We start from the raw sequence: 51397 nt of genomic DNA on the forward strand, positions 1-51397 counted from the left end.
CCCCCCCCCCCCCCCCCCCCCCCCCCCCCCCCCCCCCCCCCCCCCCCCCCCCCCCCCCCCCCCCCCCCCCCCCCCCCCCCCCCCCCCCCCCCACCGCCGGTCGACGAGGTGCTGGCGGCGTGCCGCCGGCACCTCGCGACCGCTGAGCTGGAAGGCGCCGTGGCCGCGGCCGCATCGGCTGCCCGGGCGACCGGGCCCGAGCAGGCGGCGGCGACGACCGGGAACGGCATCACGGCCCACGAGGCGGTGGGGGCCGCCCTGTGCGCCGCACTCCCCCGGCTCGAGGACCCGGTGGCTGCCGTCACCTTCGCCGTGCGGATGGGTGGGGACACCGACACCATCGCGGCGATGGCCGGATCGATCGCCGGCGCCTTCGCCGGCGCCCGGGCGATGCCGGAGCTCCTGCTCGCCCGGCTGGAGGGCCGGGAACGGATCGAGTCGGTGGCCCACCGGCTCGCCACCCGGACCCGGGGGCCCGTCGATCCGGGCTGAGCGCTCCCGACGTCGGCGACGACCTCCTGCGCCGCAGGGGGCACCGGTCACCCGCCTGTCCGCGCGCACGCGCACGACGTCCGGGTCGGCGGCGTCGGCCGCCGCCACAACCGACCACGGGCCGGGTCAGGAACCGCGCCGCATGCGGTGTCGGGTCCGCGCCGGCGCGGAGGCCGGCAGCGAGGCGACGATGTCGGCGAGGCTGACCGACGCGAGGCTCTCCCGCCACGCGGAGTGGGCCTCGGCCATCTTCACCGCGAGGACGCAGGCGCGGGCGCACTCCTCGGGGGGCAGAGCTCCGGTCCCGCGCCGGCGGATCTCCCGGCAGACGTACGGGGAGACCGCTCCGTCGACGGCCTCGACGACGTCGAGCAAGGTGATCTGCTCCGCCGGCCGCGCCAGCTCGAACCCACCCCGGGGGCCGGTGCTCGCGCGCAGGACGCCCGCCTTGACCAGCGACTGGAGCTGCTTGGCCAGCGAGGCAGGCGGCAGGTCGTAGTACTCGGCCAGTTGCGCGGCCGTCGCGGAGGCGCCCCGCTCGAGCTGCGCGAGCGTCGTCGCGCAGTGCAGGAGCCATTCCGTGCTCGCCGGCAGCCTCACGGGGGGAGCGTAACAGGACATTGCGGAGATGTTTTCTCCGAGATAAGGTCCCGCCGAGCCCGGAGAACGAGGGAGGAATCATGCGGGTCGCGGTTGCCGGCGCCACGGGCAACATCGGTGCCAGGGTCGTGAGCGTGCTGGAGGACGCCGGCCACGAGGCCGTTCGCGTCAGTCGGTCGTCCGGGGTCGACCTGCTCACCGGACGGGGTCTCGACGAGGCCCTGACCGGGGTGCAGGCCGTCGTGGACGTCACCAACTCGGCAGCCAGAGAGGTGGACGAAGCGCTCACCTACTTCGGCTCGGCCACCCGCAACCTCCTGGCGGCCGAGGCGCGCGCCGGCGTGCGGCACCACGTGCTGCTCTCGATCGCCGGCCTGCACCGCGTCCAGGGGAACGCCCACTACGCAGGCAAGCGACTCCAGGAGCGCCTCGTGGAGGAAGGTCCCGTGCCGTGGACGATCGTGCCGGCGACCCAGTTCCACGACTTCCCGGCCATGGTCGCCGGCTGGACGGAGAAGGACGGGGTCGCCACCGTGGCACCGCTGCTGCTGCAGCCCGTGGCACCCGACGACGTGGCGAGCATCCTCGTGGAGCTGGCGGTCGGTGAGCCGAAGGGACGTTACGTCGACGTCGCCGGACCGGAACCACAGGACCTGGTCGACATGGCCCGCCGCACCAACGACGTGCTGGGCCGTCAGGTGAAGCTCCGTCCCAGCTGGTCGACGGTGTTCGGCCCCGAGATGGCCGGCGAGGTGCTCCTCCCCGCGGACGGCGCTCGCATCGCACCCACGACCTTCGACGACTGGCTCGCCGCACAGCGGTGATCCAGCCGGTCCGACCGGACGACCGCGCCTGCCTGGTCGTCCGATCACGTCCACGCCGTGGTCGAGCGCCGCGGCAGGTAGCCGGAGGCCGGACATGCATCCCCGTGCTCAGCGCATCGCCCTGTGCCTGGTCGTGGCCGCGGTCGCGCCGTACACGGCGCTGAAGATCCTGTGGCTCACCGGCAGCACGGTGGGGGTGGAGAGCTCCGCCGGGGCAGCAGAGCTCCACAGCACCCGCGTGGTCGTCGGCAACGTCGTCACCATCCTGCTCGAGCTGATGGCCGTCGGTCTGGCGATCGCGCTGGTCCGTCCGTGGGGGCGGCGCGTCCCCGGGTGGATCGTGGTGGCGCTCGCGGGCGGAGCGACCGGCCTGCTGGCTCCGATCCTCGTCGGCCTCCCCCTGGGCGGTGCGCTCCAGCTCGTGGGGACAGGCGAGCTGCACACCGACGGGATGGACCACCTGAGCCCGTGGGTGTTCGCGCTGACGTACGGCGGATTCGGCCTGCTCGCCATCGGCATCGCAGTCCTCGCCTGGTGTTACACCCTCGGTCGGTGGGGGCGCGTTCTCAGCTACCCCCCGCCTCGTCCGCGAGGCTGGGCCATCGCCGTCGGCGCCGTGGGCGTGGTGCCCTTCGGCCTGGCCATGACGTACTGGGGCCTGTTCGGCCCCGGGGCGAGCGGTCCCCGAGGCATGGATGCCCTGTCCCAGCGGACCGTCCTCGCCGTGACCGGACTGCTCGCGCTGGTCGGGTGGGTGGTTCCGCTCATGAGGCGAGGAGCTCTCCGACCCCGCACCGCCTGGGTGCTCACGTGGGTGGGATGCACGACCGCCGCGCTGCAGGGTCCGACCCAGGTGCTGCTCGCCCACCAGGGCGATCCGGGCCCAGCGATGATCCCGATGGCGCTCGTGACGCTCACGGGAAGCGTGGCGTACGGACTCGCCGTCCTGCACGAGCGCCTCGCGGAGATCAGCCTGGAGACGGGTCTCCGGTGGAGAGCCCCCTGACATGGCGAGGCTTCCGGCCGGCCCAGCTGCCTGGACCAGGGTGGCACCGCCTGACCGGAACTGCCGTCCCCGGGCAGCACACCTAGTCCGGCAGCGCGACGGGGCCGATCTCGGCGAACACGTCGCCGGGGCCCGGGTTCTCCTCGTGGGTGCCGCCGCCGAAGTGCCGCATGATGCCCCAGACCGCGTTGAGGGAGGTCTGCACCGCGCCCTCGACCCAGGCCGGCGTCCACGAGACGTCGTCACCCGCCAGGAAGATCCCCCGCTGCTCGGGCGGGAGGTCGTCCTGCACGAAGTGCGCGTACATCCGCTGGTTGTACCGGTAGTGCCCGGGCAGGGCGCCCTTGAAGGCGCCGAGGAAGTTCGCGTCCGCCTCCCACGAGACGGTGATGGGGTCACCGATGATGTGCTGGGCGATGTCGACGTCGGGGTAGATCTTCCTGAGCGCGCCGAGCGCGAGGCGCACCCGCTGGTCCACCGGGTAGGGCAGCATCTTCAGCGCGTCGCTCATCCACGAGTACGTCAGGCAGATGACGCCGGGCTGGTCGTCGCCGTGGTCGAACAGGTAGGTGCCGCGGGTCAGCCGGTCGGTGAGCGTCATGCTCATGACGTCGCGGCCGGTCCTCGGGTCCTTGTCCTTCCAGAACGGCCGGTCGACCATCACGAAGGTCTTCGACGACTGCATGTACCGGGTGCGGTCCAGCGCCGTCCACATCTTCTGGGAGAAGAGGCTCTCGTCGCAGTCGATCTGCGTCGTCAGCAGCCAGCTCTGGCAGGTGACGAGCACCGCGGGGTAGTGGCGGACGTGGCCCCAGGCGTCCGTGACGGCGAAGCGCCCGTCCGCGTGCCGGGCGATCGCGGCGACGCCGGCGCGCGGCCCGCCGGAGTGGAGCTTCGCCAGCGTCGTCCCGGCCGGCCAGTGGGCGAGCCGGGACGGCGCGTGGTTCCACAGCCCCCACGGCACCTGCTCCACGCCACCCACGACGAAGCGCTGGTCCTCGTCGCAGTTCGTCATCACGACGCGGAAGATCTCGAGCATCGAGTTCGGGAAATCGGAGTCCCACCCGCCGGTGCCGAACCCCACCTGCCCGAAGACCTCCCGGTGGTGGAACGACAGCCGGGAGAACGCCTCGGAGCTGGCGATGAAGTCGTAGAAGGTGCGGTCGTCCCACAGCGGCACGAGTTCGTCCCAGAGCGACTTCAGCTTCGTGACGTCGCGCGCCCGGATCGCGTCCTGGATCTCGTCGAAACCCACGGTCCCGAGAGCGTCGGCCCACGCCGCCGCGACCTCCCGGAACAGCGGCGGCAGCGCCTCGGACGACTCGGCGTAGTGCGTCTCGCCCTCGATGTCGATGACCGTGCTGCCCGACGCCGACGTCAGCGGGTTGGGGAACGGCCTGGTCTCCAGGCCGAGCAGGTCGACGTAGCGGTAGAAGGCGGTCGACGACACGGGGAACCGCATGCCGCCCAGCTCCGCGACGATCTCCGCGGGGGCGCCCTCGAACCGCGCCGATCGCAGCCGCCCGCCCATCTGCGAGGACTCGTAGAGGACCGGCTTGAGCCCGAGCTTCATGAGCTCGTAGGCGGCGACCAGACCGGAGATCCCCGCACCGACGATGGCGACCTCCTCGCCGCGCCGCTCGGGTGGGATCTCGCCGAGGCCGACCGGGTGCGTGATCCAGTCGTCGAACGCGAACGGGAAGTCCGGGCCGAAGATCGTGACCGGCGGCCGGTCCTCGTCGCGAGAGGCCTCACGGTCCGGCCCGATCGTCACGGCGTCCTCCTCCTCACCTGCACCGGCTGCTCGCGGCTGGCGTCCAGGCGCGCGGTGTCGCACCCTACGGGGACGCCCGGTGCGGCCCGCCACGCTCAGGCGAGCAGGGCGGCCATCCGCTCGCGGAGCGCGGTCGCGGCCGAGTAGGGCCGGACCATCACGGTCAGTTCGGTGAGCACGTCGTCGCGGCCGCGCAGGATGTCCACGCCCTGGAGGGCACGGTCGCCGACCCTGGTGTCGAAGGCGAGGACGTGCCCGTCGTCGCCCGCGTAGGAGGCGGTGTAGCGGAAGTCCTCGAAGACCGACATGACGCCGGTGAGGATCGCGCGCAGCGGACCGGTGCCGCGGTAGGGCTCGTGGACGATCGGCGACAGGAAGACGCAGTCGTCGGTGAACAGCCGCACCGCGGCATCGACGTCGCGGCTCTCGACGGCCGCCCGGAAGGCAGCGAAGGGATCGGTCGGCACGGTCATCCCTCTCTCCACGGTCCATCGTCGCGATGCGGGGCCCCGCACCACCGCAGGCACCTTCCCACCAGCGCCTCGCCGGGACCACACTGCGGTGTGGCCACCTGGGAGGACGTCCGGCGCCTGGTCGCGTCGCTACCGGGCACCGATGAGCACCCCTCGTACGGCGGGCACCCCTCGTGGCGGGTGCACGGCAAGGCCTTCGTGTGGGCGCGGCCGTTGCGGGAGGCCGAACGCGCGGGACTCGGCGCCGCAGCACCCGACGAGGACGAGCCGGTGCTGGGGGTGCGCGTGGCAGACGAGGGCGAGAAGGCCGCGCTGCTCGCCGGAGCGCCCGACGTCTTCCTCACCACCCCGCACTTCGACGGGTACGCCGTGGTGCTCGTACGGCTTGATCGGATCGATGTCGGGGAGCTCACCGAACTGGTGCAGGACGCGTGGCGGGCGCGTGCGCCCCGGCGCCTGCTCGCCGAGCGCGACGGCCGCCGTCGTCCGTCCTGACGGCAGGTATCGGGGCCCGGGCTACCCCGCGAGCCGCGGCACGACCCTGTCCCAGCCCGGCAGGACCGACAGCCCCAGGGCCGCCCGGCGCAGCAGCCGCCGCGTCGTCGACGACGGGAGGAACCACTTCGCGCTTCGCCGCCCGGCCTCCTGCCTGACCCGGACGACCGGTTGCCAGATCCGCTGGTACCGGGCCAGGGCGTCCTCGACCGCGCCACCGCCCGCCAGCTGCCCGGCGAGGACGTGCGCGCCGGCCATTGCCAGCGAGGCGCCCTGACCGGCGAGCAGCGAGACCGCCTGGCAGGCGTCACCGAGCAGGACGACGCGGCCCCGGTGCCACTCCGGCACCTCGACCTGGGCCACCTGGTCGTAGTAGAGCTCGGCGGACGGCGGACAGTGGTCGAGCGCCCGGGGGACGACCCACCCGAGCGAGGCGCAGCGGCTGCGCAGTTCGGCGCGGGTGTCCGACGGCAGCCGGGGCTCGGGATCCCGGTGCACGGCGAAGGCGGCGACGCGCCCGTCGCGCAGGACGTAGAACCCCATCGCGCGGTCCACCGAGTCGGTCATGGCGAACCGGTTGCCCACCTGCGCCCGGACCTCCGGGGCGTCGAAGACGTAGGCGGCGGTGTGGCAGCCCAGGTAGCGCAGGAACCGCGGCTCCGGGCCGAAGACCGTCTCCCGCACCGCGGAGTGGACGCCGTCGGCCCCGACCAGCAGGTCTGCATCGAGCTCGGTGCCGTCGGTCAGGGCGACGCGCACGCCGTCGGTCCCGGCGTCGATGCGCGCGACGGAGCAGCCGAAGCGCAGGTCGGCCCTGTCCCCGAGCCGCTCCCGCAGCGCGCGCTCCAGATCAGGGCGCATGATGCTCAGCAGGCGCCCGTCGAGGGTCCGGGCGAAGCGCTGGTAGTCGAGGCCGGCCCTGCGCCGTCCGGAGGCGTCGACGTAGGCGAGCTCGTCGACGCGGTAGCTGAGCTCCTGGAGCCGGGGCAGGACGCCCATCGCCTCGGCGGCGTCGTAGCCGGGCCCGAAGAAGTCCATCATGTAGCCCTGCTCCCGGGGGCCGGGCGCGCGCTCGGCGAGGGTGACGTCCCACCCGTGGTCGGCGAGGCGTCCGGCGAGCGCGAGACCGGCGATCCCGGCTCCGCAGACGACGGCCCTCATCGCTGGCCCGCCCTTCCCGCGCCCGGGCCGTCCAGGAGCCGGCGCAGCACCGGCGTGACGGCGGTCGAGGTCAGCCCTGGGTCCATCGCCCGGTGCAGCAGCACGCCGTCGACCGCCGCGGCGAGGACGGCGGCCGTGGCGGCGGGCGCCTCCGCGCCCTGCGCGGCGAGCCAGGAGGTCAGCACGCCGCGGAACTCGTCGAGGACGCGGCCGAGCTCCGCCCGCAGATCGGCGTCCCGGGTCGCGGCCAGGTAGGCCTCGAGGAAGAGCAGGGAGGTCGGGTCCGCGCCGTCGTGCTCGTCGAGCGCGGCGAGCAGCCCGGCCAGCCCGTCCTCCCCCGGCCCGGCCGACGACAGGGCGGGAGCGAGCGAGGACAGCACCTGCCGCATCGCCCGCAGCGACGCCTGCGTCAGGAGCGCCTGCACCGAGGCGAAGTGGTAGTGGACCAGGCCGGGCGCCACCCCGGCCCGCCGGGCCACGACGCGGGTGCTCACCGCGTTCCACCCGAGCTCGGGGATCAGCTCGGCCGCGGCCTGCAGGAGCCGCAACCGGACGTCGGCGCTCGGTGCGGTCGGGGCGGACGGGGCCATCGCGCCTCCCTGGGTTGGGCGATCGTCTTGGTCGGTCGCCCAAGACGCTAGGCCGAGCGGACGGCGGGCGGAACGGTCGCGCCATGCCGACGACACGTCACCGGGCGCGTCGCCACCCTGCGTCCCGAAAGCGGTGCCGGCGGAGCGGTCACCAGTCCAGCGCAGGGCGGGAACACCCTGGAAAGGTGGGACCCGATGCCTCGCTGCGCGCAGAGGTGGACCCCGACGAGCTCCGCGCGCTGAAGGAGCAACCGGGCGGCGACACGGCGCTCGGCGGGGTCGACCTGGTCGGGACCTTCCGACGTCTGGACCTGGTCGACGAGTACCGGCTCTACATCAACCCGCTCGTCGTCGGCCGCGGTCGACGGCTGTTCGAGGCAGCCGACCACCCGACCGACCTGGCACTGGTGCAGAACCGGCGGTTCGGCAACGGTGTCGTCCTGCTGCGCTACGCCGTACGACGGCCCTGACTGCTGCCGTCCTCGGTCACGAGGCGGAGGAGGCGGCCACTGCTCTCCCGGGAGCACGTCGGGCGCGGTGCGGGAACGACGAAGGCCCCCGACCGGCATGCGCGCTGGTCGGAGGCCTGGGTGGCTCCCCCGATTGGACTCGAACCAATAACCCTGCGATTAACAGTCGCATGCTCTGCCAATTGAGCTACGGGGGATCAGCGGTGCGATCCGCTGGCCCGACGAGAGTACCCCACGCGCGGACGCCCCCCGCACGCGGCTCACGAGGGGCGAAGCGTTGTGCACCACAGGTACGGTGGCCGTCGTTCACCGCATGTTCACTCTGGAGGTTTCCGTGGCCAAGCTGTCGTTCCTCGCCGGATTCGGGGCTGGCTACGTCCTCGGGTCGCGGGCCGGCCGCGAGCGCTACGAGCAGCTCCGGCGCGCCTGGGAGCAGGCCAAGGACGACCCGCGCCTGCAGAGCCTCGCGGGCATGGCCCAGGCGAAGGCCGACGACGCCGTCTCCACGCTGAAGGCCCAGCTGGGCAGCGAGGCCCCTCGCTGATCCGCGCGCCGGCTCAGTCCGGCAGCTCGGCGGCCAGCACCTCGGCGAGCTTCTGCCGTGCGGTCTCCCTGGCACCCGGGTCGTCGCGGTCGGCGTCGTCGTCGAACACCACGGTCCACTCCCGGACGGCCTGACCGGGCACCCGGCGGGCGACCAACAGCAGCCCTCCCCGGTCCGGCAGCGGTACGCGCCGGCTGGTGACGATGGTCTGGTCCACCCGGCGCCGCACGACCGCGGGGAGGTCGCCGGCGTCCGCGAGCACGTGCCGCACCACCGGCAGCCGCGACTGCACACCCGGCTCCACCTCGGCGAGCGGCGTGACCGTGAAGGAACCGCCGCCGTCGGCGGTCGCGGCCCAGCGGGCGTGCCCCACCTCGTGCCACGGCAGCACCGTGTCCCCGGCGGCCGGGCCGATCACCCGCAGACCGCGGGAGGTGGCCACCAGCCAGCCGGCCCCGCGGGCGAGCACGCCCCAGGCGAGCACCCGCTCGTCGGGGTCGGCCACCGCGGCCCGCACCTCCTCCGGCGGGCGGGCGAACCGGCGCCGCAGCTCGGCCAGCAGGCTCATGCCAGGCCGCCCATCGCACGCTTGCGCAGCGAGATCGCCAGCTGCTCGAGATCCATCAGCTGCTTGAAGGCCTTCATGTACTCGTCACCGGAGTCGACCGGGTTCGTCCGTTGCAGCCGGCCCTTCAGGGCGGTGATCTCGCGGACGGTCGCCATCTCCTGCACCCGCGCGAGGAGCGCGTTGACGTAGCCGGCGTCGCACTCGCCGCTCACCGAGCGCATCGGCTCCACCGCCAGCGCCGTGAGCAGGGCGCGGGCGCTCTCCCGCTCGCAGTGCGCGGCGACCTCGTCCAGCCAGGCCGGCCCGGTGGCGGTCACGGCAGCCACACCCCCGGCCGCGGCGATGGCGGCCACCACGGCGGCGTAGTCGGGGTCGGTGTAGGCGTTCGGGGAGATGGCGTCGAACTCGGGGCCGGCGAGCTCGGGCGCCTGCAACGCGGCCTTCACCGCCTCCCGCTCGACGGCGACCGCGGCGTCGTCGGGGGTGCGCTGGGGCGCGCGGGGGCGGCCCCGGGAGGGCGCTCCTCCCCCGTCACCGGTCGCCCGGCGCACGCGCTCGAGCACCTCTGCCTCGTCGGTGTTGCCGATCATCCCGGCGAGCTCCCGGGCGTAGGCGGGGCGCAGCGCGTGGTCCTTGATCTGGGCCACCAGCGGCACGGTCTTCTCCAGGGCGGCGACCCGGCCCTCCACGGTGTCCAGGTCGTAGCCGGCCAGCGTGGTCTTGAGCACGAAGGCGATCAGCGGGGTGCGGCGGGCGACCAGGTCGCGGACGGCGGCGTCGCCGTGCTCCTGCCGAAGCTCGCACGGGTCACGCCCCTCCGACTCGACCGCGACGAACGTCTGACCGACGAAGCGCTGGTCCTCGGCGAAGGTCTTCATCGCCGCCGCCTGGCCGGCCGCGTCGCCGTCGAAGGTGTAGACCACCTCGCCGCGGAACTCGTCCTGGTCCATCAGCAGCCGCCGCAGCACCCCGATGTGCTCGGCGCCGAAGGCGGTACCGCACGAGGCCACCGCCGTCGTCACCCCGGCCAGGTGGCAGGCCATGACGTCGGTGTAGCCCTCGACGACGACCGCCTGGTGCCGCTTGGCGATGTCACGCTTGGCGCGGTCGATGCCGTAGAGCACCGAACTCTTCTTGTAGAGCGGTGTCTCCGGGGTGTTGAGGTACTTGGGGCCGGGGTCGTCGTCCATCAGCTTGCGGGCACCGAAGCCGATGACGTCGCCGGTGATGTCGCGGATCGGCCACACCAGCCGGCGGTGGAACCGGTCGATCAGGGTGCCCCGGGAGGACTCCTTCGCCAGCCCGGCCGTGACCAGCTCCTGCTGGCTGAAGCCCTTGGCTCGCAGGTGGCGGGTGAGCCCGTCCCAGCCGCCGGGTGCGTAGCCGCAGCCGAAGTCCAGCGCCGCCTGCCGGTCGAAGGCGCGGTCGGCGAGGAACTGCCGGGCGGGCGCGGCCTCCGGCGTGCCGAGCTGCTCGGCGTAGAAGGCGGCCGCCGCGGTGTTGGCCGCGACCAGCCGCGCCCGCTGCCCGACCGAGGCCCGGTCGGGGCCCGCGGTGGGGCGGCCGCCGTCGTCCTCGTACTTCAGCTCGATGTTGGCGCGGTTGGCCAGCAGCTCGACGGCCTCGGTGAACGACAGGTGGTCGATCTCCTGGACGAACCGGATCACGTCGCCGCCCACTCCGCAACCGAAGCAGTGGTACAGCCCGCGGCTCGGCGTCACCTGGAACGACGGCGACTTCTCGTCGTGGAACGGGCACAGCCCCTTGAGGCTGCCGCCACCGGCGCGCTTGAGCTGCAGGTGCTCGCCGACGATCTCGTCGATCTTGCTGCGGTCGCGCACCAGCGCGATGTCCGCGGTGCGAATGCGCCCCCGACCGGCCATCAGGCGACCGCCGCCGCTGCCGTGACCCGCCGGCGGATCACGTGCTCCCACCACAGCAGGAACAGCTGCTGGTCCAGCGGCAGGGCGCCGTCGAGGGTGATCGCGGGCCGCGGGGTCCAGCCCGGCGTGGTGCCGCTCTCCGCCACCTGACGCCCGTGCAGCAGGAACCGGTGGGTCCCCTTCCAGCGGGAGGCGGGCCGCACCTCGACCGTCGCCCCCTCCAGGTCGATCGCCCAGGTACCCCTCCAGGCCGACGTCTGCCGGGCACGCAGCCGGGCGGTGCCCTCCGGGTCACCCGACCGGTGACCGGTGAGCTCGCGCGTGCGCCGGGCGTACTCCCAGGTCTCGCCGTCGACCGCCACCGTGGCGGCCTCCGTCCACGTCGCGGGGCGCAGCGTCGCCACGACCCGGCCGTCGCGCAGCACCGGCAGAACGCCCTTCGGCGCGCCCTGCGTACCGGCCCTGCCCAGTTCGAGCACCGTTCCTCCCTCAGCCGATGCCGGGCGCGCCGGCGATGCTCTCACCGGTCACGCGGTAGAGCAGGTAGGCAGCAGTCTCCCGCAGGATGTAGCGGAACTGGGTGGCGCGGGTCTGCACCGCCGGGCCCTGGCGGGTCGGCGAGCTCTCCGCCTCGATCCCCGCGTCCTCGGCCATCCGCTCGGCGCGCATCGCGTGCCAGGGGTCGGTGACCAGCACGGCGCGCTCCCAGCCGCGCTCGTCGAACGCCGCGCCGACCACGCGCATGCTCTCCAGGGTGTCCACACCCTCGGGCACCGCGAGCAGCGACTCGGCGGGCACCCCGGCCGCCGCGAGGTAGTCGCGCCCGGCCTCCGCCTCGGTGAACTGGTCGCCGGCCGCCTTCCCGCCGACGGTCACGATCACCGGTGCGACGCCCTGCTCGTACAGGGCCCGCGCGTGCTCCAGTCGGGCCGCGAAGATCGACGACGGGACGCCGTTGTACTGGGCCGAGCCCAGCACCACGATCGCGTCGGACTGCGGCCGGGCGTCCTGCCGCGCCGTCCACCAGATGGCGAGCGCCGTGGAGGCCACCAGCAGCACGGCGGCCAGGACCCCGGCCCCGACCACCCGCGACAGCAGACTCCGCACACCCACCCGTCATGGGTACCACGCGGGGACGACGGCGCGCGGCGGCCCGGGACGGGGCACCGGCGCGCCGCCTCGCGTCGCGCGCGGCGGCTCGCCGCGCTGCCGGCGCCCCGCGACCGCACCACGGGCGAGGCGCGTCCACGCACACCCCTATATGAGAATGATTCTCGTTATGGGTACGGTCACGTCGTCCGATCCCCGAACGACAGGAGCACCCGTGCCTCCCCTCCCCTCCCTCCGCGCCGCCGCCCTGGCGGCCGCCGTACCCCTCGCCCTGGCCACCGGCTGCGCGTCGACCGACGGCGGTGGGCCGGCGTCTGCCAGCAGCGCGCCGACCGCGACCGGCCCGGCGGAGCTGGGCGCCAGCTCGCCGCGCCTGGCCCTGACCTACGACGGCGGCCTCCTGGTCCTGCACGGCGAGACGCTCGAGGTGCTCGCCGACGAGCCGCTCGAAGGCTTCAACCGGCTCGACGCCGCCGGCGACGGCCGCCACTTCCTGGTGTCGACGCAGCAGGGCTTCCGCCTGCTCGACGGCGGAGCCTGGGCCGAGCCGCACGGCGACCACGAGCACTACTACGCCGCCGACCCGGAGCTGACCGACGTCGTCCTCCCCGCCGAGAAGCCCGGGCACGTCGTCGCCCACGCCGGGCGGACCGTGCTGTTCGACGACGGCACCGGGCTGGTCACCGCGTTCGACAGCGCCGACCTCGCCGACCCGGACCGCGAGGTGCGCGAATTCGCCACGCCGGCGGCCCACCACGGCGTCGCGGTGGAGCTCGAGGACGGCACGATGCTCGTCTCCGACGGCACGGAGGAGGAGCGCTCCGGCGTGCGCATCCTCGACGCGGACGGGGACGAGATCGCCGCCCGGGACGACTGCCCCGCCGTGCACGGCGAGACGGTGGCCGCCGAGGAGGCGGTCGTCATCGGCTGCCAGGACGGCGCCGTCCTGTACGCCGGCGGCGAGCTGGTGAAGATCGACAGCCCCGACGACTACGGCCGCATCGGCAACCAGTTCGGCACCGAGAGCTCACCGATCGTGCTCGGTGACTACGAGCGCAGTGCGGAGGACCGCTCCAGCACCGTGGCGCTGATCGACACCACCACCGCGCAGCTGCGCCTGGTCGACCTGCCGGCGCCCTACTGGTACCGCTCCTTCGGCCGCGGGCCGAACGGCGAGGGGCTGGTCCTGACCTACGACGGCGCGCTGCAGGTCATCGACCCGGTGTCCGGCACCGTCACGAACTCCATCCCGGTCACCGGGCCGTGGGAGGAGTCGGAGAACTGGCAGGACCCGCACCCGCAGGTCTTCGTCGACGGCATGGCCTACGTGACCGAGCCCGCCACCCGGGAGATCCACGCCGTCGACGTCGAGGGCGGCGAGGTGTGGAAGTCGGCGCAGCTGGAGGTCACGCCCAACGAGCTCGCCGGCGTCTCCGGGGACGTCGAGGCGCACGGTGCGCACGAGGAGGACCACGAGCACGACGAGCAGGGCGAGTGATCCGGCCGGCGGCCCTGCCGGCCGGCCTCGTCGCGGCCGGCCTGCTCGCCGCCCTGGCCGGCTGCGGGGACGCGGCGAACGGCGCCGACGACGCACGGCTGGACGTCGTGGTCACCTCCTACCCCCTCGCGTACGTGAGCGAGGAGGTAGGCGGACCGCACGTGGAGGTCACCAACCTGGTCCCACCCGGCGGGGACAGCCACCGGCTGGAACCGGCGCCCCGGGACGTCGCGGTTCTCGCCGAGGCCGACGTCGTGGTCCACCAGTCGGGCGGCCTGCAGCCGGCGGTCGACGCCGTCCTCGAGCAGGAGCGCCCCGGGGACGTCGTCGACGCCGCCGCCCTGGCGGACCGGGGTGCCGATCCGCACTTCTGGCTCGACCCCACCCGCCTCGCCGACCTCGGTCACCGCCTCGCGGGCGAGTTCGCCGAGGCGGACCCCGGTCACGCCGGCGCCTACCGAGAAGGCGCCGAACGGCTGGCGGCCGCGCTCCAGGAGATCGACCGGGAGTACGCCGACACCCTCGCGCCCTGTCGTGGGGCCACCCTGCTCGCCTCGCACGAGGCGTTCGGCTACCTCGCCGACCGGTACGGCCTGCGGCAGGTCGGGGTGGCGGGGCTGGACCCGCACGTCGAGCCCTCGCCCACCCGGTTGCGGCAGGTCGCGGAGGAGGTCACCGGCACCGGCGCCCGGACGATCTTCTTCGAGGCCACCGCCGGGGACCGCGTCGCCCGGACCCTCGCGGGCGACCTGGGGCTGGCCACCGACGTGCTGCACCCGGTCGAGCGGGTGCAGGCGGAGGAGACCTATCCCGAGCTCATGGCGGCCAACCTGGCGGCGCTGCGTCGCGGGCTCGCCTGCGACGGCTGACGGCGAGCCCGGGCCCCTGCACCGCAGCCGCCGTGCAGGGGCCCGGGCCGAGCTCGCGAGGCGCGGGGGCTCCGGGATCCTCTCTCAGGCGCCCGCGCGCCCTCCGCCGAGCGCGGCACGCCCGGCCTCGAGCCTGGCCACCGGCACCCGGAACGGCGAGCAGGAGACGTAGTCCAGGCCGACCTCGTGGAAGAAGTGCACCGAGTCGGGGTCGCCCCCGTGCTCGCCGCAGATGCCGAGCTTGAGATCGGGCCGGGCCGCCCGGCCGCTCTCGGCGCCGATCCGCACCAGCCGGCCGACGCCGTCCCGGTCCAGCGACTCGAACGGCGAGATGCCGAAGATCCCCTTGTCCAGGTACTGGTGGAAGAACGCGGCCTCGACGTCGTCGCGGGAGAAGCCCCACGTCATCTGGGTGAGGTCGTTGGTGCCGAACGAGAAGAACTCGGCGTGCTCGGCGATCTCGCCGGCGGTCAGCGCCGCGCGGGGCACCTCGATCATGGTGCCGATGAGCGGCCGCAGGTCGATGCCGCACTCCTCGCAGACCTCGGCGAGCACCCGCTCGGACTCCTCGCGGATGGCCTCCAGCTCCTGCACCGCCCCCACCAGCGGGATCATGATCTCCGGCCGCGGATCGCCCCCGGCCTGCTTCCGCTCGCAGGCGGCCTCGGCGATGGCCCGCACCTGCATGGCGAACAGCCCGGGCACCACCAGACCGAGCCGCACGCCCCGCAGGCCCAGCATCGGGTTGGACTCGTGCAGGCGGCGGACCGCGGTCAGCAGCCGCAGATTGCCCTCGTCGGGTTCGCCGCGCTCCTCGGCCAGCGCGACCCGTACCGACAGCTCGGTGAGGTCGGGGAGGAACTCGTGCAGCGGAGGGTCCAGCAGCCGAACGGTGACCGGCAGCCCGTCCATCGCCTCGAAGATCTCCAGGAAGTCCTGCTTCTGCAGCGGCTCCAGGGCGTCCAGGGCGGCCTGCCGTTCCTCGTCGCCGTCGGCCAGGATCAGCTTCTCGACCAGCTTCCGGCGGTCGCTGCCGAGGAACATGTGCTCGGTCCGGCACAGGCCGATCCCCTGGGCGCCGAACCGCCGGGCACGGGCGGAGTCCTCGGGGGTGTCGGCGTTGGTGCGGACGTCGAGCCGCCGCTTCTCGTCGGCATGGCTCAGGATCCGGTGGACGCTCCTCACCAGGTCGTCCGCGTCGTCGGACGCCGGGTCGATCTCACCCTCGAAGTAGCGGACCACCGCCGACGGCTCCACCGGCACCTCCCCGAGCCAGACCTTGCCGGTGGAGCCGTCGATGGAGATGACGTCGCCCTCGCGGACGACGGTGCCGTCGGGGGCGGTGAACCGCTTGCCCTTCGTGTCGACCTGCAGCTCCTCGGCGCCGCAGACGCAGGTCTTGCCCATGCCCCGGGCGACGACGGCGGCGTGCGAGGTCTTGCCGCCGCGGCTGGTCAGCACGCCCTCGGCGGCGATCATGCCGGAGAGGTCGTCGGGATTGGTCTCCCGGCGGACGAGCACGACCTTCTCGCCCCGGTCGGCCCACTGCGCCGCTGCCTCCGAGCTGAACACGGCCCGGCCGACGGCCGCACCGGGTGAGGCGTTCATCCCCTGGGTCAGCTGCTGGGCGTCGCCCCCGGAGATGAACCGCGGGAACATCAGCTGGGCGAGCTGGTCACCGGTGACCCGGCGGACCGCCTCGTCCATGTCGATGAGCCCCTCGTCGACCAGCTGGGTCGCGATGCGGAACGCCGCCCCCGCCGTCCGCTTGCCGACACGGGTCTGCAGCATCCAGAGCTTGTTGCGCTCGATGGTGAACTCGATGTCGCAGAGGTCGCGGTAGTGCGACTCCAGCCGCGACATCGTTGCCATCAGCTCGTCGTAGGCGCCCTTGTCTATGGTCTCCAGGTCCGCCAGCGGCACGGTGTTGCGGATGCCGGCGACGACGTCCTCCCCCTGCGCGTTCTGCAGGTAGTCCCCGTACACGCCTTGCTCGCCGCTGCCCGGGTCGCGGGTGAACGCCACGCCGGTGCCGGAGTCCATGCCCAGGTTGCCGAACACCATGGCGCAGACGTTCACCGCGGTGCCGGCGTCGCTGGGGATGCGCTCGCGACGGCGGTAGATGATCGCCCGGTCGGAGTTCCAGGAGTCGAAGACGGCGTTGATCGCGAGATCCATCTGCTCCCGCGGGTCCTGCGGGAAGTCCTGGCCGGTGTGCTCGCGCACGATGGCCTTGAACCGGACGACGACGTCGCGCAGGTGCTCGGCGTCGAGATCCAGGTCCAGATCGGTGCCCTGCTCCTCCTTGGCCGCGTCGAGGGCGTCGTCGAAGAGCGCGCCGTCGATGCCCAGCACGGTCTTGCCGAACATCTGGATCAGCCGGCGGTAGGAGTCCCAGGCGAAGCGCTCGCTCCCCGACTGCGCCACCAGACCCTGGACGGAGTCGTCGTTGAGGCCGACGTTCAGGACCGTCTCCATCATCCCCGGCATGCTCGCCGCGGCACCGGACCGGACCGACACCAGCAGCGGGTCGACCGGATCGCCGAGGGTCTTCCCCATCGACTTCTCCAGCGCCGCCAGGTGCCCGCTGACCTGCTCGTCCAGCTCCGGCGGGGTGCTCCCGTGCTCCAGGTAGTACCGGCAGGCGTCCGTGGTGATGGTGAAGCCGGGCGGCACGGGCAGACCCAGGTTGGTCATCTCGGCCAGGTTGGCGCCCTTGCCGCCGAGCAGGTCCTTCTGGTCCCTGCTGCCCTCGCTGAAGTCGTAGACCCACTTCCCGTCAGCCACCCGTACCTCCGCATCCGTCAGCCCTCCGGGGCCGATCCGCCAGAGGAGACAATGCCGCGCGGAGCAGACGTCCTAAACGTCCACCCCGCCGACGTCCGTCGATCCTGGCGTACAAGGGCAGCCGGCGCGAGCCCTGGCCGCGGTGGCGCCGGTCGGGGTCAGTCGATCCCGCAGATGCGCGGGCCGTCCTCGTTGACCACGGCGAGCTGTGCCGATCCGCCGTCGTCCCAGCGGACGGTCACCTGCTGCACCCGGGCGCCCTCGCCCGGGTCGTCCTCGACCTCGACGATCTCGGCGTCCCCCGGGCGCGAGTACTCGGCCTCCATGCCGGTGGCGTCCAGCCGACCGCGCTCGTCCTCGCACAGCAGCCCGTACGCCGTCTCGGTGTCCCCGTTCGCGAGCGCCGCCAGGAACACCCCGGTTACCTCGGTGGCCTGGTCGGCGGGCCCGCCCCGGACCAGGTACAGGACGCCGACCATGCCGACGGCCACCACCACGGTGCCCACCAGGCCGCCGATCAGCCAGCCCTGCCGGGCGCGCGGCGTGCCGGTGTGCAGCGGCGCGGGGTCGTCGTCGTAGAGGAAGGGGCCCTGCATCATCCGCCGCTCGTCTCCAGTTCTGCGCCCACGGGTGGGCGGGGGTCGTCCCGGTCGGCGAGCCAGCCCTCGGGAAGGGCGACGGGGCGGGGGGTGCTCGTCCGGCCGCGCGGCGCACCGAGGACGGCGGTCGGGTACGGCTGGTCGGGGATGCCCGCGAGCAGCCCGGCCAGCTCGTCGAGGCTGCTGACCATCGCCAGCGCCCGGCGCACGTCCCCGCCCACGGAGAAGCCCTTGAGGTACCAGGCGACGTGCTTGCGGAAGTCGCTGCAGCCGTGGCGCTCGCCGTGCTCCTCGGCCAGCAGCGTGGCGTGCCGGTGCATGATCGCCGCGACCTCGCGGAACGTCGGCAGCGCTCGCCGCGCCTGCCCCGCGAAGGCGGCGGCGAGGTCGCCGAACAGCCAGGGCCGCCCCAGGCAGCCGCGGCCGATCACGACGCCGGCGCAGCCGGTCTCGGCGACCATGCGCAGCGCGTCGTCGGCCTCCCAGATGTCGCCGTTGCCGAGCACCGGGATGTCGACGGCCTCTACGAGCCGCGCGATCGGTGCCCAGTCGGCGGTGCCGCTGTAGAGCTGGTCGGCGGTCCGGCCGTGCAGCGTGATCGCCGCGGCGCCCTCGTCCTGGGCGATGCGGCCGGCGTCGAGGTAGGTGACGTGGTCGGCGTCGATGCCGATGCGGGTCTTGATGGTGACCGGCACGTCCTTCGCGGCGCGCACGGCCTCCCGGACGATGTCCCGCAGCAGCACGCGGTGCCACGGCAGCGCCGAGCCGCCGCCCTTGCGGGTCACCTTCGGCACCGGGCAACCGAAGTTCAGGTCGATGTGCGCCGGTCGGGTGCCGGCGACGCCCTCGTCGACGAGCATCTCCACGGCGCGGCCGACGGTCGCCGGGTCGACGCCGTACAGCTGGACGGAGAAGGCGTCCTTCTCGTCGGCGGTCGCGTGGATCATCCGCAGCGTCTTGTCGTTCCGCTCGACCAGCGCCCGCGTGGTGATCATCTCGCAGACGTAGAGGCCGGCCCCGAACTCACGGCACAGCGTGCGGAAGGCCGGGTTGGTGATGCCGGCCATGGGCGCGAGGACGACGGCGGGGTCGACGGTCAGCGCACCCAGCCGCAGCGGCGGCAGGGGCGCCGTCGTCGTCGGCTCGAGCGTGGCGGTCACGGCACCCAGAGTAGGCGGCGACCGCCGTCACTCGGACCTCCGCCGCCCGGCCGGGTGAGCCGCCAGCAGGCTCGAGCCGCCTGGTCGCCCGTCCAGCCGCGCCACGACCCGGGTCGACGGTCGGCGGCGCGACTCGAGCCGCACGCCGTCCCCAGGCCGGCGCCGGTCCACAGATCGGGCGGGGCGCGTCCCGGACATGGCTGGCTGCCCGACGGTCGTCCCGTGACCACGCACCTGCACGTCCCGCTCGCCGTCGACGAACCCGCACGGCGGCGCCTGGGCATCTTCACCACCGCCGACCTCGCCGCTCGAGGCGTGACCGCGCGCGAAGTCCGGACGGCGACCCGCACGGGCGCGTGGGTGCGACTGCGCACCGGTGTCTTCGTCAGCGCCGCGGACCTCGCCGAGGTGGAGCGCACCGATCGTCGACCGGGCCTGGAGGCGCTGGCCGTCACGACCGCCCTGGCCCGACCGTCCGCCGTCCTCAGCCGGGACAGCGCGGCCTGGGTGTGGGGGCTGCCCCGCCCGTTCCCGGCTCCGGTCGCCGTGCACCTGACCGATCCGCACCACTGGCGCCGGGGACGCGGCTGGCTGATGACCCGGGCTGCGCTGCCCGACGACGACGTCACCGTCCGCGGCGCCTACCGGGTGACGACGGTGGCACGCACGCTGGTCGACGTCGCCAGGGCCTGGCCGGAGATCCACGCCGTCGCCGCCGTCGACGCCGCCCTGCTGCGCGGCCTGACGACCCACGACGACGTGCGCCGCGTCATCGACCGGCAGGTGAACGTGCCCGGGATCCCGCGTGCCGGCCGCGCGCTGGGCCTCGCCGACGGCCGGGCCGAGTCGTGGCTGGAGACCTGCGGCCGGCTGACGTTCGCCGCGCTCGGGCTGCCGCCGTTCGTACCGCAGGTGGAGCTGCGTGTCGACGGTCAGCTGGTGAAGGTGGTCGACGGCTGGTACCCCGGGGCCGCGGTGGCGGTGGAGTTCGACGGCCGGATCAAGTACCGCCGACCGCAGTTCGGCCGCACCGCGGAGCAGGAGCTGTGGGAGGAGAAGCGCCGGGAGGATCTGCTCCGCTCGGTCGGGGTGCGGTTCCTCCGAGTCTTGTACGAGGACCTCAACGGGGGGCGTCGACGACTGGACCGGTCGGCACGGCGGCTGCTCGCCGTCCCCGGCCCCGAGGTGCGGGAGTTCCTGGCGGTGCCGCGGCCCGCGGGCCGCGCGCGCGGTCACGACGCTGGGGACGACGGATGGCTCGCCCGGGTCGAGGACGGCGTCGGCCGACCGGGTTGAGCCGCACCGGCGCCCCGGAAGCCGCGCCGTGGCGCGGCGCACCGGTCGGCCGTGCGGGTTGACCCGCCGCACGGCCGACCGGCTTCACCGGTGGGACGACACGAGCTCAGAACGGGTAGACGCGCGGCTCCACCTGCATGCTGATCCAGCGCAGCTCGGTGAAGGCCTCGATGCCGGCGAGCCCACCGAACCGCCCGTACCCACTGTCCTTCACACCACCGAAGGGCATCTGCGCCTCGTCGTGCACGGTGGGCGCGTTGATGTGGCAGATGCCGGACTCGATCCGCCGGGCGACCTGGAACCCGCGTGCGGCGTCGCGTGTGAAGACGGCGGCCGACAGCCCGTAGGCGCTGTCGTTGGCCGCGGCGACCGCCTCCTCCTCGCTCGCGACCCGGGTGATCGTGACGGCCGGGCCGAAGATCTCCTCGTGGAAGATCTCCATGTCCGGCGTGACGTGGTCGAGCACCACGCCGGGCATGATCGTGCCCTGCGGCTCGCCCTTGGTCCGCACCTTCGCGCCCTTGGCGACGGCGTCGTCCACCAGCCGCTGGATGTGCTCGACGGTGCTCGTGCCGATGACCGAGCCGAGGACGACGTCGCCCGTGCGCGGATCGCCGATCGGCAGCGACTCCACCCGGGCGACCAGCTTCGCGACGAACTCCTCGGCGATCGACTCGTCGACGATGATCTTGTCGGTCGACATGCAGACGTGGCCCTGGTTGACGAAGCCGCCGAAGGTCGCCCCCTGGACGGCGGCGTCGATGTCGGCGTCGTCGAGGACCAGGAGCGGGTTCTTGCCCCCCAGCTCGAGCAGTGCCGGCACGAGGTGGCGCGCGCAGACCTCGCCGATGATGCGGCCGACCCGGGTGGAGCCGGTGAAGTTGAGCCGGCGGACCGCCGGGTGGGCCACCATCGCCTCGGTCACCTCGGCGGCGTCCTCCGGGGCCACGGTGATGACGTTGACGACGCCGTCGCCGAGGCCGGCCTCGATCAGGATCTCCCCGAGCAGCATGTGCGTGGCCGGCGAGAGCTCCGAGCACTTGAGGACGACGGTGTTGCCGGCGGCGAGCGGGAAGGCCACCGCGCGGGTCGACAGGATGACCGGCGCGTTCCACGGCGCGATGCCGATCACCACGCCCGCCGGCTGGCGGATGCCCATGCTCAGGCTGCCGGGGACGTCCGAGGGGATCACCTGCCCGCCCACGTGCGTGGTGAGACCCGCGGCCTCCCGCAGCATGCCCGCGGCGAGGTGGACGTTGAAGTGCCCCCAGCCCGCGGTCGCGCCGCACTCGGCGGCCATCCGCTCGACGAAGCGGTCGGTGTTCGCCTCGAGGAGGTCGGCAGCCTTCAGCAGCAGCCGCCGGCGCTCGCCCGGCGTCGTCGCCGCCCACTTCTGGAAGGCTGATGCCGCGGCGTCGACGGCCCGGACGGCGTCCTCCACCCCGGCGGCCGGCGAGCGCGTCACGGCCTCGCCGCTCACGGGGTTGGCGCGGTCGAAGGTCCGGCCGCTGGTGGCCGTCCGCTTCTCGTCACCGATGAGCAGGCTGGTCTCGAACACGGGGAACTCCTCCTACTGGGTCGCGGGGTGAGGGGGCCTCCGGCGTCGGTCAGCAGCCGGGGAGCCGGGCCGCGAGGTAGGACTCGACCTGGTCCAGCGCGACGCGCTCCTGGCTCATCGAGTCGCGCTCCCGGATGGTCACGGCCTGGTCCTCGAGGGTGTCGAAGTCGACGGTGAGGCAGAACGGCGTCCCGACCTCGTCCTGGCGCCGGTACCGACGGCCGATGGCGCCGGCGTCGTCGAAGTCCACGTTCCAGTTCCGCCGCAGCGCAGCGGCCAGGTCGCGGGCCTTGGGCGAGAGGTCGGCGTTGCGCGACAGCGGCAGGACGGCGGCCTTCACCGGCGCCAGGCGCGGGTCGAGCTTGAGCACCGTGCGGGTGTCGACGCCGCCCTTGGCGTTCGGCGCCTCGTCCTCGGTGTAGGCCTCGACGAGGAACGCCATGAGCGAGCGGGTGAGCCCGGCCGCCGGCTCGATGACGTACGGCGTCCAGCGGGTGTTGCTGGCCTGGTCGAAGTAGGACAGGTCGGTGCCCGAGTGCTGGGTGTGCGTGGACAGGTCGAAGTCGGTGCGGTTCGCGATCCCCTCCAGCTCACCCCACTCCGAGCCCTGGAAGCCGAAGCGGTACTCGATGTCGACGGTGCGCTTCGAGTAGTGCGACAGCTTCTCCTTCGCGTGCTCGTAGTGCCGCAGGTTGTCCGGGGAGATGCCCAGGTCGGTGTACCAGCGGGTGCGCTCGTCGATCCAGTACTGGTGCCACTCCTCGTCGGTGCCCGGCTCGACGAAGAACTCCATCTCCATCTGCTCGAACTCGCGGGTGCGGAAGATGAAGTTGCCCGGGGTGATCTCGTTGCGGAACGACTTGCCGATCTGGCCGATGCCGAACGGGGGCTTCTTGCGCGCGGCGCCCATGACGTTGGCGAAGTTCACGAAGATGCCCTGCGCGGTCTCCGGGCGCAGGTAGTGCAGCCCCGACTCGTCCTCGACCGGGCCGAGGTAGGTCTTGAGCATCATGTTGAAGTCGCGCGGCTCGGTCCACGCGCCCTTCGTGCCGCAGTTCGGGCAGGCGATGTCGGCCAGCCCGTTCTCCGGGGCCCGGCCCTTCTTCGCCTCGAACTCCTCCTCGAGGTGGTCGGCGCGGAACCGCTTGTGGCAGCTCTGGCACTCGGTCAGCGGGTCGGTGAAGACCCCGACGTGGCCGGAGGCGACCCACGTCTGGCGCGGCAGGATCACCGAGGAGTCCAGGCCGACGATGTCGTCGCGGCTCTGCACGACGGTGCGCCACCACTGGCGCTTGATGTTCTCCTTGAGCTCGACGCCCAGCGGGCCGTAGTCCCAGGCGGAGCGCGTGCCGCCGTAGATCTCCCCGGACGGGAACACGAAGCCCCGTCGCTTGCAGAGGTTGACGACCTTGTCGAGGCGGGCGGCGTCGTGCTTGGCGGTGCTCACGCGGAGAGGCTCCATCCGGCTGGCGGTCGGCGGTTGACCTACCCACGGTAGTTGGCCGGTCGTGCGGCGCTCTCAGTCGGTGGCCGCATCCGGTCGCCCGGGCGTCTCCGGGCAGAACAGCAGCGCGAGCGAGGCCCGGATCTCGGCGTGCCGCACGAGGAAGGCCCGCTCGTCCAGCCGCTTGCGCCGCAGCCAGCCGGTGACCTCGTCGTTGCACTTGCTGGCGTTGCAGGGGCCGCAGGCCGGGACGACGTTGCCGAACGTGTACCGCCCGCCCCGAGAGATCGGGAGCACGCAGTCGCGCTGCAGGGGCCCGGCGGCTCCGCAGTACGCGCACCCGCCCCAGGCGTGCGAGAGCGCAGCCCACTGGGCATCGGTGAGGTCGTGCTCGACGGCGTCCATGCGGCGCTTGCGCCGACGGGCGTACCGGGCGGTGCGGGTGCGGCTGACCACGGCCGAACCGTAGGCGCTGCCCGTCAGTCGGTGAGGTAGGCGCCCGGCTCGTCGAGGGCGTGCACCCAGACCGGCGCTCCGGCGACCTTGACCTCGGCCGCGGAGAGACCCCGCCGGTAGGCGCCGACCCCGTCCCAGCGGGTCACCAGCGCCCAGAGGGTCGGGTCGTCGGCGGCCCGGCCCAGCTCGCCGCCGCGGAAGCCGGGCCGGGCCGCGAGCGCCGCCAGCAGCCCGGCCACCGCGTCGGCGAGCGCGCCCGCCTCGTCCGCGGTCACCCGCAGCCGTGTCACCGCGAACATGCGCGCTCCCCCGTCCGGTCCACGCCCGGCATCCTCCGTCATCGTCCCGCCGGGTCGGCACCCCGCGGGTCAGCGGAAGTCGCAGACCGTCCCGTCGGCGCCGACGTGGACCAGCAGCAGGAAGGGTTCGCCGTCGTCGAGCTCCAGGGTGAACGAGGCCAGGTCGGTGGCGGACTCCGCCTGGTGCTCGACCCCGTCGAAGGTCCCGCTGGTGAAGCCCTGGCCGCCGAGGGTGACGCTGTAGAAGTAGTCGCCCAGCACCTGCGCCGGGTCGCCCCCGGCCGCGGCGACGACCGCCCCCTCCTGGACCTCCACGCAGGAGAGGTCGAACGCGTTCTGGAAGTCGCCCTGGCCCATCGCCTCCACCCAGGCGAGGGCGACGTCGCCCGAGCCGGCGTACCGGCCCTCCTGCGCGGGAACGGGCTCGGCTCCCCGCGCGCCCCCGGGCAGCTGACCCGTTCCGCCGAGGGGCGCCGACGGGGACCGGCTCGGCTGCGTGGCAGGCCCGCTGGTCCCGCCCGCCGGCTGCTCGGCGCTGCGCCGTTCGGCGTCGTCCCCGCGCAGCAGGCCGACCAGCAGGAAGCCGAGACCGGCGATCAGCAGCACCGCGGCACCGATCAGCCACGGGAGCAGCGTGCGCTTCCGCGGGCGGTCGGCCGGCGGCACCCCGGGCCCGCCGTACGGGGGCGGGCCGTAGGGCGGTGGTCCGGACGGTGGTGGCCCACCGTGCCAGTGCTGCTGGCCTGGGGGCTGCTGCCCGTAGGGCGGCGGCCACCCGCCGCTCTCGCCCGGCACCGGGGCGGCCGGGAAGGGCCCGGTCGGCGGCGTCCAGGCCGTCGCCCCGGAGCCGTCGGCCGGACCGGGTCCCGGCCGGCCGGCCGGGTCGGGTGGGCCGGCGGGCTGGTCACCGGTCGAGGGGTGGGTCATCGTCTCCGCTTCCGCTCGGCGCCGCGGCCGGCGGGCTGCCCGGCTGAGCGGAAACGGTACGGCCGCATGGCGTCAGGCGGAACCGAATCGGCGCTGCCGGGAGGCGAACTCCTCGCACGCGGCCCACAGGTGCCGGCGGTCGAAGTCGGGCCACAGCGTGTCGAGGAAGACGAACTCGGCGTAGGCCGACTGCCACAGCAGGAAGTTGCTGGTGCGGTTCTCCCCCGAGCTGCGCACGAACAGGTCGACGTCCTCCATGTCCGGCTCGTCGAGGAACCGGGCGACGGTGGACTCGTCGATCTTGTCGGGGTTGAGCCGCCCGGCCGCGACCTCGCGGCCGATCGCCGCGGCGGCGTCGGCGATCTCGGCGCGGCCGCCGTAGTTGACGCACATGGTCAGGGTCAGGACGTCGTTGTCCTTCGTGAGCTCCTCGGCGATCTCGAGCTCCTTGATGACGCTGCGCCACAGCCGCGGACGCCGCCCCGCCCAGCGCACCCGCACCCCGAGCTCGTGCATCTCGTCGCGGCGCCGGCGGATCACGTCGCGGTTGAAGCCCATGAGGAAGCGGACCTCCTCGGGGCTGCGCCGCCAGTTCTCGGTGGAGAAGGCGTAGGCGCTGATCGCCTTCACCCCCAGCTCGATCGCGCCCTCCACGCAGTCGAAGAGCGAGGACTCCCCCGCCTCGTGCCCGGCGGTGCGGGGCAGCCCGCGCTGCTTGGCCCACCGGCCGTTGCCGTCCATGACGAGTGCGATGTGCCGCGGGACCTTGTCCTTCGGCAGCTGCGGCGGGCGCGCGCCGGACGGGTGCGGATTCGGCGCCTTCACCTCACGCCTCATGCAGCAGGCTCATCTCCCGGCGGGTCGCCGACTCGGTCCGGTCCACCAACGGCAGCGAGCGCAGCCCGCGCTCCAGGTGCCACTGCAGCAGCGCGGCGACCAGCCCGCTGCCCTCCCGCCGGTTGATGCCCTGGCTGGCCTCGGCCCGGGTCCAGTCGCCGGTGAGCAGCGCGTCGAGCAGCTCGACGGTGACCGGGCTGGGCATCGCCGAGCCGGTGGGTCGGCAGGCCGGGCAGACGGTGCCGCCGGCGGGCACCGAGAAGTGCCGGTGCGGTCCGGCCTCGCCGCAGCGGGCGCACTCCGCGAGCGCGGGCTCCCACCCGGCCACCGACATCGCCCGCAGCAGGAACGCGTCGAGCACCAGCGGCGCGGGGTGCGCCCGCTCCCCCAGCGCCCGCAGCGCGCCCACCACCAGCAGGAACAGCCGCAGCGAGGGCTCCTTCTCCTCCGCGGTGAGCCGGTCGGCCGTCTCCAGGACGGCGGTGCCGGCGGTGTAGGCCGGGTAGTCGGCCACGACCTCCTGGCCGTAGGACCGGATCGACTCGGCCTGGCTGACGATGTCGAGGTTGCGGCCGGTGTAGAGCTGCAGGTCGACGTGGGTGAACGGCTCGAGGCGGGCCCCGAACTTGCTCTTGGTGCGGCGCACGCCCTTGGCCACCGCCCGCACCTTGCCGTGCCGGCGGGTGAGCACGGTGACGATCCGGTCGGCCTCACCCAGCTTCTGGGTGCGCAGGACGATGCCCTCGTCCCGGTAGAGCGCCTTCGGGGTGTGCGCGCTCATGCTCAGTACCCCAGCCGGTTGAGCTTCTTCGGGTCGTCCTGCCACTCCCCGAGGACGGTGACGTGCAGCTCCAGGTGCACGCGGGCGTCCAGCAGCGTCTCCATGCCCTGGCGGGCCTCGGTGCCTATCGCCTTGATGATCGAGCCACCCTTGCCCAGCAGCATGGGCTTCTGGCTGGGCCGCTCGCAGTGCAACAGCGCGTGCACCTCGACCAGCTCGCGCCCGGGGGACTTCGGGTCGGGGCGGCGGTGCAGCTCCTCGATCGTCACCGCCAGGGAGTGCGGCACCTCCTGGAACACCTTCTCCAGCGCGGCTTCCCGGACCAGCTCGGCCAGCTGGCGCTCGGTGTCCTCGTCGGTGGTCTGCTCCTCCGGGTACAGCGGCGGCCCCTCGGGCAGCAGGCCGATCAGCAGGTCCTCCAGGAGCTCGACCTGTTCGCCCTTCACCGCGCTCACGGGCACCACCTCGGCGGCCTCGACCAGCTGGCTGGCCGCCATGAGCTGCTCGGCGACCTGCTTCTTGCCCGTGGCGTCGGTCTTCGTCACCACGAGCACGATCGGGGCCTTCACCTCCTGCAGCTGGCGGGCGATGAACCGGTCCCCGGTGCCGACGGGCTGGTCGGCCGGGACGCAGAAGACGACCACGTCGACGTCGGAGAGGGTGTCGCGGACGACGTCGTTGAGCCGGCGGCCGAGCAGGCTCTTGGGCTTGTGCAGGCCCGGGGTGTCGACCAGCACGACCTGGCCGCCGGGCCGGTGGACGACGCCGCGGATGGCGTGCCGGGTGGTCTGCGGGCGGTTGCTGACGATGCCGACCTTCTCGCCGACCATCGCGTTGGTCAGCGTGGTCTTGCCGGCGTTGGGACGCCCGACCAGCGCGACGAAGCCACTGCGGTACGGCTGGTCAGGGTCGGTCACGCGGGCAAGTCTCCCACCGGCGACCGACAACGCCGCGCGGCGGAGTCCGACGCGCGGCGCCGCGATCCCCGGATGCCCCGTCAGGACCAGGGGCGGCCGATCCGGTCACGGCGGGCGGCGTCGAGCCGGCCGAGGACGCGCACGCCCGCCAGGACGTCCCCGGCCAGCCGCCGGCCCGCCGCGGACCAGGAGTCCGCCGGCTCCCGGCGGTCCCCGCCCGCCGGCCGCCCCAGCGACCGCAGGACGAGCACCAGGAGGAGCAGGAAGAGCAGCGTCGCCACACCGTCGACCCTCGGCGCTCCCCGCCCGCGGCGGAAGCGGCGGGAACGACTGCGTGCGCAAGGAACCTGCCAGCGTCCGGCCGGCACACCGCGGACGCCGGCGATCGGCCGGCTGGGATGATCGGGGGCGTGCCAGGACGTCAGCGGAACCGGTCGCGCCCACCCCGGGCGGCGGCGGACCGCGCCCGGCGGCTGCACGTCGAGCAGGTGCGCGGCCACCGGTTCGTGGCCGGCTGGGGCCCGAAGCGCTCGGCGACCGTCGTCCCCGCGCCGCTGCGCTACTGGCAGTACCGGCCCGGAGGTCCGTTCGCGGCCGGCGCCGCCGTGCTCGTCGTCGTCCTGTGGCTCGGCCTGTTCGGCTGGGTCGGCGGCTGGCCGGCCGTCCGCGAGGAGCTGCCGCTGGCGCTCCTCGCCGGCCTGGCGGTGTACCTGCTGAACACCCGCCGGGTGACCGTCTCCGACCACGGGCTGTCGTTCGACGTGGCCGGGAGCCGCACCGATCCGGAAGCCGTCGTCCCGTCCGCGCTGGTGCAGGAGGTACGCGTCGGCCCCGCCCCGTCGGACTGGCCCCGGCCGGAGAAGCGCGGCGGGTGGTGGCCGGGGCGCAGCCGGGTCGCCGTCCGGTACCTGGGCGACGACGGCGAGCAGGCGCTCACCCTGTGGGTGCGCGACCCGGCGGCGTTCGCCGACGCGCTCGGGGTCCCGCTGACCCGCTAGACCGAGCTGCGCAGGACGCCGTCCGGGCCGGCCAGGTGCACGGGGGCACCGGCGGTGAGGTCGCGGACGGCGGCCAGCCCGGCCGGCTCCACGGCCTCGGCCGCGGAGACGACGACGGCGGCCTCCAGCCCCTCGACCCCGCTGGAGACGGCGGCCGCGACGGCGGCCTGGAGCGCGGTGAGGGTCAGCGAGGGCAGCGCCACGCTCGCCGCGACGTAGGTTCGGCCGTCGGTGTCGCGCACCGCGGCGCCCTCGGTCGCACCGGCGCGCGCCCGCGCCGACCGGGCGAGCGTGACGAGCTTCGCGTCCTCGGGGTGCAGATCAGCCACCGAATCAGTCTCCTACCGGTCGGTCCGGCCCTCTCACAGGCGCCCGGTGCGAGCCTGCGAGCAGTGGGGGGTGGGAGGGTCCTTCTTCAGCCTTCCACCACGCCCGCCGGCTGCTCCGCCCGGGTGGCACCCGAGGGCTGCTGCTCGTCGGCGGCCTCCTCGCCGTCCTCCGACGGCTCGGGCAGCCGGCAGACCAGCAGGGTGTCGATGCGGTTGCGCCGCCCACCGGTGCTCTCGGCGACCAGCCGCAGTCCCCCGACCTCGGCCGCCGCCCCCTCGATCGGCACCCGCCCCAGCTCGCGGGCGAGCAGCCCGCCGACGGTCTCCACGTCGTCGTCCTCGGGCAGCTCCACCCCGGGGAACACCTGGGCGAGGTCCTGCACCGGCAGCCGGGCGGTGACCCGCGCCGAGCCGTCCTCCAGCTGCTCGATCTCCGGCCGCTGGAAGGCGTCGTGCTCGTCGGCGATCTCCCCGACGATCTCCTCCAGGATGTCCTCGATGGTGACCAGGCCGGCGAACCCGCCGTACTCGTCGACCACGATCGCGATGTGGATTCGCTGCGCCTGCATGTCCCGCAGCAGCTCGTCGACCGGCTTGGACTCCGGCACGAACGTCGGCGGGCGCATCAGTTCCTCGACCTTGGGCCCGCTGCGGTCCGGCAGGTTCTGCGACCGGCGGACCAGATCCTTGAGGTAGACCACGCCGACCACGTCGTCGACGTTCTCGCCGATCACCGGGATCCGGCTGAAGCCGCTGCGCAGCGCCAGCGCCAGCGCCTGGCGCACCGTCTTGGTGCGCTCTATCCAGACGACGTCGGTGCGCGGGACCATGACCTCGCGGGCGATCGTGTCACCCAGCTCGAACACCGAGTGGATCATGTTCCGCTCGCCGGACTCGACGACGCCGCGCTCCTCGGCCATGTCGACCAGCTCGCGCAGCTCGACCTCCGAGGAGAACGGGCCGTCCCGGAAGCCGCGCCCGGGGGTGATCGCGTTGCCGACCAGGATCAGCAGGCTCGCCACGGGCCCGAGCACCCGGCCCAGCAGCCGGACGACCCCGGCGGAGGCCAGCGCCGTCCCGTAGGCGTGCTGGCGGCCGAGGGTGCGCGGCCCGACGCCGACGAGCACGTAGCTGACCACCGTCATGACCCCTGCGGCGGCCAGGACCGCCTGCAGCGTGCTGTCCCACAGGTCGAAGAAGAGCAGCGCCACGATGACCGCGGAGACCATCTCGCAGACGATCCGCAGCAGCAGGAGCAGCGAGACGTGCCGCGCCCGCTCGGCGACGATCTCCTCCAGCGCCGCCGCGCGCTTCACCCCGTCCCGGCGCAGCTCCTCGACGCGGGCCTTGGAGACCCGCTGGAGAGCCGCCTCCATCGCGCCGAACAGGCCGGCGAGCGGAACCAGGCAGATGGCGATCACCAGGGTGGTGATCGCGCCGGTACTCATCGGGAACCGGTCTCCTGACCCGTCGGCGCGCCCGTCACCGGCTCACGGGGGGCCGCCCGCCAGGCGTCGATGAGCTTCGTCTGGAGGCCGAACATCTCCTTCTCCTCGTCGGGCTCCATGTGGTCGTAGCCCAACAGGTGGAGAACGCCGTGGGTGGCCAGCAGCACCAGCTCGTCGTCCATCGAGTGCCCGGCGGCCCGGGCCTGCCGGACGGCGACCGCGGGGCACAGCACGATGTCGCCGAGCAGCGCGGGCCCCGGCTCGGGGTCGTCGGGCCGGCCGCCGTCGAACTCGTCCATCGGGAAGGCCAGCACGTCGGTGGGGCCCTTCTCGCCCATCCACCGCTCGTGCAGGCTGCTCATGTAGTCGGGGTCGACGCAGAGCACCGAGAGCTCGGCCATCTGGTTGATCTTCATCTCGCCGAGCACGAAGCGGCAGACACCGGCCAGCTCGGCCTCGTCCACGGCGATCTCGGACTCGTTGGACACCTCGACGGGCACGGCGGTCAGCTCCCCTGCCGGCGCGGTCGGGAGGTGCGGACCGGTGGCGCGCCGGCGGCCGATCGGCTGGTGGGTGACTGACGGGTCGCGTCCCAGCGCTCGTACGCGTCGACGATGTTGCCGACCAGCCGGTGGCGGACGACGTCGGAGCTGCTCAGGTTGGCGAAGTGCACGTCCTCGATGCCGTCGAGGATCTCGCGGACGATCTTCAGCCCGCTCTGCGCACCACCGGGCAGGTCGACCTGCGTGACGTCACCGGTGACGACGATCTTGGAACCGAAGCCGAGCCGGGTGAGGAACATCTTCATCTGCTCGGCGGTGGTGTTCTGCGCCTCGTCGAGGATGACGAACGCGTCGTTCAGCGTCCGGCCACGCATGTAGGCCAGCGGGGCGACCTCGATCGTGCCCGCCTGCATCAGCCGCGGGATCGACTCCGGGTCGACCATGTCGTGCAGCGCGTCGTACAGCGGCCGCAGGTAGGGGTCGATCTTCTCCGAGAGCGTGCCGGGCAGGTAGCCCAGCCGCTCACCCGCCTCGACGGCGGGGCGGGTCAGGATGATCCGGTTGACCTGCTTGGTCGTGAGGGCCTGCACCGCCTTGGCCATCGCCAGGTAGGTCTTGCCGGTACCCGCCGGGCCGATGCCGAAGACGATCGTGTGCTCGTCGATCGCGTCGACGTAGCGCTTCTGGTTCAGCGTCTTCGGCCGGATGGTGCGGCCGCGCCGGCTGATGATGTCCAAGCTCAGCACGTCGGCGGGGCGCTCGGCGCCGCCGGCCTTGAGCATGCCGATGACCCGGCGCACCGAGTCGGGCCGGAGCACCTGGCCGGTGCCGAGCAGGGCGATCAGCTCGTCGAAGACCCGGACGGCGAAGGCGTTGTCGGCCGGCTGCCCGGTGACGGCGATCTCGTTGCCGCGCACGTGCACGTCGGCGGCGAGCTCTGCCTCCACGAGCCGGAGCAGCTCGTCGCCCGAGCCGAGCAGGGAGACCATGGACACGCCGTCGGGCACGGCGATGGTGGCCCGCACGGGCGGGGGGACGGCGCCTGCCGGCGTACCGGCGGGCGCGGCGGACGGAGCGACGAGCGTGCCGTCCGCCGTGGCGGCCTGCGCCGAGGCCTCACGCGACGTGGGAGCACCTGGCACGGGGACGTTCGGGGAGGTGTCGGGCAAGAACCCTCGACCCTGCCTTCCTGCGACGGCGAAGTGCGGGGGGGACCCGCACTGGTGACCGTTCGACTCTACCCGCGCCCGGACCCCCGAACCCCGGCTCGCCCGAAGGGGTCAGCGCCCCCGGTAGGTCGCCTTGCCCGGGCCCTCGGTGAGGAACGAGGCGACGGCGCCGCGGAGGTCCTCGGTGGCGAAGAGCGGACCGGAGATCTCCGGCACCAGGGCGTCGGCGGCGCGGGCGCCCTCGCGGACGGCGACGGTGGCCAGCCGCTTGGTCGCCGCGTGCGCCACGGTGGGGCCGGCCGCGACGCGGCGGGCGTACTCCCGCGCCGCCTCGGCGAAGCCCTCGTCGGGCAGCACCCGGTTGACGACGTTCCAGCGCTCCAGGACGGCGGCCGGGTAGCGCTCCCCCGTGTAGATCAGCTCCTTGGCCCGGGCCGGCCCCGCCCGCTCGGCCAGCCGCTGCGGGCCGCCCATCGACGGGGTGAGCCCGACGACGATCTCCACGAGCCCGAACGACGCCTTCTCCGCCGCCAGCAGGATGTCGCAGGAGAGCGCCAGCTCGAAGGCCGCGGTCAGGCAGAGCCCGTGGGCGGCGAAGACGGTGGGCACCGGGAGGTCCTCGAAGGCGTTGGCCACGCGCAGCAGCCGGGCCCACAGCTCACCGCCGCGCTCCGCCGGCTCCGGCCCCTCGGCGATGTCGCGGAAATAGGTGACGTCCACCCCGCCCGAGACGACCTTGCCGCGCGCCTCGACCAGCACCGCACGGGCCCGGTCGGCCCGGGACGGATCGGTCAGCGCGACCAGCTCGCCCGCCACCGTCTCCATCGCGTCGAAGGTCGCGGCGTCGAACAGGTTCAGCGGCGGGTTGTCCAGGACGACGACGGCGACGTCACCGTCGCGCTCGACGCAGAGGGGTGCGGTGGGATCGGCCATGCCCTCACCCTCTCAGCCCACCCCGCGGGCCGCAGCGACGGCCGTCCGGGAGGGCGGCTGCTCAGCCGGGCGGCCAGCCGAGGTCGCGGCCACCCAGGACGTGCAGGTGGACGTGGTGGACGCTCTGCCCGGCCTGCGGACCGGTGTTGGTGACGAGGCGGTAGCCGGGTGCGGCACCGCCGTCGGTCACCAGGCCCTCCCGGGTGGCCACCGCGTGCGCCCCGGCGACCACCTCGCCGAGCAGGGCCGGGTCGGCCGCCACCAGAGCACCGACGGTCGCGTGGTGCTCCTTGGGGATGACGAGCACGTGGGTCGGGGCCTGCGGGTTGATGTCGCGGAAGGCGAGCACCCGGTCGGTCTCGTGGACGACGTCGGCGGGGATCTCGCCGGCGACCATGCGGCAGAACAGGCAGTCGGTCACGCCCCGACCCTAGGAGGACCCCCGTGCTCCCCACCACTCGCTGCGCTCGCGGCGGGACCCGGCACGGGGGCCGTTCCAGGACGTCACCTGCTCCCCACCACTCGCTGCGCTCGCGGCGGGACCCGGCACGGGGGCCGTTCCAGGACGTCACCTGCTCCCCACCACTCGCTGCGCTCGCGGCGGGACCCGGCACGGGGGCCGTTCCAGCGCGTCGGCCGTCAGCCGCCGCTCTCGACCCCGAGGTACGCCTGCACGATCCGCTCGTCGGCGAGCAGCTCGTCGGCCGGCCCCGAGTGCACCACCTCCCCGCTCTGGAGCACGTACCCGTGGTCGGCGGCGCGCAGCGCCCGGCGGGCGTTCTGCTCCACCAGCACCACCGTGGTGCCCGAGGCGCGGATCTCCTCGATGACGCGGAAGACCTCGTCGACGATCTTGGGCGCCAGCCCCATCGACGGCTCGTCCATGAGCATGACCGTCGGCCCGGCCACCAGGGCACGGGCGATGGCGAGCATCTGCTGCTCGCCGCCGGAGAGCGCTCCGGCCGGCAGCGCCCGGCGCTCGGCCAGCACCGGGAACCGGTCGTACATCGCGTCGACGGAGCGCGCGCCGCTGGTCCCGGAGTGCCACGTGCCCATCTGGAGGTTCTCCTCGATGGTGAGCGTGGCGAGGATCTGCCGGCCCTCGGGCACCTGCACGAGGCCCCGCCCCACCAGCTTGTGCGCCGGGGTGCGGGTGATGTCCTGGCCCTCGAACGTGATCCGCCCACCTGCCGGCCGCAGCATGCCGGAGACGGCGTTGATGACCGAGGACTTGCCCGCCCCGTTCGCCCCGACGAGGGTCACCAGCGAGCCCCGCTCGGCTCGGAAGCTGACACCCCGGACGGCCTCGACCCGTCCGTAGGTCACCCGCAGGTCCTCGACGGTGAGGATCGGATCGCTCATCTCGCATCCCCCGGGGTGGTGTCGGGCGTGTCCAGGGTGCCGGCGGCGCCTGGTCGCACGTTGGCGACGGCGTCCGGTGGCACGGCGTCGTCGCCGGCCGCGGTCGGGTCCACCTGGGTGCCATCGGCGATCGAGCCACCACCGTCGTCGTCCCCGGCCGAGCCCAGGTATGCCTCGATGACCACCGGGTCGGCCGCGACCTGGTCCGGCGCGCCGCTGGCGATCACCTCGCCGAAGTTGAGGACCACGACCCGGGTGCAGGTCTTCAGGACCATGCCGACGTTGTGCTCGATGAACAGGATGGTCAGCCCGTCCCGCGCCAGCGACCGGATCAGCTCGGACAGCCGCTCCGCCTCGACGCGGTTCATCCCCGCGGCCGGCTCGTCGAGGATCAGCAGGGAGGGATCGGAGGCGAGCGCACGGGCGATCTCGAGCCTGCGCTGGTCGCCGTAGGAGAGCGCCTCCGCCCGGCTGGCGGCGAGCTCGGTGAGCCCGACGCGCTCCAGGCAGCGGGCCGCCTGGCGCAGCGCGGCCCGCTCGTCCCGCCGCGCCGACGGCAACCAGAGCAGCCGCCGCAGGAAGGTCGGCCGGCTGACCAGGTGCGCCCCGACCAGCACGTTCTCCAGCGCCGACAGCCGGTTGAACAGCTTCGAGTGCTGGAACGTGCGGCTCACGCCCGCCGCCGCGATCCGGTGCACCGGCGTGGCGCCGATCGTCGTCCCGAGCACCGTCGCACTGCCGGAGCTGGGTGGGACCAGCCCGCTGATCATGTTCACCAGCGTCGTCTTGCCGGCTCCGTTGGGGCCGATCAGGCCGACGACCTCGCCGGCCCGGATCTCCAGGTCCACGCCCCGGACGGCGTGCACCCCGCCGTACTCCTTGCCCAGGCCGGCGAGGGTGACCACCGGCTCCCCGGCCGTCGGGTGGCGACGGGCGGCGAGACCGGTGGCGTCGTCGTCGACCCCGCCGGAGGGCATCCGGGTCCGGCGCGGGATCAGGCTGGCCAGGCCACCGGGCAGGAAGAGGATGACGACCAGCAGGAGCAGGCTGGCGAGGAACGGCCGGATCCAGCCGGCCTCCACGCCGACCGCCCGCTGGAGCTCGGGGACGATCGTCTGGAACCCGCTGCCCAGCAGCGGCCCGAGGAACATCGTGGATCCCCCGACCACCGCGGTGACCAGTCCCTCCACGGCCGCCGTGAAGTCGAAGTCGTTGGGGGCGATGAGCCGGACGTAGTAGGCGTAGAGGACGCCGTACAACCCGGCGACCGCGCCCGCGGTGACGAACGCCGCGAGCCGGTGGCGCCCCACGTCGATGCCCATGGAGCGGGCGGCCAGCTCGTCCTCCCGGATGGCCTCCAGCGCGCGGCCGTAGCGCGAGCGCCCCATCCGCCAGAACCAGTACGCGACCAGCGCGAGCGCGGTCCAGGCCATACCGACGGTCAGGACCCGGGGGACCCCCAGGCCCTGCGCGCCGCCGGTCCACTCCTGGTTGAGCAGGACCACGCGCACGGCCTCGGCGAACCCGAGGGTGGCGATCGCCAGGAAGACCCCGCGCAGGTGCATGGTCGGCAGGCCCAGGACGACGGCGCCGAGCGCGCCGACGGACATGCCGATCGCCACGGCGATCAGCAGCGCGGGGACCTCGCCGACGTCGGCGCCGGCGGGTGACAGGTAGGCACCGGAGAACGCCGCGAGGGAGGCGAAGCCCGCCTGGCCGAGGCTCAGCTGCCCGGCGATCAGGACGGCGTAGAAGGAGTAGGCGAAGATCGCCCCGAGGGCGATGAAGGTGAGCGTGGTGGCGTACTGGCCCAGCATCAGACCTCCCGGACCTTCCGCGCGCCGAGCAGCCCCTGCGGGCGCAGCAGCAGGATCACGAACAGCAGGCCGAAGGCGATGACGTTCACCCACGACGAGCCGATGTACTGGACGGCGAACACCTCGGCCAGGCCCAGCAGCAGCCCGCCGATGAGGGCGCCGGGCAGCGAGCCCATGCCGCCGACGATGATGACTGCCAGCCCCTTGAGCTCGATGGCCGCGCCCATGCCCAGCTGGGCGGTGTTCACGTTGATCGCGAACAGCACGCCGGCGACCGCGCCGAGCGCCGAGGAGATCGCGAAGGTGACCGCGGTGACCCGGTCTACGTTCACGCCGAGCACCCGCGCCGCCGTCGGGTTCTCGGCGACCGCGCGCATCCCCCGGCCCAGCCGGGTGCGGGTGACCATGTAGGTCAGCGCCACCATCAGGGCGAGGGAGACCGCGAGGATGACCACCTGCACGAGGGTCACCTGGGCGCCGAACACCTCGAACCGGGTGTCGGGGAACGAGCCCGGGGGGAATCGGCGGGTGTCCGGGCCGTAGCGCCACTGCAGCAGCGCGATCAGCATGCCGGCGAGCGCGATCGAGGAGATCAGCCCGGCGAAGTGGGCGTCGGCGCGGCCCTTGAGCGGCCGGAACGCCACCCGCTCGATCACCAGCCCCAGGACGGCGCCGAAGACGAAGACGATCGGCAGCGCGGCCCAGAGGGACAGCCCGCCCCGCTCGACCAGCTCGATGCCGACGAAGGCGGAGGCCGCGAAGACCGCGGGGTGCGCGAGGTTCAGCCGGTCGAGGATGCCGAAGACCAGCGTGAACCCGATGGCGAACAACGCGTAGATGGAGCCGATGAAGATGCCGTTCAGGAGCTGCTGCACAGAGGTGCCTGTTCTCGTCGTGGGTGCCCGGGCACGGTAGCCGACACGCCTGCCGGGGCCCGGTCCGAGGACCGGGCCCCGGCGGGGTCGCAGCGCGGTGCCGGCCGATCAGGGGGCCGGCGCCGCGGAGCAGATCACTCCAGGACGGCGAACTGGCCGTTCTCGACGACCTGCACGACGGCCGGGTGGTCGGCGTCCCGGTTCTCGTCGATGGAGAACTCGCCGAGGACGGTGGGCACGTCCTCGATCTCGCCGAGCGCTTCCTGGATGCTGTCGCGCTCGCCGGAGCAGTTGGCGCGCACGGCCTGGTCGACCAGCTTCAGCCCGGCGTAGGCCTGCGCCGCGAACTGGTCGGGCTGGGCGTCGTACTCGGCCTCGTAGGCCTCGAGGAATGCCTGGTTCTCCGGGTTGTCGGACGCGGAGTTCCAGGCGGCGCCGACGACGACGCCCTCGGCCGCCTCGCCCGCGTCGGCCATGAGCCGCGGGTTGTTGAACCCGTTGCCGCCGATGATCGGCACGTCGATGCCGAGCTCACGGGCCTGGGTCACCAGCGGCACCGCTGCCTCGATCAGGGCGGAGACGACCAGCGCGTCGGGGTCGTTCTCCCGGGCCTGGGTGAGCAGGGCGCGGAAATCGGTGTCGGACTTGGAGAAGGTGATCGTCTCGCTGATGTTCACGCCCTCCTCCTCCAGCGCGGCGGCGAACGCCTCGTAGCCGGACTCGGTGAAGGCGTCGTCGTTGCTGTACATGACCACGACGTCCTGGAGCCCGAACTGCTCGGTCGCCTGGGCGATCGTCTGCGGGATCACCGCCTGCTCGGTGAGCGAGGCGCGGAAGATGTAGTCGCCGATCTCGGTGACGCCCTCGGCGGTGTTGGAGATCCCCAGCACGGGGACGCCTGCGTCCTGGGCGATCGGGTCGGCCTGGACGGCGGCGTTCGACAGCGTGGGGCCGATGATCAGGCTCACGCCGTCGGAGACGAACTCGTCGAACAGCGTGATGGCCTGGCGCGGGTCGGTCTGGTCGTCCTCGATCGTGAGGTCGTAGGTGACGCCGCCCTGCTCGGCGAGCTCCGCGGCGGCCAGTTGCAGGCCGCGCTGCTGCGACTCGCCGTAGCTGGCCGCGGCGCCGGTGAGGCTGAGCACCGCGCCGAGGGGCACCTCGCCCTCGATGGTGCAGGACTCGCCGCTGCCCTCGCCGGTCAGCTCTCCGGAGGCAGCGGTTCCCCCGCCGTCGGACTCACCGGAGCCGCAGGAGGCGAGGAGGAGGGCCGCGGCGCCGGCCGCGGCGACGGTGTGGAGCTTGGTGCGCATGTCTCTCCCTTGTCGAGCACGACGACCGCGCACCGCCGAGGCGGCCGCGCGTTCCCCGGGTCGGACGGGCCCTGCCCGTGTCACCCCGGCATCGTGGGCCGACCGAGGTCGGTCGGCCGGGTTACGGCCGTCACAGTAGGCAGCCGCGGCCGGGCTTCGCGTAGGGGCGTGGCAAGCGTGACCAGTACGTGACCGACCCGGTCCCCGGGGACGCGCGTCGGAGGCGCGGCGCGCCGCTCCCGGCACGCGGGGTAGAGGATGGGACGCCCCCCACCACCGACCACGGAGGTTCCCCGTGCCCGTGCCCGTTCCCCGGGCGAGGACGTAGTGCGTCCCGCTCGCGCCGCCCGGTCGGGTGGCCCCGTTCCCGGTCCCGCTCTCCTCCCCCACCTCTCCCGCCGCGCCCTGCTGGCCGGCACCGGCGCCGCCCTCGCCGCCGCGCTCGCCGGCTGCGGCCGCACCTCGGACCCCGCACCGTCCTCCCCGGGGCCGCTGCGCATCGGCGCCATCCCCGACCAGGACCCCGAGGTCCTGCAGCGGCTCCACGGCACCGTGGCCGACTCCATGGCCCGGGCGCTCGACGTCGACGTCGAGTACCGGCCCGTCACCGACTACGCCGCCGCGGTCTCGCTGTTCCGCACCGGCGACCTGGACCTGGTCTGGTTCGGCGGTCTCACCGGCGTCCAGGCGCGGCTGCAGACCCCCGGCGCCGTCCCGATCGCGCAGCGCGACATCGACGAGGAGTTCCACTCCGTCTTCGTGGTGAACGCGAGCACCGGCCTGTCCCCGTCCGAGGACCTCACCCCGCTCGGCGACCTGCGCTTCACCTACGGCAGCGAGACCTCGACGTCGGGCCGGCTCATGCCCGCCTACTTCCTGCGCGAGGCCGGCGTCGACCCGGAGGGGTTCCCGGGCGGCCCGGGGTTCTCCGGCTCGCACGACGCGACGCTGTCCCTCGTCGCCTCCGGCAGCTACCAGGCCGGCGTGCTGAACGAGCAGGTCTACGAGTCCCGCGCGGCCGCCGGGGAGATCGACCCGGCGGTCGTCCGCTACGCACGGACCCCCGCCTACCACGACTACCACTGGCTGCTCGGCCCCGGCGCCGTCGAACGGTTCGGCGACGACCTGCCCGACCGGCTGACCGGGTACTTCACCGGCCTGTCCGCGCAGGATCCGCAGGACGCCGAGGTGCTCGGGCTGTTCGGCGCGGGGGCGTTCCTCCCCACCGAGGCGGCGAACTACGACCAGATCGAGCAGATCGGCCGGGACCTGGGGCTGGTCAACTGACCGAGATCGCGCGGCTCACCGGTATCGAGGTCCGCTTCGGCGGCACGCCTGCCCTCGCCGGGGTGGACCTCGCGGTGGCCGCCGGCGAGCGGGTCGCCGTCGTCGGCGCCTCGGGAGCGGGCAAGTCGACGCTGCTGAACGTGCTCAACGGCGCGGTCACCCCGACCGCGGGGCAGGTGCGGGTCCTCGGCGAGGACCCGACGGCGCTGCGCGGCCGGGACCTGCGCCGGCTGAGGGCCCGCACCGGCACCGTCCACCAGCACCTGGAGCTGACCGGTGCCCTGCGGGTGGTGCACAACGTCAACGCCGGGCGGCTGGGGCGGTGGCCGGCCGCCCGGGCGGCGTGGTCGCTGCTGCGGCCGCAGGACCCGTCGACGGTGCGGCAGGCCCTGGACCGGGTGGGCCTCGCCGACCGGATGTACGAGCGCACCGACCGGCTGTCGGGAGGGCAGCGGCAGCGGGTGGCGCTGGCCCGCCTGCTCGTCCAGCAGCCGGAGCTCGTGCTCGCCGACGAGCCGGCGTCGGCCCTCGACCCGGCGCTGGCCGACCTCGCCCTCGGCCTGCTCGGCGACCTCGCGACCGAGCGGGGTGGCGCGCTGCTGGCCTGCCTGCACGACCCGGCCCTGGCGCTGCGCCACTGCGACCGGGTCGTCGGCCTCGCCGCCGGCCGGATCGTCCTGGACGCCCCCGCCCGCGGCCTGACGGTGGCGGAGCTGGAGCGGTTCTACGGGGTCACCCGGTGACGACCGTCCTCGACCGGGCGGCACCTCCCGAGCTCCGGCTGCGCCGGGACCGGCGGCGGTGGGTCTGGGGGCTGGCCGGGCTCAGCCTGCTCGGCTGGGCGCTGGCCGGCAACGGGCTGTTCTCCGGGTCGGTGCTCAACCCGGCCGGCACCGCCCAGGTCGGCCGCTTCCTCTCCGCCGCGCTGCGCCCGGAGCTGGGCGGCGAGTTTCTCCGCGTCGTCGCGGGCTCCACCCTGGTCACCGTCGCCTACGCCGTGCTCGGCGCCGGGCTGGCCGTGCTGCTCGGCGCGCTGGCCGCGGTCCCGGTCTCCCGGACTGCCTGGGGAGGACGGCGCACCGGCTGGCTGCTGACCCGCGGGGTGCTGGCGCTGCCCCGGGGGCTGCAGGAGGCGGTGTGGGGCCTGCTGCTGGTCAACGTGCTCGGGCTCGACCCGTGGGTGGGCGTGCTGGCGATCGCCGTCCCGTACGGCGCGATCACCGCCAAGGTCTTCGCCGACCTGCTGGACGAGGTGCCCCGGGGCAGCTACGACGCCCTCCTCGCGGCAGGCGCCGGGCGGGGGACGGCGGCGCTGTACGGGCTGCTGCCCGCGGCCGCCGGCGGGCTGCTCTCGTACTCCTTCTACCGGCTGGAGTGCGCGGTCCGGTCGGCCGTCGTCCTGGGGCTGATCGGGGCCGGCGGGCTCGGTTACCAGCTGGCGCTCTCCTTCACCTCGCTGCGCTGGGCGCAGGTGTGGACGACGGTCTACGCGCTCGCGCTGCTGTGCCTGCTGGCCGACGTCGGCGGCCGGGCCGTGCGCCGCCGGGTCGCGGCACCCCGGCGCACGGGCACGGGGTCCCGGCGTGACCCGCTGCTGACCGGCGCGGTGCTCGCCGTCGTCGCCGCGGTCGCATGGGCGGCCTGGTACCTGGCGCTCTCCCCCGCCGCGCTGGTCTCCGCACGCACCCGCGAGCAGCTGGCCTACCTAGCCTCAGCCGCGTGGCCACCCGCCCTGGACGGCGATCTGCTCGGCGACGTCTGGTCCACCGCTCTGGAGGCCCTGCGCATGTCGGTCCTGGCGATCGCGTTCGCCGCCGCCGGCGCGGTGGCGCTGGCCGCCCTCGCCGCGCGCCCGCCCGGCCCGGCCGGGCCGGTGCGACGCACCGCCGGGGTGCTCACCCGGCTGGCCCTGCTCCTGCTGCGCGCCGTCCCGCCACCGGTGTGGGCGCTGGTCGCGTTGTTCGTCCTGCTGCCCGGCGTCCTGCCGGGAGCGCTGGCCCTCGGGGTCTACACCCTGGGCGTGCTCGGCCGGCTGGTCGGCGAGGCGGTCGAGGAAACCGACCGGCGCCCGGCCGAGGCGCTGCGCGCCATGGGGGCCTCTCCGGTCGGCCGGTGGCTCTACGGCTCCGCCCCGGCGCTCGCCGGCCCGGTGCTCGCGCTGTCGCTCTACCGCTGGGAGGTGGCGATCCGCGACACCGTCCTCGTCGGCCTGCTCGGCGCCGGCGGGATCGGGGTGCTGCTGTCGGCACGGATGTCGGCCTTCGACTGGGCAGGCGTCACCACCGTGCTGGCGGCGATCGTGCTGCTGACCTTCCTCGTCGACCTGGTCAGCGACCGCGCCCGCGCCGCAGTTCGATGAGGCGATGACACTGCGACCCTCCGGGCCGCACCACGGCCAGGTGCCGTTCCCCGGCTGCGACGGGTGCGTCCGCGTTCCCTGCCGGGAGCCCTCCGGGCCCCGCGGCGGGGAACGCCCTACCTCCAGCGTGCGGTGACGGACAACGCCGCCAGCGCGGCGGCGCCCGCGGTGGAGGTGCGCAGCACCTCCGGGCCCAGCCGCACCGGTTCGGCCCCGGCCGCGTGGAACGCGACGACCTCGCCGTCGGAGAGCCCGCCCTCCGGGCCGACGACGATCACCACGGTGCCCGAGGTGGGCACGGCCAGCTCGGCCAGCGGCCGGCGGGCCTGCTCGTGCAGGATGACGGCGAGGTCGGCGTCGGCGAGCACCCCGGCGACCTCCCGGGTGCTCATCGGCGCGGTCACCTCGGGCAGCCGCGGCCGCCGGGACTGCTTGCTCGCCGCCCGGGCCGCGGCCCGCCACTTGGCCAGGCCCTTCTCCACCCGGTCGTCGCGCCAGCGGGTCACGCAGCGCGCGGCCTGCCACGGCACGATCCGGTCGACGCCGAGCTCGGTGGCCAGGTCGACGGCCAGCGGGCCCCGGTCCCCCTTGGGCAGGGCCTGCACCAGCACGAACTCCGGGTCCGGCGCGGGCACCTCGAACCGGTTCCGCACGGCGACGCGCAGACCCTCGCGGCCGGCGGCGACGACCTCGCCCTCGGCGACGGTGCCCGCGCCGTCACCGACGTGCACCCGCTCGCCCGGTTGCAGGCGCAGCACGTCGACGGCGTGCCGCCCCTCCTGCCCGGCGACGAGCAGCTCCGGGACCTCGGGCAGCTCGTCGACCAGGAACAGCGGGACGCCGTCGAGCTCGGGGGCCTCGGTGCTCATCGATCAGCGCCCGTGGAAGGCGTCGCGGACCCGGGAGAACAGGCCGCCCTGGGCCTCCCGGTTGGCACCGGGCTGGTCCTCCCCCCGGAGGGCGGCCAGCTCGCGCAGCAACTTCTCCTGCTCGGCGTCGAGCTTCGTCGGCGTCTGCACCTCGACGTGCACCAGCAGGTCACCGCGCCCGGTGGCACGCAGCCGCGGTGCCCCGTGCGCGCGGAGGGTGAGCACGCTGCCCGACTGGGTGCCCGGGCGGATGTCGAGCTCCTCCTCGCCGTCGAGCGTCTTGAGGTTCAGCGTGGTGCCCAGCGCCGCGGAGGTCATCGGCAGCGTGACCCGGCAGTGCAGGTCTTCGCCATCGCGCGTGAACACCTCGTGCGGCCGCTCGTGCACCTCCACGTACAGGTCGCCGGCCGGCCCGCCGCCGGGGCCGACCTCGCCCTGGCCGGTGAGCCGGATGCGCATCCCGTCCTCCACGCCCGGCGGCACCTTCACCGACAGGGTGCGGCGGGCACGCACCCGGCCGTCGCCCGCGCACTTCGGGCACGGCTGCGGGATGACCTGGCCGGTGCCCGAGCAGGTCGGGCAGATGCGGCTGGAGACGACCTGCCCGAGGAAACCGCGCTGCACGCTCTGCACCTCGCCGCGGCCCGAGCACGTGCCGCAGGTGGCCGGGTGGGTGCCGGGGGCGGTCCCGGCGCCGGCGCAGGTGTCGCAGAGCACGGCGGTGTCGACGGTGAGGTCCTTCGTGGTGCCGAAGACGGTCTCGTCCAGCTCCAGCTCCACCGGGATCAGCGCGTCCCGCCCGGCCCGCGTGCGGCTGCGCGGGCCACGGGTGGCCGCGCCGCCGAAGAAGGCGTCCATGATGTCGCCCAGGCCGCCGAACCCGGCACCGGCGAACCCACCGGCACCCCCGGCGCCGCTGTCGAAGGGGTCACCGCCCAGGTCCACGATCCGGCGCTTCTCCGGATCGGTCAGCGCCTCGTAGGCGCGGGTGACCTCCTGGAAGCGCTCCTTGGCCTCCGGATCGGGGTTGACGTCCGGGTGCAGGTCGCGCGCGAGCCGCCGGTAGGCGCGCTTGATGTCCTGATCGGTCGCTCCCTGGGCCAGGCCCAGCACGCCGTAGTAGTCGGTCGCCATCGAAAAGTCTCGTCCTCAGCTCTCGGCCAGCAGGTGGCCGACGTAGCGGGCCACGGCTCGCACCGCGGCCATGTTTCCTGGGTAGTCCATGCGGGTCGGTCCCACGACCCCGAGGCCGCCGAGCGCCCGGTCACCCGAGCCGTACCCGACGGTGACCAGCGAGGCCCCGCTCAACGCCTCGTGGGCGTTCTCCTCGCCGATGCGCACCAGCACGGTGCCGGCGTCGACCTCGCTCATCAGGCGCAGCACGACGACCTGTTCCTCGAGGGCCTCCAGCAGGGGCCGGAGCGTGCCGGGGAAGTCGGTGGCGGTGCCCCGTGCGAGGTTGGCCGTCCCACCGATGACCAGCCGGTCCTCGCTGGGCTCGACGAGGGTCTCCACCAGCGTGGCGCTGACCGCGGCGACCAGCCCCCGCAGGTGCGGCGGCGCGGTCTCCAGCAGCCCGGGCACCTTGTCCCCGGCCTCGCCCAGCTTCACCCCGGCGAAGGCGGAGTTGAGCAGGGCACGCAGCTCGGGCACCGCGGTCGGGTCGACGTCGGCCGGGCAGTCGACGACGCGCTGCTCGACCCGGCCGGTGTCGGTGATGAGCACCAGCAGCAGCCGGCCCACCGCCACCTGCACCACCTCGAGGTGCCGGACGGCGCTGCGCGACAGCGTCGGGTACTGGACGACCGCCACCTGGCGGGTCAGCTGCGCGAGCAGCCGCACCGTCCGGCCGAGCACGTCGTGCAGGTCGACGGCGCCGTCGAGGAAGCGCTCGATCGCCCGGCGCTCGGCGGCCGACAGCGGCTTCACCGCCGAGAGCCGGTCGACGAACAACCGGTAGCCCTTGTCGGTGGGCACCCGGCCGGCGCTGGTGTGCGGCTGGGTGATGTACCCCTGCTCCTCCAGCACCGCCATGTCGTTGCGGATGGTCGCCGGGGAGACGCCCAGGTCGTGCCGCTCGGCGAGGGCCTTGCTGCCCACCGGGTCGTTGGTGGAGACGAAGTCCTGGACGATGGCCCGGAGCACCTCCAGGCGCCGTTCGTCGTGCGCCACGGTGACACCTCCCCGTACCGGTCGACGCGCCGTGCCGCGCCCCGGGGGCGGGACCGACGCCGGCCCCGGTTCGCCCCGGCTGGCACTCGCACGGACAGAGTGCCAGGCCAGCATACGCGAAGCAGCCCGTCCTCCTCCCCCGCTCGCAGGCTCGCGGCGAGCCCCCGGACGGGGCCGCACGGGCGGGGGGACGGCGCCGTTCCGACGGCTAGGCTGGTGACGGTCGGTGCCCCGGGCGGGGGCGGAGAGCGGAGGTCGGTCCCCTGATCTTCAAAGGCGTGCGCAACGGGCGCCCCTATCCCGACCACGGCCTGTCCACCCGCGACTGGGCGATGATCCCACCCCGGCAGGTGCGGCTGGACACCCTGACCACGACCAAGCGGGAGCTGGCGCTCGACGCCCTGCTGGCCGACGACTCCACCTTCTACGGCGACCTCTTCCCCCACGCGGTGCAGTGGCACGGGGAGCTGTACCTGGAGGACGGGCTGCACCGGGCGCTCCGGGCGGCGCTGCAGCAGCGCACCGTCATCCACGTGCGGGTGCTCGACCTCGACGCGCTCACCCCCGTGCAGACGCCGGACGGCCCGAGCACGGCGTCGCTCCCGGCGCAGCCACCGGTGCCCGGGCCGCGCGACGGCTGACCTAGAGCCAGCCCTTCTCCTCCGCGACGCGGGCCGCCTCCACCCGGGTGCGGGCGCCGGTCTTCCCGATCGCCGACGACAGGTAGTTGCGCACGGTGCCCTCCGACAGGAAGAGCCGGCCGGCGATGTCCGCGACGGTCGCCCCGTCCGCGGCGGCGCGCAGCACGTCGGCCTCCCGCGCCGACAGCGGCGTGGCCCCGATGGCCAGGGCGGCGGCCGCCAGGTCGCGGTCGATGACCCGCTCACCGGCCATCACCGCCCGGATGCCCTGGGCCAGCTCGCTCACGGGCGCGTCCTTGACCAGGAACCCGGCGGCGCCGACCTCCATGGCGCGGCGCAGGAACCCCGGCCGCCCGAACGTGGTCAGGATGACCGCCCGGCACCCGGGCAGCGCCGTCGCCAGCTCCTGGGCCGCTGCGAGGCCGTCGGCGCCGGGCATCTCGATGTCCAGCAGGGCGACGTCGGGGCGGTGCTCGACAGCGGCCGCCGTCACGGCGTCGCCCCGGCCCACCTCCGCCACCACCTCGATGTCGTCCTCGAGCTCCAGGAGCGCGCGCAGCGCCCCGCGGACCATCGTCTGGTCCTCGGCGATGAGCACCCGGATCACGACGCCGCCACGGGCGAGGCGCGGACCGCGCTGCTGAGCGGCACCGAGGCGGTGAGCCGGAACCCGCGGCCGTCGACCGGCCCGTGCGTCAGCCGGCCCCCCACCGCGGCCACCCGCTCGGCCAGCCCGCACAGGCCGGCGCCGGCGGGCGCGTCCCCGCCCCGGCCGTCGTCGGTCACGCTCAGCTCCACGTCCTCGTCCGTCTCCGCGAGGCTCACCGTGACCGACCGGGCGGCGCTGTGCCGGAGCACGTTCGTGGTGGCCTCCCGCACCACCCAGCCGAGCACCGCGTCGACCGGCGCGGGCAGCGGTCGGCCCGGAGCCGGTGCCCGCAGCGCGATGCCCGCGGCCGAGAGCGCCGAGCGGGCCTCGGCCAGCGCCTGGGCGAGGCTCACCTGGCGGTAGCCGCTGACCGCGTCGCGGACCTCGGCGAGCGCCCGGCGCGCGGCGGCCTCGACGTCGGCCATCTCCCGGCGGGCGCGCACCGGGTCGCGCTCGGCCAGCCGGCCGGCGAGCTCGCTCTTGAGCGCGATCAGCGACAGGCTGTGCCCGAGCAGGTCGTGCAGGTCGCGGGCGAACCGCAGCCGCTCCTCGGTGACGGCGTTGCGGGCCAGCTCCTCGCGCGCCTCCACCAGCTCGGCGTTGACGCTCATCAGCTGCCGCATCCCCCGCAGGGCGAACGCGGTGAGCAGGCAGATCACCGGCAGGATGAAGACGTCGCCGAGGACGCCGTGGGCGGCCAGCACCCCGGCGCACACCGCGGCCGCGCCGACGACCGCCGGCCACACCCACCGCGCGGGCAGGGCCACCGACGCCGCCGCCGAGACGTAGATCATCAACCCGGCCCACGCGGGGCCCAGCCAGACGGCCAGCCCGACCCCCAGGACGGCGACGACCACGAGCTGCACGCGGGGCCAGTCCCGGCGGCTCCCGAAGACCTCGCCGAAGACGCCGAGGTAGACGACGGTGAAGGCGACGAGGGCGACGGCCGCCACCACCTGCACCGCCACGGGCCGCGGCGTGCTGACCAGGTCCGCGATCGGGAAGGCCTGGAACAGCAGCCACGGCACGGCCCAGCCCAGGCGCTGCCAGCGGCTCGGGGCGTCCACGACGGGCACGGTAGCGGTCGGCTCAGCCCGCGACCGCGTGCAGCGGCCGGGCGCGGGCGACGGACACCGCGAGGGCCCCGAAGGCGGCGGTGTACCCGGCGATCGCCAGCACGGCGACCGCCGACGGCCACCCACCGGCGACCACGTCGCGGCCGAGCTCGGCGTACCAGTACGAGGGCAGGCTGTACGCCAGGCCGCGCATCGCCTCGGGCAGCATCTCCACCGGCCACCACAGCCCGCCCAGCGCCGCCAGCACCACGCCCAGGATGCCGATGGCGCCACCGGCCGCCTTCTCGTCCAGCGACAGCCCGACCAGGATGCCGAGGGCCACGAACGCCGCCGACCCGGCCCACAGCACGGCGAGGAGCGCCAGCCACGTGCCGGCCGGCAGCTGCACCCCGTTGACGAACCGCCCGACCAGCGCGACGACCAGCAGGCTCGGCAGGGTCAGCAGCACCCCGACGGCGACGTCGACGGCGAACACCTGGGTCTGCGGCACGGGGGTCACCCGGAGCTGGCGGAGCCAGCCCGAGGCGCGGTCGAACGAGATGCGGATGGTCGCGCCTAGGGACGCCCCGATGGCCCCGTAGGCCATCATCGAGACCATGATCGCGGCGGCGGCCTCCTGCTGCGCCGCCGCACCGGTCATCTGCCCCCCGATGATCCTGGTCAGGAAGATCGTGAACAGCGCGGGCAGCAGCACGGTGAAGAAGAGGAACTGCTTGTTGCGCCCCACGCGGCGCAGCTGGAAGGCGAACAGCGGGCTCATCGGGCGGCTCCGATCGTGCTCGGCCGGCGGGTGGGGATCAGCGAGAGGACGGCGTCCTCGAGGGACGCGCCGCGCACCTCGAGGTCGGGCAGGCCGCCGTCGGCCAGCAACGCCCGCAGGGTGGCGTCGACGTCGGTGGTCGCCAGCCGCACCGTGCTCCCCTGCCAGGTCACCGCGGTGACCCCCGGAACGGCGTCGAACCGCCGCTCCGGAGCGGCCGTGAAGGAGACGGTGCGCCCGCCGACCCCGGCCTTGACCTCCGCGGCGGTGCCGTCGGCGACCACCCGCCCGCCGGCGACCACGACCACCCGGTCGGCGACCGCGTCGGCCTCGTCGAGGTGGTGGGTGGCGAAGACGACGGTGTGCCCGCGGCCGGCCAGGCCGCGCATCGTCGTCCAGAACGCACGGCGCGCCTCGACGTCCATGGCGGAGGTGGGCTCGTCGAGCAGCAGCAGTGGCGGTGCGCCGGCGAGGGCCAGGGCCAGGAGGACGCGCTGGCGCTGACCACCGGAGAGCGCCTCCACCGGCCGGTCGAGCAGCCCGTCGATGCCCGCGGTGACCACGAGGTCGTCCAGCGGCCACGCCGTCGGGAAACTGCGGCGCACCAGGTGGAGCACCTCGCCGACCCGGGCCTCGCTGGGCAGCCCGCCGTGCTGCAGCATCGCGCCGACGCTGCCGGCCCGGACGGCGTCGCTCGGGCTGCGGCCGAGCACGCGCATCTCCCCGGCCGTCGGGGTCAGCAGGCCCAGCACGGCGTTGACGACGGTCGATTTGCCGGCGCCGTTGGGCCCGAGCAGGGCGACGGTCTGGCCGCACGGGATGGTGAGGTCGAGGTCGTCGACGGCGACCGCGTCGCCGTAGCGGACGGTCAGCCCGCGGATGTCGAGAGCGGGTGCGGGAGGCATGCGACGAGCCTGCTCCCGCGGGGCCGGAGCGCAGTAGTGCCGGACGTCGCCGGTCGCGCCTGACATCCGTCAGACGCGACCGGCGCACCCGGTCAGGCGGCGGGCGTGCAGGCCACGCAGGTCCGGGCGAACGGGCGCAGCTCGAGCCGCTCCTCGGGGATGGCGGTACCGCAGCCGGTGCAGCGTCCGTAGCTGCCGTCGTCGAGGCGGGCGAGCGCGGCGTCGATCTCCTCGATGGTGCGCTGCAGGTCGGCGCTGCGGCGCTGGGCGACCGGGTCGGGCACCGAGGTGGCGCACTCGGCGAGCGCCTCCTCGCGCTGCTGCGCGCAGTCGGCGCGCTGCTCCTCCAGGAGGGCGCGGAAGCGGTTCGCCGAGGCGGCGGTCGTGCTGTCGATGCTGGCAGACATGCGGGGATCTCCTTCTCGGGGCAACGCGGGAAGACGCGGTCACCGGTCGGTGGCGCGTCGGGAGTGGTGCGGGGACTCCGGGACGGAGTCAGGAGCGACGCGGCGGGGCCCGGTCCTGGCTGCGGCGGAGGACGTCGAGGCCACGCAGCCCGCGGGCACGGCGGTTCATCGCGAGGGCGAGCCGGGCACCGCCGGACAGGGCGAACGGTGGGGCCGCCGCTGGGCGCACTCCTGGCACGGTCACGACCGACCACCCCCTCCGAACACCCGGCCCCGTTGCCGGAACGGGGACCATAGCCCACGACGGCCGGACCAATCTCGCCCTTTCGGATGAACCGAGCCACCCTCGGTCGTGTTCCGAAGCTCGTCCCGAGCGTGTGAGGGACGGGGACGGGTCCTCTGTCAGTCGGTGAGGTCGCGGACCACCGCGTCGGCGAGCAGGCGGCCCCTGTCGGTGAGGACGGCCCGCCCGTTCGCGTGCGCCAGCGGGTCCAGGAGACCGCTTGCGACCGCCTCGGCCGCCCGCGCACGCCCGGTGCCGGTGAGCGCGGTCAGCGGCAGTCCGGCGCGCAGCCGCAACCCGAGCATCACCGCCTCCAGTGCGCGGTCGTCGTCGTCGAGCAGCTCGGCGTCCTGCGCCGGGCTCTCGCCGCGGGCCAGCCGGTCGGCGTAGGCCGCGGGGTGCTTCACGTTCCACCAGCGGACGCCGCCGACGTGGCTGTGCGCGCCCGGCCCGATCCCCCACCAGTTCGCGTTGGCCCAGTACAGCTCGTTGTGCCGGCAGCGGGCGGCGTCGGCGGTGGCCCAGTTCGACACCTCGTACCACTCGAAGCCGGCCGTGCGCAGCGTCGCGTCGGCCTGCTCGTAGCGGTCGGCGAGGACGTCGTCGTCGGGCATGGGCAGCTCGCCCCGCTTGACCCGCCGGGCCAGCTTGGTGCCCTCCTCGACGATCAGCGCGTAGGCGCTGACGTGGTCGACCGGCGAGGCGAGGACCGCGTCGAGGGAGGCGGCCCAGTCGGCGTCGGTCTCCCCGGGCGTGCCGTAGATCAGGTCCAGGTTGACGTGCTCGAACCCCGCCGCGCGGGCCTCGTGCGCCGCCTCGACGGCGCGGCCGGGGGTGTGCCGGCGGTCCAGCGCGGCGAGCACGTGCGGCGCCGCCGACTGCATGCCGAGGCTGACCCGCGTGAAGCCGGCCTCGCGCAGCCGGGCCAGCGAGGCGGGCGAGACGGTCTCGGGGTTGGCCTCCGTGGTGACCTCGACGTCGTCGGCGAACGGGAAGAGCCCGCGGGCGGCCTCGAGCACGGCGGCGAGGTCGTCGGCCGGCAGCAGCGTCGGCGTGCCGCCGCCGACGAAGACCGTGGAGACGGTCGGCAGGTCCGGGCCCAGGGTCCGGACGGCGCGCTCCAGCTCGGCGATCGCGGTGCCCGCGTACTCGCTGCGGGTGGCGCCGGGGCCGAGCTCGTCGGAGGTGTAGGTGTTGAAGTCGCAGTAGCCGCAGCGGGTCGCGCAGAACGGGACGTGCACGTACAGGCCGAACGGCGTCGTCGTGAGCTCCGCGCGGGCGCTGCCGGGGAGCCGGTCGGGGCCGGGGGACCCGGGCGGCAGGCCGGCGTCGTCGATCAGCGGCAGGACGGTGTTCATCTGCTCCCAGTGTGCCGCGCCGGGCCACCCGGGCGGCAGGATGCCGGACGTGACCTCCGACCGAGTGCTGCAGGTGTCCGTCTCGCGCGGCGTCGCCACCCTGACGCTGGACTCCCCCACCAACCGCAACGCGCTGTCGCGGGCGATGCGGGCGGAGCTGCGCGCGGCGCTGGCCGATGCCCTGGCCGACGACGCGGTGCGGGTGGTCGTGCTCGACCACACCGGCCGGGTGTTCTGCTCGGGGATGGATCTCTCCGAGGCGGCCGGCGGTTCCTCGGAGAGCCAGGGCGTGCGCGAGTTCCCGGAGCTGTTGGAGCTGGTGTGGTCCTCACCCAAGCCCGTGGTGGCGGTGGTGGGGGGGGGGGGGGGGGGGGGGGGGGGGGGGGGGGGGGGGGGGGGGGGGGGGGGGGTGGGGGGGGGGGGGGCGGGGGTGGGGTGGTCGTTGTGTCGTCTGGGGAGGGAGCCG

56 protein-coding genes and 1 tRNA gene are annotated in these 51397 nt (G+C 74.2%); 15 read left to right on the top strand and 42 right to left on the bottom strand.

From position 1 onward, the window contains the following. The first annotated feature begins 108 nt into the window (after positions 1-108). Positions 109-492, top strand: coding sequence for an ADP-ribosylglycohydrolase family protein (locus tag ACI8AG_RS18470; RefSeq protein WP_456598173.1), 384 nt, complete (start codon positions 109-111; stop codon positions 490-492). Between the two features lie 126 nt (positions 493-618). Here ACI8AG_RS18470 and ACI8AG_RS18475 read toward each other — a convergent pair whose 3' ends face one another. Next, positions 619-1092: an RrF2 family transcriptional regulator gene (locus ACI8AG_RS18475; RefSeq protein WP_456598174.1), complete on the bottom strand. Its 474-nt coding sequence runs from the start codon at positions 1090-1092 to the stop codon at positions 619-621. Positions 1093-1172: 80 nt separating this feature from the next. On the opposite strand from ACI8AG_RS18475, the gene ACI8AG_RS18480 reads away from it, so the two are divergent. Together ACI8AG_RS18480 and ACI8AG_RS18485 are read left to right on the top strand one after the other, a co-directional pair. Next, a complete protein-coding gene (locus ACI8AG_RS18480; protein ID WP_456598175.1) occupies positions 1173-1916 on the top strand; it encodes an SDR family oxidoreductase in 744 nt (247 codons plus the stop codon). Between the two features lie 94 nt (positions 1917-2010). After that, positions 2011-2922, top strand: a complete 912-nt coding sequence (locus tag ACI8AG_RS18485) for a hypothetical protein (protein ID WP_456598176.1) — start codon at positions 2011-2013, stop codon at positions 2920-2922. An 82-nt stretch (positions 2923-3004) separates the two neighbouring features. Here ACI8AG_RS18485 and ACI8AG_RS18490 read toward each other — a convergent pair whose 3' ends face one another. Next, entirely contained in the window at positions 3005-4696 is a 1692-nt protein-coding gene (locus ACI8AG_RS18490) for a flavin monoamine oxidase family protein (protein ID WP_456598177.1), read from the bottom strand. A gap of 95 nt (positions 4697-4791) precedes the next feature. After that, positions 4792-5169 (bottom strand): nuclear transport factor 2 family protein, encoded by a 378-nt coding sequence (locus ACI8AG_RS18495; RefSeq protein WP_456598178.1) that lies wholly within the window; start codon positions 5167-5169, stop codon positions 4792-4794. A gap of 90 nt (positions 5170-5259) precedes the next feature. On the opposite strand from ACI8AG_RS18495, the gene ACI8AG_RS18500 reads away from it, so the two are divergent. Continuing rightward, the gene (locus ACI8AG_RS18500; RefSeq protein ID WP_456598179.1) at positions 5260-5664 is read left to right on the top strand and encodes an MmcQ/YjbR family DNA-binding protein; all 405 of its coding nucleotides are present in this window, start codon (positions 5260-5262) and stop codon (positions 5662-5664) included. A 21-nt stretch (positions 5665-5685) separates the two neighbouring features. Here the strand turns inward: ACI8AG_RS18500 and ACI8AG_RS18505 are convergent, their stop codons facing one another. Together ACI8AG_RS18505 and ACI8AG_RS18510 are read right to left on the bottom strand one after the other, a co-directional pair. Beyond that, on the bottom strand, positions 5686-6825 hold the full coding sequence (locus ACI8AG_RS18505; protein WP_456598180.1) for an FAD-dependent monooxygenase: 1140 nt from the start codon (positions 6823-6825) through the stop codon (positions 5686-5688). Next, positions 6822-7415 (bottom strand): TetR/AcrR family transcriptional regulator, encoded by a 594-nt coding sequence (locus ACI8AG_RS18510; RefSeq protein WP_456598181.1) that lies wholly within the window; start codon positions 7413-7415, stop codon positions 6822-6824. Before ACI8AG_RS18510 ends, ACI8AG_RS18505 begins: the two co-directional genes overlap by 4 nt. A gap of 185 nt (positions 7416-7600) precedes the next feature. On the opposite strand from ACI8AG_RS18510, the gene ACI8AG_RS18515 reads away from it, so the two are divergent. Continuing rightward, positions 7601-7885: a dihydrofolate reductase family protein gene (locus ACI8AG_RS18515; protein WP_456598182.1), complete on the top strand. Its 285-nt coding sequence runs from the start codon at positions 7601-7603 to the stop codon at positions 7883-7885. 121 nt (positions 7886-8006) lie between these two features. On the opposite strand, the gene ACI8AG_RS18520 is transcribed toward ACI8AG_RS18515, so the two are convergent. Next, positions 8007-8082: transfer RNA gene (locus ACI8AG_RS18520), tRNA-Asn, on the bottom strand. Between the two features lie 137 nt (positions 8083-8219). On the opposite strand from ACI8AG_RS18520, the gene ACI8AG_RS18525 reads away from it, so the two are divergent. Then, positions 8220-8429 (top strand): hypothetical protein, encoded by a 210-nt coding sequence (locus ACI8AG_RS18525; RefSeq protein ID WP_456588930.1) that lies wholly within the window; start codon positions 8220-8222, stop codon positions 8427-8429. Between the two features lie 13 nt (positions 8430-8442). On the opposite strand, the gene ACI8AG_RS18530 is transcribed toward ACI8AG_RS18525, so the two are convergent. Genes ACI8AG_RS18530 through ACI8AG_RS18545 form a run of 4 tightly spaced genes read right to left on the bottom strand, consistent with a single transcriptional unit; the run spans position 8443 to position 11993 of the window. Continuing rightward, positions 8443-8997, bottom strand: coding sequence for a hypothetical protein (locus ACI8AG_RS18530; protein ID WP_456588929.1), 555 nt, complete (start codon positions 8995-8997; stop codon positions 8443-8445). Then, positions 8994-10880 carry a DNA primase gene (gene dnaG / locus ACI8AG_RS18535; RefSeq protein ID WP_456598183.1) on the bottom strand — a complete coding sequence of 629 codons (1887 nt, stop codon included), beginning with the start codon at positions 10878-10880 and terminating at the stop codon, positions 8994-8996. The genes ACI8AG_RS18530 and dnaG overlap by 4 nt, the downstream gene beginning before the upstream one ends. Beyond that, positions 10880-11359: a hypothetical protein gene (locus ACI8AG_RS18540; protein WP_456598184.1), complete on the bottom strand. Its 480-nt coding sequence runs from the start codon at positions 11357-11359 to the stop codon at positions 10880-10882. The genes dnaG and ACI8AG_RS18540 overlap by 1 nt, the downstream gene beginning before the upstream one ends. Before the next feature lie 10 nt (positions 11360-11369). Beyond that, positions 11370-11993 (bottom strand): YdcF family protein, encoded by a 624-nt coding sequence (locus tag ACI8AG_RS18545; RefSeq protein WP_456598185.1) that lies wholly within the window; start codon positions 11991-11993, stop codon positions 11370-11372. 211 nt (positions 11994-12204) lie between these two features. Here ACI8AG_RS18545 and aztD point away from each other — a divergent pair, with 211 nt between their 5' ends. Together aztD and ACI8AG_RS18555 are read left to right on the top strand one after the other, a co-directional pair. Next, a complete protein-coding gene (gene aztD, locus ACI8AG_RS18550) occupies positions 12205-13488 on the top strand; it encodes a zinc metallochaperone AztD (RefSeq protein WP_456598186.1) in 1284 nt (427 codons plus the stop codon). Further along, a complete protein-coding gene (locus ACI8AG_RS18555) occupies positions 13485-14357 on the top strand; it encodes a metal ABC transporter substrate-binding protein (RefSeq protein ID WP_456598187.1) in 873 nt (290 codons plus the stop codon). Before aztD ends, ACI8AG_RS18555 begins: the two co-directional genes overlap by 4 nt. Positions 14358-14441: 84 nt before the next feature. Here ACI8AG_RS18555 and ppdK read toward each other — a convergent pair whose 3' ends face one another. The 3 genes from ppdK to dusB form a co-directional block, all read right to left on the bottom strand. After that, positions 14442-17144 (bottom strand): pyruvate, phosphate dikinase, encoded by a 2703-nt coding sequence (gene ppdK / locus ACI8AG_RS18560; RefSeq protein WP_456598188.1) that lies wholly within the window; start codon positions 17142-17144, stop codon positions 14442-14444. A 158-nt stretch (positions 17145-17302) separates the two neighbouring features. Beyond that, positions 17303-17743, bottom strand: coding sequence for an Rv0361 family membrane protein (locus tag ACI8AG_RS18565; protein ID WP_456598189.1), 441 nt, complete (start codon positions 17741-17743; stop codon positions 17303-17305). Further along, positions 17740-18903, bottom strand: coding sequence for a tRNA dihydrouridine synthase DusB (gene dusB / locus ACI8AG_RS18570; RefSeq protein ID WP_456598190.1), 1164 nt, complete (start codon positions 18901-18903; stop codon positions 17740-17742). Before dusB ends, ACI8AG_RS18565 begins: the two co-directional genes overlap by 4 nt. A gap of 222 nt (positions 18904-19125) precedes the next feature. On the opposite strand from dusB, the gene ACI8AG_RS18575 reads away from it, so the two are divergent. Then, positions 19126-20199, top strand: coding sequence for a type IV toxin-antitoxin system AbiEi family antitoxin domain-containing protein (locus tag ACI8AG_RS18575; RefSeq protein ID WP_456598191.1), 1074 nt, complete (start codon positions 19126-19128; stop codon positions 20197-20199). Between the two features lie 106 nt (positions 20200-20305). Here ACI8AG_RS18575 and ACI8AG_RS18580 read toward each other — a convergent pair whose 3' ends face one another. The 9 genes from ACI8AG_RS18580 to ACI8AG_RS18620 form a co-directional block, all read right to left on the bottom strand. Then, positions 20306-21757, bottom strand: coding sequence for an aldehyde dehydrogenase (locus tag ACI8AG_RS18580; RefSeq protein ID WP_456598192.1), 1452 nt, complete (start codon positions 21755-21757; stop codon positions 20306-20308). 49 nt (positions 21758-21806) lie between these two features. Beyond that, the gene (locus tag ACI8AG_RS18585) at positions 21807-23204 is read right to left on the bottom strand and encodes a glycine--tRNA ligase (protein ID WP_456598193.1); all 1398 of its coding nucleotides are present in this window, start codon (positions 23202-23204) and stop codon (positions 21807-21809) included. Between the two features lie 72 nt (positions 23205-23276). Beyond that, positions 23277-23657: an HNH endonuclease gene (locus ACI8AG_RS18590; protein WP_456598194.1), complete on the bottom strand. Its 381-nt coding sequence runs from the start codon at positions 23655-23657 to the stop codon at positions 23277-23279. A 23-nt stretch (positions 23658-23680) separates the two neighbouring features. Further along, a complete protein-coding gene (locus tag ACI8AG_RS18595; RefSeq protein ID WP_456598195.1) occupies positions 23681-23956 on the bottom strand; it encodes an antibiotic biosynthesis monooxygenase family protein in 276 nt (91 codons plus the stop codon). A 69-nt stretch (positions 23957-24025) separates the two neighbouring features. Continuing rightward, the gene (locus tag ACI8AG_RS18600; protein ID WP_456598196.1) at positions 24026-24883 is read right to left on the bottom strand and encodes a hypothetical protein; all 858 of its coding nucleotides are present in this window, start codon (positions 24881-24883) and stop codon (positions 24026-24028) included. A 72-nt stretch (positions 24884-24955) separates the two neighbouring features. Further along, on the bottom strand, positions 24956-25720 hold the full coding sequence (locus ACI8AG_RS18605) for an isoprenyl transferase (RefSeq protein ID WP_456598197.1): 765 nt from the start codon (positions 25718-25720) through the stop codon (positions 24956-24958). Continuing rightward, positions 25710-26501: a DNA repair protein RecO gene (gene recO / locus ACI8AG_RS18610; protein WP_456598198.1), complete on the bottom strand. Its 792-nt coding sequence runs from the start codon at positions 26499-26501 to the stop codon at positions 25710-25712. Before recO ends, ACI8AG_RS18605 begins: the two co-directional genes overlap by 11 nt. 2 nt (positions 26502-26503) lie before the next feature. Continuing rightward, positions 26504-27418 (bottom strand): GTPase Era, encoded by a 915-nt coding sequence (era, locus tag ACI8AG_RS18615; RefSeq protein ID WP_456588912.1) that lies wholly within the window; start codon positions 27416-27418, stop codon positions 26504-26506. 80 nt (positions 27419-27498) lie between these two features. Further along, positions 27499-27699 carry a hypothetical protein gene (locus tag ACI8AG_RS18620; protein ID WP_456588911.1) on the bottom strand — a complete coding sequence of 67 codons (201 nt, stop codon included), beginning with the start codon at positions 27697-27699 and terminating at the stop codon, positions 27499-27501. 129 nt (positions 27700-27828) lie between these two features. Here ACI8AG_RS18620 and ACI8AG_RS18625 point away from each other — a divergent pair, with 129 nt between their 5' ends. After that, positions 27829-28416, top strand: a complete 588-nt coding sequence (locus ACI8AG_RS18625) for a hypothetical protein (RefSeq protein ID WP_456598199.1) — start codon at positions 27829-27831, stop codon at positions 28414-28416. Here ACI8AG_RS18625 and ACI8AG_RS18630 read toward each other — a convergent pair. The 10 genes from ACI8AG_RS18630 to ACI8AG_RS18675 all read right to left on the bottom strand — a co-directional run bounded on the left by ACI8AG_RS18630 (position 28413) and on the right by ACI8AG_RS18675 (position 38165). Next, positions 28413-28745 carry a cytidine deaminase gene (locus ACI8AG_RS18630; RefSeq protein WP_456598200.1) on the bottom strand — a complete coding sequence of 111 codons (333 nt, stop codon included), beginning with the start codon at positions 28743-28745 and terminating at the stop codon, positions 28413-28415. The two genes, ACI8AG_RS18625 and ACI8AG_RS18630, sit on opposite strands and share 4 nt — an antisense overlap. Before the next feature lie 86 nt (positions 28746-28831). Then, a complete protein-coding gene (locus ACI8AG_RS18635) occupies positions 28832-30193 on the bottom strand; it encodes a hemolysin family protein (RefSeq protein ID WP_456588908.1) in 1362 nt (453 codons plus the stop codon). Continuing rightward, complete coding sequence (gene ybeY / locus ACI8AG_RS18640; RefSeq protein ID WP_456588907.1) at positions 30190-30693, bottom strand: rRNA maturation RNase YbeY; 504 nt, start codon at positions 30691-30693, stop codon at positions 30190-30192. Before ybeY ends, ACI8AG_RS18635 begins: the two co-directional genes overlap by 4 nt. Before the next feature lie 5 nt (positions 30694-30698). Then, positions 30699-31703 (bottom strand): PhoH family protein, encoded by a 1005-nt coding sequence (locus ACI8AG_RS18645; RefSeq protein WP_456598201.1) that lies wholly within the window; start codon positions 31701-31703, stop codon positions 30699-30701. 273 nt (positions 31704-31976) lie between these two features. Then, positions 31977-32798 carry an enoyl-CoA hydratase/isomerase family protein gene (locus ACI8AG_RS18650; protein WP_456598202.1) on the bottom strand — a complete coding sequence of 274 codons (822 nt, stop codon included), beginning with the start codon at positions 32796-32798 and terminating at the stop codon, positions 31977-31979. Positions 32799-32859: 61 nt separating this feature from the next. Further along, positions 32860-33219 (bottom strand): histidine triad nucleotide-binding protein, encoded by a 360-nt coding sequence (locus ACI8AG_RS18655; protein WP_456598203.1) that lies wholly within the window; start codon positions 33217-33219, stop codon positions 32860-32862. A gap of 218 nt (positions 33220-33437) precedes the next feature. Next, the gene (locus tag ACI8AG_RS18660; RefSeq protein WP_456598204.1) at positions 33438-34160 is read right to left on the bottom strand and encodes an ABC transporter ATP-binding protein; all 723 of its coding nucleotides are present in this window, start codon (positions 34158-34160) and stop codon (positions 33438-33440) included. Next, a complete protein-coding gene (locus ACI8AG_RS18665; RefSeq protein ID WP_456598205.1) occupies positions 34157-35977 on the bottom strand; it encodes a branched-chain amino acid ABC transporter ATP-binding protein/permease in 1821 nt (606 codons plus the stop codon). Before ACI8AG_RS18665 ends, ACI8AG_RS18660 begins: the two co-directional genes overlap by 4 nt. Next, positions 35977-36852, bottom strand: a complete 876-nt coding sequence (locus ACI8AG_RS18670) for a branched-chain amino acid ABC transporter permease (protein ID WP_456591300.1) — start codon at positions 36850-36852, stop codon at positions 35977-35979. The genes ACI8AG_RS18665 and ACI8AG_RS18670 overlap by 1 nt, the downstream gene beginning before the upstream one ends. Positions 36853-36986: 134 nt before the next feature. Beyond that, positions 36987-38165, bottom strand: coding sequence for an ABC transporter substrate-binding protein (locus tag ACI8AG_RS18675; protein WP_456598206.1), 1179 nt, complete (start codon positions 38163-38165; stop codon positions 36987-36989). A 327-nt stretch (positions 38166-38492) separates the two neighbouring features. Between ACI8AG_RS18675 and ACI8AG_RS18680 the strand changes: the two genes are divergently transcribed. From ACI8AG_RS18680 to ACI8AG_RS18690, 3 genes are all read left to right on the top strand, one after another. Beyond that, positions 38493-39452 (top strand): putative selenate ABC transporter substrate-binding protein, encoded by a 960-nt coding sequence (locus ACI8AG_RS18680; protein WP_456591229.1) that lies wholly within the window; start codon positions 38493-38495, stop codon positions 39450-39452. A 62-nt stretch (positions 39453-39514) separates the two neighbouring features. Then, positions 39515-40195, top strand: coding sequence for a phosphonate ABC transporter ATP-binding protein (locus tag ACI8AG_RS18685; RefSeq protein WP_456598207.1), 681 nt, complete (start codon positions 39515-39517; stop codon positions 40193-40195). After that, on the top strand, positions 40192-41811 hold the full coding sequence (locus ACI8AG_RS18690; protein ID WP_456598208.1) for a PhnE/PtxC family ABC transporter permease: 1620 nt from the start codon (positions 40192-40194) through the stop codon (positions 41809-41811). The genes ACI8AG_RS18685 and ACI8AG_RS18690 overlap by 4 nt, the downstream gene beginning before the upstream one ends. A gap of 116 nt (positions 41812-41927) precedes the next feature. On the opposite strand, the gene ACI8AG_RS18695 is transcribed toward ACI8AG_RS18690, so the two are convergent. The 3 genes from ACI8AG_RS18695 to hrcA are packed head-to-tail and all read right to left on the bottom strand — an operon-like array spanning position 41928 to position 44852. Continuing rightward, positions 41928-42680, bottom strand: coding sequence for a 16S rRNA (uracil(1498)-N(3))-methyltransferase (locus ACI8AG_RS18695; RefSeq protein ID WP_456591232.1), 753 nt, complete (start codon positions 42678-42680; stop codon positions 41928-41930). Positions 42681-42683: 3 nt separating this feature from the next. Beyond that, on the bottom strand, positions 42684-43814 hold the full coding sequence (dnaJ, locus tag ACI8AG_RS18700) for a molecular chaperone DnaJ (RefSeq protein ID WP_456598209.1): 1131 nt from the start codon (positions 43812-43814) through the stop codon (positions 42684-42686). Between the two features lie 15 nt (positions 43815-43829). Beyond that, positions 43830-44852, bottom strand: a complete 1023-nt coding sequence (gene hrcA / locus ACI8AG_RS18705; protein ID WP_456591234.1) for a heat-inducible transcriptional repressor HrcA — start codon at positions 44850-44852, stop codon at positions 43830-43832. A gap of 266 nt (positions 44853-45118) precedes the next feature. On the opposite strand from hrcA, the gene ACI8AG_RS18710 reads away from it, so the two are divergent. Continuing rightward, positions 45119-45493 (top strand): type II toxin-antitoxin system VapB family antitoxin, encoded by a 375-nt coding sequence (locus ACI8AG_RS18710; protein ID WP_456598217.1) that lies wholly within the window; start codon positions 45119-45121, stop codon positions 45491-45493. A gap of 1 nt (position 45494) precedes the next feature. Here the strand turns inward: ACI8AG_RS18710 and ACI8AG_RS18715 are convergent, their stop codons facing one another. From ACI8AG_RS18715 to hemW, 7 genes are all read right to left on the bottom strand, one after another. Continuing rightward, entirely contained in the window at positions 45495-46100 is a 606-nt protein-coding gene (locus tag ACI8AG_RS18715; RefSeq protein WP_456598210.1) for a response regulator, read from the bottom strand. Next, positions 46097-47209, bottom strand: a complete 1113-nt coding sequence (locus tag ACI8AG_RS18720) for a sensor histidine kinase (RefSeq protein ID WP_456598211.1) — start codon at positions 47207-47209, stop codon at positions 46097-46099. Before ACI8AG_RS18720 ends, ACI8AG_RS18715 begins: the two co-directional genes overlap by 4 nt. Before the next feature lie 22 nt (positions 47210-47231). After that, positions 47232-47978: an ABC transporter permease gene (locus ACI8AG_RS18725; protein WP_456598212.1), complete on the bottom strand. Its 747-nt coding sequence runs from the start codon at positions 47976-47978 to the stop codon at positions 47232-47234. Beyond that, on the bottom strand, positions 47975-48883 hold the full coding sequence (locus ACI8AG_RS18730; RefSeq protein WP_456598213.1) for an ATP-binding cassette domain-containing protein: 909 nt from the start codon (positions 48881-48883) through the stop codon (positions 47975-47977). The genes ACI8AG_RS18725 and ACI8AG_RS18730 overlap by 4 nt, the downstream gene beginning before the upstream one ends. 92 nt (positions 48884-48975) lie before the next feature. Then, on the bottom strand, positions 48976-49290 hold the full coding sequence (locus ACI8AG_RS18735; RefSeq protein ID WP_456598214.1) for a TraR/DksA family transcriptional regulator: 315 nt from the start codon (positions 49288-49290) through the stop codon (positions 48976-48978). Positions 49291-49378: 88 nt separating this feature from the next. Next, positions 49379-49534, bottom strand: a complete 156-nt coding sequence (locus ACI8AG_RS18740) for a hypothetical protein (protein WP_456591240.1) — start codon at positions 49532-49534, stop codon at positions 49379-49381. 158 nt (positions 49535-49692) lie between these two features. Next, positions 49693-50931, bottom strand: a complete 1239-nt coding sequence (gene hemW, locus ACI8AG_RS18745; protein WP_456598215.1) for a radical SAM family heme chaperone HemW — start codon at positions 50929-50931, stop codon at positions 49693-49695. A gap of 40 nt (positions 50932-50971) precedes the next feature. On the opposite strand from hemW, the gene ACI8AG_RS18750 reads away from it, so the two are divergent. Next, a partial coding sequence (locus ACI8AG_RS18750) for an enoyl-CoA hydratase-related protein (RefSeq protein ID WP_456598216.1) occupies positions 50972-51397 on the top strand: 426 nt, incomplete at its 3' end.

The organism is Blastococcus sp. SYSU DS0552 (assembly GCF_054050815.1).

Excerpts from the sequence above, each read along its gene's own strand:
- ACI8AG_RS18480 (WP_456598175.1), top strand. The coding sequence starts at position 1,173 with ATGCGGGTCGCGGTTGCCGGCGCCACGGGCAACATCGGTGCCAGGGTC.
- ACI8AG_RS18485 (WP_456598176.1), top strand. The coding sequence starts at position 2,011 with ATGCATCCCCGTGCTCAGCGCATCGCCCTGTGCCTGGTCGTGGCCGCG.
- ACI8AG_RS18495 (WP_456598178.1), bottom strand. The coding sequence starts at position 5,169 with ATGACCGTGCCGACCGATCCCTTCGCTGCCTTCCGGGCGGCCGTCGAG.
- ACI8AG_RS18505 (WP_456598180.1), bottom strand. The coding sequence starts at position 6,825 with ATGAGGGCCGTCGTCTGCGGAGCCGGGATCGCCGGTCTCGCGCTCGCC.
- ACI8AG_RS18510 (WP_456598181.1), bottom strand. The coding sequence starts at position 7,415 with ATGGCCCCGTCCGCCCCGACCGCACCGAGCGCCGACGTCCGGTTGCGG.
- ACI8AG_RS18530 (WP_456588929.1), bottom strand. The coding sequence starts at position 8,997 with ATGAGCCTGCTGGCCGAGCTGCGGCGCCGGTTCGCCCGCCCGCCGGAG.
- dnaG (WP_456598183.1), bottom strand. The coding sequence starts at position 10,880 with ATGGCCGGTCGGGGGCGCATTCGCACCGCGGACATCGCGCTGGTGCGC.
- ACI8AG_RS18565 (WP_456598189.1), bottom strand. The coding sequence starts at position 17,743 with ATGATGCAGGGCCCCTTCCTCTACGACGACGACCCCGCGCCGCTGCAC.
- ACI8AG_RS18595 (WP_456598195.1), bottom strand. The coding sequence starts at position 23,956 with ATGTTCGCGGTGACACGGCTGCGGGTGACCGCGGACGAGGCGGGCGCG.
- ACI8AG_RS18600 (WP_456598196.1), bottom strand. The coding sequence starts at position 24,883 with ATGACCCACCCCTCGACCGGTGACCAGCCCGCCGGCCCACCCGACCCG.
- ACI8AG_RS18605 (WP_456598197.1), bottom strand. The coding sequence starts at position 25,720 with ATGAGGCGTGAGGTGAAGGCGCCGAATCCGCACCCGTCCGGCGCGCGC.
- recO (WP_456598198.1), bottom strand. The coding sequence starts at position 26,501 with ATGAGCGCGCACACCCCGAAGGCGCTCTACCGGGACGAGGGCATCGTC.
- ACI8AG_RS18635 (WP_456588908.1), bottom strand. The coding sequence starts at position 30,193 with ATGAGTACCGGCGCGATCACCACCCTGGTGATCGCCATCTGCCTGGTT.
- ACI8AG_RS18650 (WP_456598202.1), bottom strand. The coding sequence starts at position 32,798 with ATGGCCGATCCCACCGCACCCCTCTGCGTCGAGCGCGACGGTGACGTC.
- ACI8AG_RS18660 (WP_456598204.1), bottom strand. The coding sequence starts at position 34,160 with ATGAGCGATCCGATCCTCACCGTCGAGGACCTGCGGGTGACCTACGGA.
- ACI8AG_RS18665 (WP_456598205.1), bottom strand. The coding sequence starts at position 35,977 with ATGCTGGGCCAGTACGCCACCACGCTCACCTTCATCGCCCTCGGGGCG.
- ACI8AG_RS18675 (WP_456598206.1), bottom strand. The coding sequence starts at position 38,165 with ATGCGCACCAAGCTCCACACCGTCGCCGCGGCCGGCGCCGCGGCCCTC.
- ACI8AG_RS18695 (WP_456591232.1), bottom strand. The coding sequence starts at position 42,680 with ATGAGCACCGAGGCCCCCGAGCTCGACGGCGTCCCGCTGTTCCTGGTC.
- dnaJ (WP_456598209.1), bottom strand. The coding sequence starts at position 43,814 with ATGGCGACCGACTACTACGGCGTGCTGGGCCTGGCCCAGGGAGCGACC.
- ACI8AG_RS18725 (WP_456598212.1), bottom strand. The coding sequence starts at position 47,978 with ATGAGCCCGCTGTTCGCCTTCCAGCTGCGCCGCGTGGGGCGCAACAAG.
- ACI8AG_RS18730 (WP_456598213.1), bottom strand. The coding sequence starts at position 48,883 with ATGCCTCCCGCACCCGCTCTCGACATCCGCGGGCTGACCGTCCGCTAC.
- ACI8AG_RS18735 (WP_456598214.1), bottom strand. The coding sequence starts at position 49,290 with ATGTCTGCCAGCATCGACAGCACGACCGCCGCCTCGGCGAACCGCTTC.
- hemW (WP_456598215.1), bottom strand. The coding sequence starts at position 50,931 with ATGAACACCGTCCTGCCGCTGATCGACGACGCCGGCCTGCCGCCCGGG.